47 protein-coding genes are annotated in these 52,695 nt (G+C 60.1%); 28 read left to right on the top strand and 19 right to left on the bottom strand.

The features are described 5' to 3' along the window. The coding region (locus tag ACM6IN_RS14935; RefSeq protein WP_414916269.1) for a calcium-binding protein at nucleotides 1–1,639 on the top strand (1,639 nt) is incomplete at its 5' end. Nucleotides 1,640–1,811: 172 nt separating this feature from the next. Here the strand turns inward: ACM6IN_RS14935 and ACM6IN_RS14930 are convergent. Beyond that, nucleotides 1,812–4,706, bottom strand: a complete 2,895-nt coding sequence (locus ACM6IN_RS14930) for a ribonucleoside-diphosphate reductase subunit alpha (RefSeq protein ID WP_095114529.1) — start codon at nucleotides 4,704–4,706, stop codon at nucleotides 1,812–1,814. 858 nt (nucleotides 4,707–5,564) lie between these two features. Between ACM6IN_RS14930 and ACM6IN_RS14925 the strand changes: the two genes are divergently transcribed. Beyond that, nucleotides 5,565–6,287 carry a response regulator gene (locus ACM6IN_RS14925; RefSeq protein ID WP_414916268.1) on the top strand — a complete coding sequence of 241 codons (723 nt, stop codon included), beginning with the start codon at nucleotides 5,565–5,567 and terminating at the stop codon, nucleotides 6,285–6,287. Further along, nucleotides 6,284–7,894 (top strand): ATP-binding protein, encoded by a 1,611-nt coding sequence (locus ACM6IN_RS14920; RefSeq protein ID WP_123376393.1) that lies wholly within the window; start codon nucleotides 6,284–6,286, stop codon nucleotides 7,892–7,894. The genes ACM6IN_RS14925 and ACM6IN_RS14920 overlap by 4 nt, the downstream gene beginning before the upstream one ends. A 140-nt stretch (nucleotides 7,895–8,034) precedes the next feature. On the opposite strand, the gene ACM6IN_RS14915 is transcribed toward ACM6IN_RS14920, so the two are convergent. Together ACM6IN_RS14915 and ACM6IN_RS14910 are read right to left on the bottom strand one after the other, a co-directional pair. Continuing rightward, complete coding sequence (locus tag ACM6IN_RS14915; RefSeq protein ID WP_007917528.1) at nucleotides 8,035–8,760, bottom strand: 4'-phosphopantetheinyl transferase family protein; 726 nt, start codon at nucleotides 8,758–8,760, stop codon at nucleotides 8,035–8,037. 150 nt (nucleotides 8,761–8,910) lie between these two features. Further along, nucleotides 8,911–9,702 carry a dienelactone hydrolase family protein gene (locus tag ACM6IN_RS14910; RefSeq protein ID WP_007917527.1) on the bottom strand — a complete coding sequence of 264 codons (792 nt, stop codon included), beginning with the start codon at nucleotides 9,700–9,702 and terminating at the stop codon, nucleotides 8,911–8,913. A 143-nt stretch (nucleotides 9,703–9,845) separates the two neighbouring features. Between ACM6IN_RS14910 and ACM6IN_RS14905 the strand changes: the two genes are divergently transcribed. The 3 genes from ACM6IN_RS14905 (at nucleotide 9,846) to ACM6IN_RS14895 (ending at nucleotide 12,618) form a co-directional block, all read left to right on the top strand. Beyond that, nucleotides 9,846–10,448, top strand: a complete 603-nt coding sequence (locus ACM6IN_RS14905) for a membrane protein (RefSeq protein WP_007917526.1) — start codon at nucleotides 9,846–9,848, stop codon at nucleotides 10,446–10,448. Nucleotides 10,449–10,597: 149 nt separating this feature from the next. Then, nucleotides 10,598–11,275: a response regulator transcription factor gene (locus ACM6IN_RS14900; protein ID WP_007917525.1), complete on the top strand. Its 678-nt coding sequence runs from the start codon at nucleotides 10,598–10,600 to the stop codon at nucleotides 11,273–11,275. Further along, on the top strand, nucleotides 11,272–12,618 hold the full coding sequence (locus tag ACM6IN_RS14895; protein ID WP_038367433.1) for an ATP-binding protein: 1,347 nt from the start codon (nucleotides 11,272–11,274) through the stop codon (nucleotides 12,616–12,618). The genes ACM6IN_RS14900 and ACM6IN_RS14895 overlap by 4 nt, the downstream gene beginning before the upstream one ends. 207 nt (nucleotides 12,619–12,825) lie before the next feature. Here ACM6IN_RS14895 and ACM6IN_RS14890 read toward each other — a convergent pair whose 3' ends face one another. Beyond that, complete coding sequence (locus ACM6IN_RS14890) at nucleotides 12,826–13,824, bottom strand: AraC family transcriptional regulator (protein WP_414916267.1); 999 nt, start codon at nucleotides 13,822–13,824, stop codon at nucleotides 12,826–12,828. 351 nt (nucleotides 13,825–14,175) lie between these two features. On the opposite strand from ACM6IN_RS14890, the gene ACM6IN_RS14885 reads away from it, so the two are divergent. Both ACM6IN_RS14885 and ACM6IN_RS14880 read left to right on the top strand, forming a co-directional pair. Then, complete coding sequence (locus tag ACM6IN_RS14885) at nucleotides 14,176–15,510, top strand: dicarboxylate/amino acid:cation symporter (RefSeq protein ID WP_007917521.1); 1,335 nt, start codon at nucleotides 14,176–14,178, stop codon at nucleotides 15,508–15,510. Nucleotides 15,511–15,656: 146 nt separating this feature from the next. Then, the gene (locus ACM6IN_RS14880; RefSeq protein WP_414916266.1) at nucleotides 15,657–16,838 is read left to right on the top strand and encodes a CaiB/BaiF CoA transferase family protein; all 1,182 of its coding nucleotides are present in this window, start codon (nucleotides 15,657–15,659) and stop codon (nucleotides 16,836–16,838) included. Nucleotides 16,839–16,971: 133 nt separating this feature from the next. On the opposite strand, the gene ACM6IN_RS14875 is transcribed toward ACM6IN_RS14880, so the two are convergent. Continuing rightward, nucleotides 16,972–17,466, bottom strand: coding sequence for a SprT family zinc-dependent metalloprotease (locus ACM6IN_RS14875; RefSeq protein WP_007917517.1), 495 nt, complete (start codon nucleotides 17,464–17,466; stop codon nucleotides 16,972–16,974). A gap of 127 nt (nucleotides 17,467–17,593) precedes the next feature. Continuing rightward, nucleotides 17,594–18,196: a Yip1 family protein gene (locus tag ACM6IN_RS14870; RefSeq protein ID WP_007917515.1), complete on the bottom strand. Its 603-nt coding sequence runs from the start codon at nucleotides 18,194–18,196 to the stop codon at nucleotides 17,594–17,596. A gap of 288 nt (nucleotides 18,197–18,484) precedes the next feature. Between ACM6IN_RS14870 and ttcA the strand changes: the two genes are divergently transcribed. Further along, a complete protein-coding gene (ttcA, locus tag ACM6IN_RS14865) occupies nucleotides 18,485–19,309 on the top strand; it encodes a tRNA 2-thiocytidine(32) synthetase TtcA (protein ID WP_007917513.1) in 825 nt (274 codons plus the stop codon). Nucleotides 19,310–19,444: 135 nt separating this feature from the next. Further along, complete coding sequence (locus tag ACM6IN_RS14860) at nucleotides 19,445–20,119, top strand: DNA-3-methyladenine glycosylase I (RefSeq protein WP_007917512.1); 675 nt, start codon at nucleotides 19,445–19,447, stop codon at nucleotides 20,117–20,119. Nucleotides 20,120–20,233: 114 nt separating this feature from the next. Here ACM6IN_RS14860 and ACM6IN_RS14855 read toward each other — a convergent pair whose 3' ends face one another. Genes ACM6IN_RS14855 through arsC form a run of 3 tightly spaced genes read right to left on the bottom strand, consistent with a single transcriptional unit; the run spans nucleotide 20,234 to nucleotide 21,607 of the window. Next, the gene (locus ACM6IN_RS14855) at nucleotides 20,234–20,659 is read right to left on the bottom strand and encodes a DUF2069 domain-containing protein (RefSeq protein WP_414916265.1); all 426 of its coding nucleotides are present in this window, start codon (nucleotides 20,657–20,659) and stop codon (nucleotides 20,234–20,236) included. Nucleotide 20,660: 1 nt separating this feature from the next. Beyond that, a complete protein-coding gene (wrbA, locus tag ACM6IN_RS14850; protein ID WP_414916264.1) occupies nucleotides 20,661–21,257 on the bottom strand; it encodes an NAD(P)H:quinone oxidoreductase in 597 nt (198 codons plus the stop codon). Continuing rightward, nucleotides 21,254–21,607, bottom strand: a complete 354-nt coding sequence (gene arsC, locus ACM6IN_RS14845) for an arsenate reductase (glutaredoxin) (protein ID WP_007968707.1) — start codon at nucleotides 21,605–21,607, stop codon at nucleotides 21,254–21,256. Before arsC ends, wrbA begins: the two co-directional genes overlap by 4 nt. 113 nt (nucleotides 21,608–21,720) lie before the next feature. Here arsC and ACM6IN_RS14840 point away from each other — a divergent pair, with 113 nt between their 5' ends. Further along, on the top strand, nucleotides 21,721–22,188 hold the full coding sequence (locus tag ACM6IN_RS14840; RefSeq protein ID WP_007917494.1) for a TlpA disulfide reductase family protein: 468 nt from the start codon (nucleotides 21,721–21,723) through the stop codon (nucleotides 22,186–22,188). A gap of 242 nt (nucleotides 22,189–22,430) precedes the next feature. On the opposite strand, the gene ACM6IN_RS14835 is transcribed toward ACM6IN_RS14840, so the two are convergent. Beyond that, complete coding sequence (locus tag ACM6IN_RS14835) at nucleotides 22,431–22,835, bottom strand: META domain-containing protein (RefSeq protein WP_042705045.1); 405 nt, start codon at nucleotides 22,833–22,835, stop codon at nucleotides 22,431–22,433. Then, nucleotides 22,835–23,269, bottom strand: coding sequence for a hypothetical protein (locus tag ACM6IN_RS14830; RefSeq protein ID WP_007917492.1), 435 nt, complete (start codon nucleotides 23,267–23,269; stop codon nucleotides 22,835–22,837). Before ACM6IN_RS14830 ends, ACM6IN_RS14835 begins: the two co-directional genes overlap by 1 nt. A gap of 133 nt (nucleotides 23,270–23,402) precedes the next feature. On the opposite strand from ACM6IN_RS14830, the gene ACM6IN_RS14825 reads away from it, so the two are divergent. After that, nucleotides 23,403–23,855 carry a hypothetical protein gene (locus tag ACM6IN_RS14825; RefSeq protein WP_007917490.1) on the top strand — a complete coding sequence of 151 codons (453 nt, stop codon included), beginning with the start codon at nucleotides 23,403–23,405 and terminating at the stop codon, nucleotides 23,853–23,855. Nucleotides 23,856–23,867: 12 nt separating this feature from the next. On the opposite strand, the gene ACM6IN_RS14820 is transcribed toward ACM6IN_RS14825, so the two are convergent. Then, nucleotides 23,868–24,857: a 2-hydroxyacid dehydrogenase gene (locus tag ACM6IN_RS14820; RefSeq protein ID WP_007917488.1), complete on the bottom strand. Its 990-nt coding sequence runs from the start codon at nucleotides 24,855–24,857 to the stop codon at nucleotides 23,868–23,870. 82 nt (nucleotides 24,858–24,939) lie between these two features. Beyond that, nucleotides 24,940–27,693: a response regulator gene (locus tag ACM6IN_RS14815; RefSeq protein ID WP_414916271.1), complete on the bottom strand. Its 2,754-nt coding sequence runs from the start codon at nucleotides 27,691–27,693 to the stop codon at nucleotides 24,940–24,942. A 219-nt stretch (nucleotides 27,694–27,912) separates the two neighbouring features. On the opposite strand from ACM6IN_RS14815, the gene ACM6IN_RS14810 reads away from it, so the two are divergent. The 7 genes from ACM6IN_RS14810 to ACM6IN_RS14780 all read left to right on the top strand — a co-directional run bounded on the left by ACM6IN_RS14810 (nucleotide 27,913) and on the right by ACM6IN_RS14780 (nucleotide 36,648). Next, a complete protein-coding gene (locus tag ACM6IN_RS14810; protein ID WP_414916263.1) occupies nucleotides 27,913–28,635 on the top strand; it encodes a response regulator transcription factor in 723 nt (240 codons plus the stop codon). Continuing rightward, the gene (locus ACM6IN_RS14805) at nucleotides 28,622–30,046 is read left to right on the top strand and encodes a sensor histidine kinase (protein ID WP_123376385.1); all 1,425 of its coding nucleotides are present in this window, start codon (nucleotides 28,622–28,624) and stop codon (nucleotides 30,044–30,046) included. Before ACM6IN_RS14810 ends, ACM6IN_RS14805 begins: the two co-directional genes overlap by 14 nt. 450 nt (nucleotides 30,047–30,496) lie before the next feature. After that, nucleotides 30,497–31,399, top strand: a complete 903-nt coding sequence (gene cysM, locus ACM6IN_RS14800; RefSeq protein ID WP_414916270.1) for a cysteine synthase CysM — start codon at nucleotides 30,497–30,499, stop codon at nucleotides 31,397–31,399. After that, nucleotides 31,399–32,775, top strand: a complete 1,377-nt coding sequence (rlmD, locus tag ACM6IN_RS14795; RefSeq protein ID WP_007917478.1) for a 23S rRNA (uracil(1939)-C(5))-methyltransferase RlmD — start codon at nucleotides 31,399–31,401, stop codon at nucleotides 32,773–32,775. Before cysM ends, rlmD begins: the two co-directional genes overlap by 1 nt. Before the next feature lie 101 nt (nucleotides 32,776–32,876). Further along, the gene (gene relA / locus ACM6IN_RS14790; protein ID WP_007917476.1) at nucleotides 32,877–35,120 is read left to right on the top strand and encodes a GTP diphosphokinase; all 2,244 of its coding nucleotides are present in this window, start codon (nucleotides 32,877–32,879) and stop codon (nucleotides 35,118–35,120) included. Between the two features lie 126 nt (nucleotides 35,121–35,246). After that, nucleotides 35,247–36,080: a nucleoside triphosphate pyrophosphohydrolase gene (mazG, locus tag ACM6IN_RS14785; RefSeq protein ID WP_007917475.1), complete on the top strand. Its 834-nt coding sequence runs from the start codon at nucleotides 35,247–35,249 to the stop codon at nucleotides 36,078–36,080. A 25-nt stretch (nucleotides 36,081–36,105) separates the two neighbouring features. Beyond that, nucleotides 36,106–36,648, top strand: a complete 543-nt coding sequence (locus tag ACM6IN_RS14780; protein ID WP_016987455.1) for a DUF2058 domain-containing protein — start codon at nucleotides 36,106–36,108, stop codon at nucleotides 36,646–36,648. A gap of 70 nt (nucleotides 36,649–36,718) precedes the next feature. Here the strand turns inward: ACM6IN_RS14780 and ACM6IN_RS14775 are convergent, their stop codons facing one another. From ACM6IN_RS14775 to ACM6IN_RS14750, 6 genes are all read right to left on the bottom strand, one after another. Continuing rightward, nucleotides 36,719–36,907: a hypothetical protein gene (locus ACM6IN_RS14775; protein ID WP_007917473.1), complete on the bottom strand. Its 189-nt coding sequence runs from the start codon at nucleotides 36,905–36,907 to the stop codon at nucleotides 36,719–36,721. Nucleotides 36,908–37,298: 391 nt separating this feature from the next. Continuing rightward, the gene (gene fabB, locus ACM6IN_RS14770) at nucleotides 37,299–38,519 is read right to left on the bottom strand and encodes a beta-ketoacyl-ACP synthase I (protein WP_003227152.1); all 1,221 of its coding nucleotides are present in this window, start codon (nucleotides 38,517–38,519) and stop codon (nucleotides 37,299–37,301) included. Nucleotides 38,520–38,530: 11 nt separating this feature from the next. Continuing rightward, on the bottom strand, nucleotides 38,531–39,046 hold the full coding sequence (fabA, locus tag ACM6IN_RS14765; protein ID WP_003227150.1) for a 3-hydroxyacyl-[acyl-carrier-protein] dehydratase FabA: 516 nt from the start codon (nucleotides 39,044–39,046) through the stop codon (nucleotides 38,531–38,533). Nucleotides 39,047–39,293: 247 nt separating this feature from the next. Next, on the bottom strand, nucleotides 39,294–41,198 hold the full coding sequence (locus ACM6IN_RS14760) for an ATP-binding protein (RefSeq protein ID WP_123376383.1): 1,905 nt from the start codon (nucleotides 41,196–41,198) through the stop codon (nucleotides 39,294–39,296). Continuing rightward, the gene (locus tag ACM6IN_RS14755; protein WP_123376382.1) at nucleotides 41,195–42,127 is read right to left on the bottom strand and encodes an ABC transporter substrate-binding protein; all 933 of its coding nucleotides are present in this window, start codon (nucleotides 42,125–42,127) and stop codon (nucleotides 41,195–41,197) included. Before ACM6IN_RS14755 ends, ACM6IN_RS14760 begins: the two co-directional genes overlap by 4 nt. A 1-nt stretch (nucleotide 42,128) precedes the next feature. Continuing rightward, nucleotides 42,129–44,252, bottom strand: coding sequence for a TonB-dependent receptor plug domain-containing protein (locus ACM6IN_RS14750; protein WP_007917469.1), 2,124 nt, complete (start codon nucleotides 44,250–44,252; stop codon nucleotides 42,129–42,131). Nucleotides 44,253–44,448: 196 nt separating this feature from the next. Here ACM6IN_RS14750 and ACM6IN_RS14745 point away from each other — a divergent pair, with 196 nt between their 5' ends. The 9 genes from ACM6IN_RS14745 (at nucleotide 44,449) to ACM6IN_RS14705 (ending at nucleotide 52,640) form a co-directional block, all read left to right on the top strand. Beyond that, a complete protein-coding gene (locus ACM6IN_RS14745) occupies nucleotides 44,449–45,474 on the top strand; it encodes an NAD(P)H-dependent glycerol-3-phosphate dehydrogenase (protein WP_095114424.1) in 1,026 nt (341 codons plus the stop codon). A gap of 21 nt (nucleotides 45,475–45,495) precedes the next feature. Beyond that, nucleotides 45,496–45,843: a DUF4389 domain-containing protein gene (locus ACM6IN_RS14740; protein WP_008087808.1), complete on the top strand. Its 348-nt coding sequence runs from the start codon at nucleotides 45,496–45,498 to the stop codon at nucleotides 45,841–45,843. Continuing rightward, nucleotides 45,840–46,292 carry a phosphohistidine phosphatase SixA gene (gene sixA / locus ACM6IN_RS14735; RefSeq protein ID WP_007917466.1) on the top strand — a complete coding sequence of 151 codons (453 nt, stop codon included), beginning with the start codon at nucleotides 45,840–45,842 and terminating at the stop codon, nucleotides 46,290–46,292. The genes ACM6IN_RS14740 and sixA overlap by 4 nt, the downstream gene beginning before the upstream one ends. Before the next feature lie 204 nt (nucleotides 46,293–46,496). After that, nucleotides 46,497–48,152, top strand: a complete 1,656-nt coding sequence (locus tag ACM6IN_RS14730; protein ID WP_414916262.1) for an AMP-binding protein — start codon at nucleotides 46,497–46,499, stop codon at nucleotides 48,150–48,152. A gap of 31 nt (nucleotides 48,153–48,183) precedes the next feature. Further along, nucleotides 48,184–48,627, top strand: coding sequence for a hotdog fold thioesterase (locus ACM6IN_RS14725; RefSeq protein ID WP_042560476.1), 444 nt, complete (start codon nucleotides 48,184–48,186; stop codon nucleotides 48,625–48,627). 311 nt (nucleotides 48,628–48,938) lie between these two features. Beyond that, a complete protein-coding gene (locus ACM6IN_RS14720; RefSeq protein ID WP_007917459.1) occupies nucleotides 48,939–49,745 on the top strand; it encodes an alpha/beta fold hydrolase in 807 nt (268 codons plus the stop codon). After that, nucleotides 49,742–50,596 carry an alpha/beta hydrolase gene (locus tag ACM6IN_RS14715; protein WP_007917457.1) on the top strand — a complete coding sequence of 285 codons (855 nt, stop codon included), beginning with the start codon at nucleotides 49,742–49,744 and terminating at the stop codon, nucleotides 50,594–50,596. The genes ACM6IN_RS14720 and ACM6IN_RS14715 overlap by 4 nt, the downstream gene beginning before the upstream one ends. Before the next feature lie 115 nt (nucleotides 50,597–50,711). Further along, the gene (locus ACM6IN_RS14710) at nucleotides 50,712–51,518 is read left to right on the top strand and encodes a DUF4892 domain-containing protein (protein WP_042704990.1); all 807 of its coding nucleotides are present in this window, start codon (nucleotides 50,712–50,714) and stop codon (nucleotides 51,516–51,518) included. 69 nt (nucleotides 51,519–51,587) lie between these two features. Beyond that, nucleotides 51,588–52,640: an AI-2E family transporter gene (locus tag ACM6IN_RS14705; protein WP_007917454.1), complete on the top strand. Its 1,053-nt coding sequence runs from the start codon at nucleotides 51,588–51,590 to the stop codon at nucleotides 52,638–52,640. Nucleotides 52,641–52,695 lie beyond the last annotated feature (55 nt).

The following is a 52,695-nucleotide window of genomic DNA, read 5'->3' as shown; positions in this document are numbered from 1 at the left end:
CGCGCAGTCGGAGCAAGGCGTCAACATCACCATGACCGCCGCGCGTGTGGGCACCGGTCTGGGTGGCGACGCGCAAGGTGACACGTTCTCGGATTTCGAAACCATTATTGGCTCGAACTACAACGACGTATTCACCGCCTCGCTGGGTACCACGACCTTCTACGGCGGTGCCGGCAACGACGTGTACATCATCAACGGCTCGGCCAGCCAGAATGTGGTGGAAATGGCTGGCGGCGGTGATGACGAAGTGCGCACCACACTGAACACCATCACCTTGGCCAGTGAAGTCGAGCGTCTGACTTTCACCGGTACCGGCAACTTCATTGCTCGTGGCAATGCCTCGGACAACATCATCACGGGTGGGGCTGGCAATGACACGTTGTTCGGTGGCGCAGGAGCAGACCAACTCATCGGTGGAGAGGGTTTTGATACGGTCAGTTATGGCGATGCCGACAAGGGCGTGACCCTCAATACCAAAACCGGGATACACACCGGAATTGCCGCCGGCGATGTTTACAGCAGTATCGAAGCGATCTTGGGTTCTGACTTCAGTGATGCGTTTGTCGGGGATGCGGGCATCAACCGATTCGACGGTGGTTTCGGTATGGATATGGTGAGCTTCGCCGACGAAGCTGGCGGTGTCACCCTGGATCTGGGCGCACCTGTTTTGACTGGCGCGGCCGCCGGCGATATCTATACGTCGATCGAAGTATTCCAGGGTACGACACAGGCCGACAGCTTTACGGGCAGTGCCGCTGCGGCGGAGAATTTTGTCGGTGGCGCTGGCGCCGATCTGCTGACGGGTGTTGGTCGAGGTGATGGCGCCTGGTACTTGACCAGCACTGGCAGCGTTCAGATCAATTTGCTGGAGGGCACTGCCGCAGGCGGCGACGCTCAAGGTGACGTGCTGATTAACATCGATAACCTGATGGGATCGGCATTCAATGACATGCTGACTGGCAACGCCTACTCGAACAAGCTTGAGGGCGGGGCGGGTAACGACCTCATCTATGGTGGTGAGGGGGATGACTTTATCTATGGCGGCACCGCCACTGATACCGGTGCATTCGGACCACTGACTATTAGCGGCGTCCAGGCCGATACGCTTTACGGTGGTAACGGCAATGACACCATGCGCAGTGCCGATGACGATGCCGGCAGCATTCTTTATGGTGAATCTGGCAACGACAACATCACCGTGTCGGCAGGAATTGCCTATGGTGGTGACGGTAACGATACCTTGACGGGTACCGGTTACGGCTATGAACTCCAGGGTGGTGCAGGTGTTGATACGTTGAACTTGCGCGGATCGGGTGATGCCTTGGGCGGAGAGAGCGGTGACGCCTATATTGTGTTCTCGAAAACCATGGTAGGCATCCAGGACACAGGCACATCCGGGATCGACACTGTCACCCTCAAGAACATTCAGAGTGTCAGTGATGTGCGGATTGTCCAGAACGACCTTGGCGCCTACATCTTCAATGCCGCCGATCTGCAAAGCGGCAACCTGGATTCCGGTGTGTTCCTGAAGGACTGGTACAAGGGCGGGAATACCATCGAAACGTTCTACACCAACAACGGTCAATCCTTCACCATTCCTGTCGTAGGGCAGGCAATGACCGAGTCATTCGCGGTCTGACAAAAGCCGTTGTACGAATAAAAACGGCGAAGCCTGCATTCAGGTTTCGCCGTTTTTTTTACTTCGATTTTTACTCCAGACAAAAGAAAACCCCCGACACACCAGAAGTCTGTCGGGGGTTTCTTTTGCCCGGAGAGTATCAGGCGTCTCGCAACGCCTGACTCAGCTCAGCTTATTGGCAAGCTTCGCAATCCGGCTCGTCGATCGCGCAAGCCTTTGGCACTGGAGCAGGACCGGCAGGTGCTGCCAGAACCGAATCGTCGCCATGGTTGCCGCCGCTGGAAACAGCGTTCAGCTTGCCGGTGTTGATGGTCGACTTCTCGGTGCTGGTCGCGGCCAGGGCACGGAGGTAGTAAGTGGTTTTCAGACCACGGTACCAGGCCATGCGGTAGGTCACGTCGAGCTTCTTGCCCGATGCGCCGGCGATGTACAGGTTCAGCGACTGGGCCTGGTCGATCCACTTCTGACGACGGCTGGCCGCGTCAACGATCCACTTGGTGTCCACTTCGAACGCGGTCGCGTAGAGCTCTTTGAGTTCTTGCGGGATGCGCTCGATCTGCTGAACCGAACCGTCGTAGTACTTCAGGTCGTTGATCATGACCGAGTCCCACAGACCGCGAGCCTTGAGGTCGCGAACCAGGTACGGGTTGATCACGGTGAATTCGCCCGACAGGTTCGATTTCACATACAGGTTCTGGTAGGTCGGTTCGATCGACTGCGATACGCCAGTGATGTTGGCGATGGTCGCGGTCGGTGCGATGGCCATGATGTTCGAGTTACGAATGCCTTTCTGTACACGGGCGCGAACCGGTGCCCAGTCGAGGGTTTCGTTCAGGTCGACATCGATGTACTTCTGGCCACGGGCTTCGATCAGGATCTGTTGCGAATCCAGCGGCAGGATGCCTTTGGACCACAGCGAACCCTGGAACGTCTCGTACGCACCGCGCTCGTCAGCCAGGTCGCAGGAAGCCTGGATCGCGTAGTAGCTGACCGCTTCCATCGACTTGTCGGCGAACTCGACGGCAGCGTCGGAACCGTAAGGAATGTGCTGCAGGTACAACGCGTCCTGGAAACCCATGATGCCCAGACCGACCGGACGGTGCTTGAAGTTGGAGTTCTTCGCTTGTGGCACCGAGTAGTAGTTGATGTCGATAACGTTATCGAGCATGCGTACAGCGGTGTTCACGGTGCGTTCCAGCTTGGCGGTGTCCAGCTTGCCGTTGACGATGTGGTTCGGCAGGTTGATCGAGCCCAGGTTGCAAACGGCGATCTCGTCCTTGTTGGTGTTCAAGGTGATCTCGGTGCACAGGTTCGAGCTGTGAACCACGCCGACGTGCTGCTGCGGGCTGCGCAGGTTGCACGGGTCTTTGAAAGTCAGCCATGGGTGGCCGGTTTCAAACAGCATGGAGAGCATTTTGCGCCACAGGTCTTTGGCCTGGATGGTCTTGAACAGTTTGACCTTGCCTGGGTATTCGGTCAGCGCTTCGTAGTACTCGTAGCGCTCTTCGAAGGCTTTACCGGTCAGGTCGTGCAGGTCCGGCACTTCGGATGGCGAGAACAGGGTCCACTTGCCGTCATCGAAGACACGCTTCATGAACAGGTCAGGGATCCAGTTGGCGGTGTTCATGTCGTGGGTACGACGACGATCATCACCGGTGTTCTTGCGCAGTTCGATGAACTCTTCGATGTCCATGTGCCAGGTTTCCAGGTAGGCACACACAGCGCCTTTGCGCTTGCCACCCTGGTTAACGGCAACGGCGGTGTCGTTCACCACTTTCAGGAACGGAACCACGCCTTGCGACTTGCCGTTGGTGCCCTTGATGTACGAACCCAGAGCACGCACCGGCGTCCAGTCGTTGCCCAGGCCGCCAGCGAATTTCGACAACATGGCGTTGTCGTGGATCGCGTGGTAGATGCCCGACAGGTCATCCGGCACGGTGGTCAGGTAGCAGCTCGACAGCTGTGGACGCAGGGTACCGGCGTTGAACAGGGTCGGGGTCGACGACATGTAGTCGAAGGACGACAGCAGGTTGTAGAACTCGATCGCACGGTCTTCTTTCTGCTTCTCTTCGATCGCCAGGCCCATGGCCACGCGCATGAAGAAGATCTGCGGCAGTTCGAAACGCACGCCATCCTTGTGGATGAAGTAACGGTCGTACAGGGTTTGCAGACCCAGGTAGGTGAATTGCTGATCACGCTCGTGGTTGATCGCCTTGCCCAGTTTTTCCAGGTCGAAGGAGGCCAGCACAGGGTTCAGCAGTTCGAACTCGATACCTTTGGCGATGTAGGCCGGCAGTGCCTTGGCGTACAGGTCGACCATTTCGTGGTGAGTGGCGCTTTCGGCCACACCGAGGAAGCCCAGGCCTTCGGCACGCAGGGTGTCCATCAGCAGGCGGGCGGTGACGAACGAGTAGTTCGGCTCACGCTCGACCAGGGTACGGGCGGTCATCACCAGCGCGGTGTTGACGTCGGTCAGGGCCACGCCGTCGTAGAGGTTTTTCAGGGTTTCGCGCTGGATCAGGTCGCCGTCGACTTCTTCCAGACCTTCGCAGGCTTCGGTGACGATGGTGTTCAGACGACCCATGTCCAGCGGCGCCAGGCTACCGTCGGCACGGGTGATGCGGATCGACGGGTGAGCGTTGACCGCTTCTTCGGCCGGTGCGTGGGCAGCGCGCTCTTTCGAACGACCGTCACGGTAGATCACGTAGTCGCGAGCGACTTTCTGCTCGCCGGCACGCATCAGGGCCAGTTCGACCTGGTCCTGGATTTCTTCGATGTGGATGGTGCCGCCCGATGGCATGCGACGCTTGAAGGTTGCAGTGACCTGTTCGGTCAGGCGCGCAACAGTGTCGTGGATTCGCGACGAAGCGGCAGCGGTGCCGCCTTCAACTGCGAGGAACGCTTTGGTGATAGCGACGGTGATCTTGTCATCGGTGTAAGGAACGACAGTGCCATTGCGCTTGATCACGCGCAGTTGACCAGGCGCGGTGGCTGCCAGATCCGAATTCGAATCGGCGGCCTGCGGCAAGGTGCCCTGCGGGTTCTCGCGAGTTGTGTCGGTTTGCATGGGTGTCTCCACGTTCTCTATGTTTGTTTGGGCACCATCACGGTGCCCACCGTTCCGTCCTGAAGCACTACAACCGGCACGCGCCGGGCATAACGACTTCGGGACAGTTCAGGAAGAGGGCCTTGTGAGCGCCGCTTCCATGCCGAAGTCTTCGGTTCACGCGATACGCGTATCACCGCATTCCTTTCGGGGAGCAGTTTCGCCACTGCAACACCCGTACCGTAAACACCGTGATCGGCGCAAAAACGGTAGCCATCCGCAGGCGCGGTTTGGGCTTTCGAAAATACGTTTGGTTCAACCAGACAATGGCAATAAAAAGCCTTGAATTCACTGCCGGGTTTGTGTTTGGTTTTTTAGCGTCAAACCCTACATGTAGGGTTTTTTTGCGCTCGGGCTACAAGATAATGCGTTTCAGGGGGGGATTGCAACGTACTACCTGTGGATAAGCCTGTGCGTAAATTGTGTAAGAAACTTCGAAAATGCGTGTAGGCCGCGAACCTGCTGAGCTAGACCGTCTGTCACTGTTTTTTCACCGGGAAAAACGCTTCAGCGGATTTTTAAGGGCGCGAACCCTATCACAAAAAACCGCCTTGTCCGAACGCATTTACCGACTTGTGTTCTGGCTGTACGCCGTTTATACAATCGGCTCATGCGCAGGCATTGTTATCCTCCAGAAACATGACAAAAGGACGGGAGGATCTGAAACTGTGGGAGCGAGCCTGCTCGCGAATGCGCTATGTCATCTGACTCAGATGTTGACTGATACGACGCCTTCGCGAGCAGGCTCGCTCCCACAGGGAATTGTGTTGAGTCAGACGTTCCTCTTTTATCAATAACAATAGAAAGTAGAGGTCACCGGTGGAGCAACAAGCCTTTCAGGTATTGATCGTCGAGGATGACCAGCGATTGGCCGAACTGACGCGCGACTACCTGCAAGCCAATGGACTGCGCGTGGACATCGAAGGTAACGGTGCGTTGGCGGCGGCGCGGATCATCAAGGAGCAGCCGGATCTGGTGATCCTCGACCTGATGCTGCCCGGCGAAGATGGCCTGAGCATTTGCCGCAAGGTGCGTAATCAGTATGACGGGCCGATTCTGATGCTCACTGCGCGCACCGACGATGCCGATCAGATCCAGGGGCTTGACCTCGGTGCCGACGATTACGTGTGCAAACCGGTGCGCCCACGGCTGTTGCTGGCGCGAATCCAGGCGTTGCTGCGCCGCAGCGACACACCCGAACCGGTCGCCGAGAAATGCCGTCGTCTGCAATTTGGTCCGTTGGTGGTCGACGACGCCTTGCGCGAGGCGTGGCTGAGCGACAATGGCATCGAACTGACCAGCGCCGAATTCGATCTGCTCTGGCTGCTGGTGTCCAACGCCGGGCGCATTCTGTCGCGCGAAGAAATTTTCACCGCACTGCGCGGCATCGGCTATGACGGTCAGGACCGTTCGATCGATGTGCGCATTTCGCGCATTCGCCCGAAAATCGGTGACGACCCCGACCATCCGCGTCTGATCAAGACCATCCGCAGCAAAGGTTATCTGTTCGTGCCTGAAGCCTGCGTAGATCTGCCGCTGTGAACTCGATCTTCCTGCGCATCTACGGCGGCATGTGCGCAGCGATCATTCTGGTGGCGGTGCTCGGCGTGCTGGCGCTCAACCTGCTTAATCAGGTGCGCAGCGAGCAATATCGCGAGCGGCTGGCCCACGGCACGTTCTCGCTGATGGCCGGCAATCTGCAACCGATGAACGAAACCGAGCGCCATCGCGCGTTGCTGGTGTGGGAGCGGTTGCTGGGGATTCCGCTGGCGCTGAAGAAGTTTGCCGAGACCGATCTCGATCTGTCCCAGCGCACCCGCGTACAGCGTGGTCAGGCGCTGGTCGAGCAGACCGGGCCGCACGCGGCGAAAGTCTATCGAATGGTCAGCGACAAAGAGCAACTGGTGCTGGTGGGGGAAGTGCAGCAGATCAGCGAACAACTGGCCCGCGCGACCATTTACCTGCTGGCCGATGAATTGGTGCGCGTGCCGGTCGCCGAACAGCCCAAGCGCCTCGCGCAGATAAAGGAAGAAAAGGGTTTCGGTTTCGATCTGCGCCTGGTCACGGTGAATGATGCCGACATGGACGAAGACCAGAGCCGCCGCGTGGCCGAAGGCGACACCGTCATGGCGCTGGGCAAGGGCGGCGATTCGATCCGCGTCTTTGCCGGCATGGTCGGCACGCCGTGGGTGCTGGAGATCGGCCCGCTGTATCAGATGAACCCGTATCCGCCGGAATGGCTGGTGCTGATTGCTGCACTCGGCCTGACCCTGATCGGCCTTATCGTTTATTTGTTGGTGCGTCAGCTCGAACGCCGTTTGCGTGGCCTCGAAGCCGCGGCCACGCGGATTGCCAAGGGCAGCCTGGAAACCCGTGTGCCAGCGCGCGGTGCTGACTCGGTCGGGCGCCTGGCGTCGGCGTTCAATGGCATGGCTGAGCACTTGCAACAGCTGCTGGCGATTCAGCGCGAACTGGTGCGCGCGGTGTCCCATGAATTGCGCACACCGGTGGCACGCCTGCGTTTCGGCCTGGAGATGATCGGTTCGGCAACCACGCCGCAAGCGCTGGAAAAGTACCGTGAAGGCATGGATCACGACATCGAAGACCTCGATAAGCTGGTCGATGAAATGCTCACCTATGCGCGGCTGGAACAGGGTTCGCCGGCGCTGACCTTCCAGCGCATCGATCTCGATGCACTGGTCAATCAGGTGATCGAGGAACTGGCGCCGTTACGCGCCGAGGTCACGGTGCAGCGTGGTTTGTGCCTGTCTGCTGCGGATAACGATGATGCCTGGGTCGAAGCCGAGCCACGCTATCTGCACCGGGCGCTGCAGAATCTGGTGAGCAACGCGATGCGCCACGCCCGTTCGAACGTGACGGTGAGTTATCAGGTCGGGCAATTGCGCTGTCGCGTCGACGTCGAGGACGACGGCCCGGGTGTGCCGGAGGTCGCGTGGGAGCGGATTTTTACCCCTTTTCTGCGTCTGGACGACAGCCGTACGCGGGCGTCGGGCGGGCATGGTCTGGGCTTGTCGATTGTGCGGCGGATCATTCACTGGCATGACGGCCGGGCGATCATTGGCAAGAGCAAGAGTCTGGGTGGGGCGTGTTTCAGCCTGAGTTGGCCGAGGAATCAGGAGCGCCGCTAGGTATTTGCGGTGATTGTGCTGGCCCCATCGCTGGCAAGCCAGCTCCCACAGTGACCGTGGTGAGCACGGATTTAAGGTCCACTCAGAAACCTGTGGGAGCTGGCTTGCCAGCGATGAGGCCCGGACAGGCGCTAAAGATTTCAGGCGTGGATACTGACCAGACTCAACAACTGCCCATCCTGCACCCCGAACTGCGCCTCCAGTTCGGTGCCGTTGCGCCACTCGGCAGACAAGTCCGTCAACAACCGCAACCGGACTTCACCGGCCTCAGTCCATTCCAGCACTTCAGCATGCTCGAAATAAAAGCGCTGCTGCACGATCGGATACAACGCCTTGAACAGACTTTCTTTCACGGAAAACGTCAGTGTCACCAGCAACGCCAACTGATCTCGCGAGGCGGCCGTCATGCGCTGCATTTCAGGTGGCGTCAGAATCTCCCCGGCCAGACGCTCGGCACGTTCGGTGCTCAGCAGATTTTCCAGATCCATTCCCAGCCCGCGCCAGTGTCGTTTGTTGGCAACAATTGCCGCCGCACGACCGGTGCTGTGGGTGATCGAGCCGCAGATATGTGCCGGCCATATCGGCGCGCGGTCTTCACCAATCGCTGGGACAACGCTGCTGCCTTCCAATTGCCGCAACGCCGCGCGGGCGCAAATACGCCCGGCGAGGAATTCCGCCTGCCGCTTGGCCACCGAACGCTGAATGCTCGGCGGTGCTACCACGGCACTGCGCTGAAAGTCATCGCCGAGCAGTCGGGCCGGATCGAAGTGGGTGCTGAGCAGCACGGTGTCGGCCAATACCGTCGGCAACGGCCAGTGGCTGTCGAGTGCGGTGCAGCAGGCGGGGAGGGCGGGGGTGAGATTCATGGCGGGCATTTTGCCGGTTAGTCGCGGCAAGGTCGAGATCGGTGGTGCGGCTTTCGCGAGCAGGCTCGCTCCCACACTGGATCTATGCCGCCCAGAAGATCCTCTGTGGCAGCGAGCCTGCTCGCGAAGGCCGCGCCTCGGTGTTCCTGTTCAGCTAAAGATTTTCTGCAAGAACGCTTTCATGTCCGCCCAGGATTTTTCATCCGCTGCCTTGTTGTACCCGATGTCCGGGCCACCGTGCTCGCCATGGCTGAGGCGATCGGCATCCGGATTGGTGAAGCCATGCTTGGCACCGTCAAGGCTGACAAATTTATAGTCAGCACCGGCCTTGTCCATTTCCGCTTTGAACGCCGTGACATTGTCGGCAGTGACCATGCTGTCCAGCGCACCGTGCTCGACCAGAATCTTCGCTTTCACACTGCCGGGCGTCGCCGGGGTTTTGGTCGCCAGCGCGCCGTGGAAACTCACCACGCCCGCCAACGGTTCACCTTGCCGCGCGGCGTTGAGCACCACGCCACCGCCGAAGCAGTAACCGATAGCGGCGATTTTGTTGGCGTCGGTCTGCGGCTGCTGCTTCAGCAAATTCAGCCCGGCCTCAAAGCGCTTGCTGGAAGCCGCCGCATCCTGAGTCGCTGCCTGCATGAACGCCATCGCGTCTTTTGGATGTTCGGTGTTCTTGCCTTCGCCGTACATATCGATCGCCAACGCGCTGTAGCCGAGTGCGGCGAGATCGCGTGCGCGGCGTTTGGCGTAATCGTTCAGGCCCCACCATTCGTGCACCACGACGACACCCGGACGTTTGCCTTTGATGGCGTCGTCATAGGCGTAGTAGCCGATCAGCTTTGTGCCATCGGCGCTTTGATAGGGGATTTCCTCGGTCTTGATCGCTGCCTGAGTGAGGCTGCTGACGGCCAGCAAAATGAGGGCAAGGAACAGGCGCATGGTCGGATCTCCTGACAATAAACGGTCAAATCAGCCTAGTTCATTTGGTTCAGGTCGGGTTCAGAGACGGTTCAGGGGCGGTACAGGGGAAGGTCAGTAACCTTGCGCCATACCCAAACAGCACTGTGAAAGAGGAAATACCCATGACTTTTAACAAACTGTTGCTGGCATTGACCGTAATGAGCGCCAGTATCGCGGCCCAGGCCGACACCACTTCGAACTTCGCCGGCCTGTCCTTCGGCCAGACCAGTGACAAGATCAACAAATCCAACTCGCTGAACAACAACCTCGACCACCCGAACGCCACTGGCGCCATCGACGGCAACAACACCTACGGCGTACGTCTCGGTCAGCAAAACAGCCAGGGTCGCTACTACGCCACCTACGACAACGTGTCCGGTTCGCACAATGGCATTAAACTGCGTCAGGAAAACCTGCTGGGCAGTTACGATCTGTTCTATCCGGTGGGTGGCAGCACCAAGCTGTTCGGTGGCGCGACGGCGGGTTTGACCAAGCTGACTCAGGACTCGCCGAGCTACAGCCGCGACAGTGACATCGGTTATGCGGTTGGCGGCCAGTTCGGTGTGTTGCAGCAAGTCTCGCAGAACACCTCGGTCGAACTTGGTTACCGTTACCTGCGCAGCAACGCCAGCACTGAAATGAAGGAGAGCGGCGGCAGCAAGCAAGGCTCGCTGGATTTGACCAGCAGCGCCCAGACTTACCTGTCGGCCAACTACAATTTCTAAGGAGTTGCCAGCAGGTTCAATGTGGGAGCGAGCCTGCTCGCGAAAGCGCCGGTTCAGTCGATCAGAGGTCGACTGAGCCATCGCCTTCGCGAGCAGGCTCGCTCCCACAGGTGTGTGACTGGAGATTCTGATTTGCCCGGGAGAGTGTTATGAAACTGTTGGTCGTCGAAGATGAAGCGCTCTTGCGCCATCACCTGCAAACCCGCCTGACGGAAAGTGGCCACGTGGTCGAGTCCGTGGCCAATGCCGAGGAGGCGCTGTACCAGACCGGACAGTTCAACTTTGACTTGGCGGTGATCGATCTCGGCTTGCCGGGCATGGGCGGTCTCGACCTGATTCGCCAGTTGCGCGCGGGCGGCAAGACCTTCCCGATCCTCATCCTCACCGCGCGCGGCAACTGGCAGGACAAGGTCGAAGGCCTCGCCGCCGGTGCCGACGATTACGTGGTCAAGCCCTTCCAGTTCGAAGAACTCGACGCGCGTCTGAATGCCTTGCTGCGCCGTTCCAGCGGGTTCACTCAGTCGACCATCGTTGCCGGCCCGCTGCTGCTCGACCTCAATCGCAAACAGGCGAGCCTCGACGAACAACCGCTGGCGCTGACCGCCTACGAGTACCGCATCCTCGAATACCTCATGCGTCATCACCAGCAAGTGGTGCCCAAGGATCGCTTGATGGAGCAGCTCTATCCGGATGACGACGAGCGCGATCCGAATGTCATCGAAGTGCTGGTCGGCCGTCTGCGGCGCAAACTCGAAGGGCCGGCCGGGTTCAAACCAATCGATACCGTGCGCGGCCTCGGCTACCTGTTCAATGAGCGCTGCACTTGATTCGTTCTCTTCGCGTTCGCTTGATGCTCGCCGCCACGACGTTGGCGGTGTTGTTCATGCTCGCTTTGCTGCCGGCGATGCAAGGCGCGTTCAGCCTGGCGCTGCAAGACTCGATCGAGCAGCGGCTGGCCTCGGACGTCACTACGCTGATTTCTGCCGCGCGCATTGAAAACGGTCGGTTGGTGATGCCGACGCAACTGCCGGATGAGCGTTTCAACCTCACCGATTTCCGTTTGCTCGGCTATATCTACGATCGCGAGGGGCATCTGGTCTGGCGCTCGAAGGCGACTCAGGAAGAGCAGATCAACTACAAACCGCGCTACGACGGACTCGGTAATGAGTTCGCGCGGATCCGCGAAAGCAATGGCCAGGAATTCTTCGTCTATGACGTCGAAGTCAAACTGCTCGGCGGCAAAAGCGCGGCGTTCAGCATCGTCGCCCTGCAACCGGTGCGCGAGTACGAAACCACCCTCGAAGGCCTGCGCGAAAATCTCTATCTAGGCTTCGGCGCGGCATTACTGGTATTGCTGGCGCTGTTGTGGATCGGCCTGACCTGGGGCCTCAAAGCGCTGCGCCGGCTCAGTCAGGAGCTCGACGAAATCGAAGGCGGCACCCGTGAAAGCCTCACCGAACAACATCCACGTGAACTGCTGCGCCTGACCGGCTCGCTCAACCGTTTGCTGCACAGCGAGCGCCAGCAGCGCAGTCGTTATCGCGATTCCCTCGATGATCTGGCGCACAGCCTGAAAACGCCGTTGGCGGTGTTGCAAGGGGTTAGCGAGGACATGGCCCAGCGTCCCGAAGAACGCGATCAAGCGTGGGTGCTGCAGAGTCAGATCGAACGCATGAGCCAGCAGATCAGCTATCAACTGCAACGGGCCAGTTTGCGCAAAAGCGGACTGGTGCGACATCAGGTGCGCTTGCAACCGGTGCTGAAAAGCCTGTGCGACACCCTCGACAAGGTGTACCGCGACAAGCATGTGCGCGTGGCCTTTGATCTGCCTGAGCACTGCTATGTGCCGATTGAGCAGGGTGCCTTGCTGGAGATGATGGGCAACTTGCTGGAAAACGCTTATCGCCTGTGTCTGGGCGAAGTGCGTATCAGCGTGCGTGAGACTCTGGCCGGGATTGAACTGTGCGTCGAAGATGACGGCCCCGGTGTGCCGCCGGATCAGCGTGCGCGGATCCTCGAGCGTGGTGAACGCCTGGATGCCCAGCATCCGGGGCAAGGGATCGGGTTGGCGGTGGTCAAGGATATTATCGAAAGCTACAACGCCAAACTCGCGCTGGGGGATTCGCCGATGGGTGGGGCGGCGTTCAGGATTCATTTTCCGGCGGTGTGATTGGGAGTTGCCCTCTCCCAGAAGGAGAGGGGACTGACCGAAGTGTCTTTGGAAAATTATCGACCTGAGCGATTTGCAGCGAATATGGATTCAATAGAGAGCTTGCAGGTCGGCGTATTTACCGAGCATCCCCCAATCAGTCCCCTCTCCCCCCGGGCGGTCCGACGTTTCGGGAGGGTTAGGGTGAGGGGCTTTTGATTTGGCGTCTCACTGCTCCTGCGCCCGATACGCCCCCGGCGTCAACCCCGTCCACTTCTTGAACGCCCGATGAAACGCCGACGGTTCGGAAAACCCCAACTGCTCGGCAATCTGTTGCAACGACAGATCCGCCCGCCCCAAATGATAAATGGCGATATCCCGCCGCAACTGATCCTTCAACTCCTGAAAACTCGTGCCTTCCTCACGCAAGTGCCGGCGCAAGGTCTGCGGGCTGATGTGCAAGTGCGCCGCCACCGCGTCCAGATCCGGCCAATTTGCAGTGTCACGGCTGAGCAAGCGGCGCAAACGGCTACTCAGACTGTCGCCGTCGTCCGGGCGCGAGAGCAGGTCGGCGGGGGAGCGTTCGAGGAAGTGTTTGAGCGTGCGTTCGTCCTGCAACAGCGGCATAGACAGATAGCGGCTGTGGAATAAAAGGCTGCTTTGCTCGGTGCCGAAGGTTAGCGGGCAGGGGAACAACAGGTCATATTCGGCCCCATGCTCGGGGCGCGGATAACTGAAGCTCGCCTGTTCGAGGCGAATCCGCTGGCCGATCAGCCAACTGCCGAGGCGATGCCAGATCACCAGCAGGCTCTCGGTGAGAAAGTGATCGGGATCCCACAATTGTGAATCGTCGAGGCTCAGGCGTACCCATTCGTCTTCGCGCGTCAGGCTCAGGCGCGGGGCTTCGGGGAATAGGCTATAAAACAATAAGCCGCGTTGCAGGGCTTTTTCCAGATTGCGGCAGTGAATCGAGGCGTGGCACATCATGGCGAAACTGCCGGGTTTGCTTGGTGCGTTGCCGAAACCCAGGTATTCGTCGTCCAGCGCCAGCCACAGGCCCTGAATCAAGCGGGTGAATTGTTCCGGAGCAATGCGCGCGCGAGGTTCGTCGAGCAATTCCGGGCTGATGCCCAGTTGCAGCAGCAGGCCCGAGTAATCGAAACCCACGCGGCGTGCGCCACCGAGGGCGGCACGGGCAAAATGACTGGCGATGGTGCGTTCGCGCATAAGCGGCAGATCCTTCTTCAGGCGCCGGATGGTAGCGGCGGGCTGGACGCATCGACAAGGCGGATTTCCGCCAAATTGTAGGACGAGAAGCGGTGAGTTGGCGGAAATCCGCCACGCCTGAGTCACAGGATGGTGACATCCGTAGACCCGTTACCCCTGATATCAAAAGGCTTGCTGGCAATCGCACCAAAGTGGCACGAGGTTTGCGATACAAGCCACAGAAGCGTGCGTTTGGCCCAGATGGAAAATGCTGCTCCAACAACAAATCCCTCCAGTGCAGGAGGGTTCGCAATTAAGGTTTCGCGGTCAACAGATGGATGTTGCCACGCGGGACGCTTGAGGAAACCTGCAATGACGACTCGTCAGCCACTGTACAAATCCCTGTATTTCCAGGTGATCGTTGCCATCGCCATCGGCATCCTGCTTGGTCACTTCTACCCTCAGACCGGTGTGGCCCTCAAGCCGCTGGGTGACGGGTTCATCAAACTGATCAAAATGGTCATCGCCCCGATCATCTTCTGTACCGTTGTCAGCGGCATCGCCGGCATGCAGAACATGAAATCCGTGGGCAAGACCGGCGGCTACGCGCTGCTGTACTTCGAAATCGTTTCCACCATTGCCCTGCTGATCGGTCTGATCGTGGTCAACGTTGTGCAACCGGGCGCCGGCATGCACATCGACGTCACCACCCTGGACGCCTCGAAAATCGCCACTTATGTGACGGCCAGTAAAGACCAGAGCATTGTCGGTTTCCTCCTCAATGTAATCCCGAACACCATCGTCGGCGCGTTCGCCACCGGTGACATCCTGCAAGTGCTGATGTTCTCGGTGATCTTCGGCTACGCCCTGCATCGCTTGGGTTCGTACGGTCGTCCGCTGCTGGACATGATCGATCGCTTCGCCCACGTGATGTTCAACATCATCAACATGATCATGAAACTGGCGCCGCTGGGTGCTTTCGGCGCGATGGCCTTCACCATCGGTGCTTACGGCGTCGGCTCGCTGGTGCAACTGGGCCAGTTGATGATCTGCTTCTACATCACCTGCATCCTGTTCGTGGTGGTGGTGCTGGGTGCGATCTGCCGTGCTCACGGTTTCAGCGTGTTTAAACTGGTGCGTTACATCCGTGAAGAGCTGTTGATCGTACTGGGCACGTCTTCGTCGGAATCGGCACTGCCACGCATGCTGATCAAGATGGAGCGTCTGGGCGCGAAGAAATCCGTAGTAGGTCTGGTGATCCCGACCGGTTACTCGTTCAACCTCGACGGTACTTCGATCTACCTGACCATGGCGGCCGTGTTCATCGCTCAGGCGACTGATACCCACATGGACATCACCCACCAGATCACTCTGCTGCTGGTATTGCTGCTGTCCTCCAAAGGCGCAGCCGGTGTGACCGGCTCGGGCTTCATCGTACTGGCCGCGACCCTGTCGGCGGTAGGTCACCTGCCGGTGGCCGGTCTGGCGCTGATCCTCGGTATCGACCGCTTCATGTCCGAAGCCCGCGCACTGACCAACCTGGTCGGTAACGCAGTAGCCACCATCGTGGTTGCCAAGTGGGTCAAGGAGCTGGATACCGATCAGCTGCAAACCGAACTGGCCTCGGGCGGTCGCGGTATCTCCGACGAGCGTGAAGAAGATGACCTGGGTGTGGCTGAAGGCCCAACCCCGAGCAATGTGAAGTAAGCACTGCTTGAATTGAAGAAACCCGCTTCGGCGGGTTTTTTCTTGCCTGCGATTTGAGCGTAACGGTCATACCCGCTGACATTTCCGGTGATTGCCGTACACGGCATCGCTGCCTAGGCTGAGTGCATCGCCCAAGGAGTTCGCCCATGTCCGCACCGCTGGCCTCACTGAAAATCCTCGATTTCTCGACGCTGCTGCCGGGGCCGTTCGCCTCGTTGTTGCTGGCGGACATGGGCGCTGAAGTGCTGCGCATCGAATCACCAACGCGCATGGACCTGCTGCGGGTATTGCCACCGCATGATGGCGGAGTATCAGCGAGCCACGCTTACCTGAACCGCAACAAGCGCAGCCTGGCGCTGGATCTGAAACAGCCTGAAGCCGTGGAAGTGATCAAGCAGTTGCTGGCCGATTACGACATCGTCCTCGAGCAGTTTCGCCCGGGTGTGATGGAGCGCCTGGGCCTGGGCTATGAAGCGCTGAAGGCGATCAACCCGAAGCTTATTTACGTGTCGATTACCGGTTACGGCCAGACCGGGCCATACAAGGACCGCGCCGGGCATGACATCAACTATCTCGCGCTGGCCGGACTTTCCAGTTACACCGGCCGCGCCGACAGCGGGCCGTTGCCGTTGGGCATGCAGGTGGCGGATGTCGCCGGTGGTTCGCTGCACGGGGTGATCGGGTTGTTGGCCGCTGTGATTGCGCGTCAGCAGAGCGGGCAGGGCACGCATCTGGATGTGAGCATGACCGATTGCGCGTTCAGCCTGAATGCCATGGCCGGTGCCGGCTATCTGGCTTGCGGCGAAGAACCTGCGTGGGAAGACCAGATGCTCAACGGCGGCAGCTTTTACGATTATTACCGTTCCCGCGATGGCCGCTGGATGTCGGTGGGCAGTCTGGAACCGGGGTTCATGCAGCAACTGTGTACGGCGTTGGGGCGGCCGGAGTTGGCGGCGCAGGGCTTGTCCTCAAAGCCCGAGCAGCAGCGGGCATTGAAGTACGCGCTGACGGTCGAGTTCGAAAAACACGACTTTGCTGAGTTGTGCGAGCTGTTTGCCGGGATCGATGCGTGTGTCGAGCCGGTATTGAGTCTGGGTGAGGCGGTGCGCCATCCGCAGTTGCAGGCGCGGGAACTGGTGACGCAGGTGCCGCGCGGGGATGGTTCGACGCAGGCGCAGATGGCCTGTCCGTTGAAGTTTTCCCAAGCGTTGCCGGCGCCGCGGCATGTTGGCGCGGTGTTGGGGCAGCATACGGATCAGGTGTTGGCGGAGTTGGGGTTGAGTCCTTCGAAAATTGAAGAGCTGCGCCGGGCCAAAGTCATTCTTTAGTGCCTGTTCTGGCCTCATCGCTGGCAAGCCAGCTCCCACAGTTTTCGAGGTGTCCACAGATTCTGTGTAAGACACCTGAACCTGTGGGAGCTGGCTTGCCAGCGATGGGGCCAGTCAGGGCGACACAAACTGACTATTCGACGCGCATCTCACCACTGAACACCAACGTGTTGCGGCATCGGCGACACAGGTAACGCCGCCCCTGCCGCACCAGGCTATGGCGCTGCGCCGAAAACGGGAAATCACTGTCGGCGCACGGGCATTTATAGATATAGCGGGTCACGCTGCGGCGCTTGATTGCATAGGTGTGGCAGCGATCCGGCGGCAGTTCGTAAACGCCGCGCATGATCAGTTGCCATTCCTCGCCGTGGGGCTGAATGCGCTCGCCAAACAACTGATGGGCGATCAGGTGCGCAACCTCGTGGGCCACGGTCTGCTTGAGGAAGTGCTCGGTGTTTTCCCGGTATAACTGCGGGTTGAAGCGCAGCAGATTCTCGTGCAGATGCGCGACACCGGCCTTTTGCCCGCGCAGCTTGAGGCTGACGACAGGGCGTGGGAAGGAACGTTTGAAAAAGGATTCTGCGAGTTGGTAACAGTCTTCGACGCGGGTATTGAGTTGCTCGGGCATGCTTGATGGATCTCCAGAGACGTCGAGTATGCCGTAACGCCCCGGACTTGCGAATCGCCGAACTGCCGAATGGTCATTCGGCAAACGACAAGGCCGCCTTGCGGCGGCCTCTGATTGGTTTGGCGAGTCAGTTCGTATAGACGGGACCAACGCCCAGCCCCCAGACGATCACGGTGAACGCCATGATGGCTACCAGCACCACCAGACCCACCGCCAGCACCGAGCTGGAAAACAGGAAGCCTTCATCCGACGGAATATTCATGAACGTCGGCAGCCCCACGTACAACAGATACACCGTGTAGCAGATGGCCGCCGTGCCGACGATCATCCCCAGCCACATGTGCGGATACAATGCCGCCAGCCCGCCGACAAACAACGGTGTCGCGGTGTAGGTGGCGAAGGCCACACAACGGGCCAGACTTGGATTGGCGTCGTAGGTGCGAGCCATCCAGTGCACAAAGGCGCCCATGACCGCGACCCCGCCGAGCATGGCCAGGTACGACATGACGGTCATCCAGATCGCGCTTTCGACGGTGAGCATGACCGGCGCGCGATTGCCGATTACCCAGCCGACCTGTGTGGTGCCGATAAAGGCCGAGACAGCGGGGATAGCCGCCAGAATCAGCGTGTGTGTCAGGTACATGTGGCTGATGCTTTCCTCTTGGTCGCCACGGATTTCCTTCCATTCCTGATCGGGGTGGGTAAAAAGTCCCACTACGTGATGGATCATGCCAGTCACTCCTCTTGTTATTGCCATCGCCCCCCAGCGGAGCGCCTACGGGCCAAGGTGGCCGAGCAAATACAGGTCTTCAGATTGTGTGCGACCTATGTCGCAGTATAGAAAGGTCTTACCCGCACAGGTATTAGGGGCTTAGAGCAAATCGCGCTGTAAACAGGGCGGGTAATCGCCTTGGGGTCTGTTAACGCGTCGTCGGCTGGCCGCGACAACCTGTGCCCACAACCCCGGGGTTTTTGCGTAAAATGCCGGCCTTTCGTCACACCTCACGGATTTCGCGTCATGGGCACTCTTACGGTCAACCAGAACAAACTGCAAAAGCGCCTGCGCCGCCTGGCCGGCGAAGCGGTCGCCGATTTCAACATGATTGAAGATGGCGACAAGGTCATGGTCTGCCTGTCCGGGGGCAAAGACAGCTACACCATGCTCGACGTGCTGCTGCACCTGCAGAAGGTTGCCCCGATCAAGTTCGAGATCGTCGCGGTGAACATGGACCAGAAACAGCCGGGCTTCCCCGAGCATGTGCTGCCGGCCTATTTGAAAGAGCTGGGCGTTGAGTACCACATCGTCGAGAAAGACACCTACTCGGTGGTCAAGGAGCTGATCCCGGAGGGCAAGACCACCTGCTCGCTGTGCTCGCGTCTTCGTCGCGGCACGCTGTACACCTTCGCCGACGAAATCGGCGCGACCAAGATGGCCCTCGGTCACCACCGTGACGACATCGTCGAGACGTTTTTCCTCAACATGTTCTTCAACGGCAGCCTCAAGGCGATGCCGCCGAAGCTGCGCGCCGATGACGGTCGCAACGTGGTGATCCGTCCACTGGCGTACTGCAACGAGAAAGACATTCAGGCGTATTCGGACCTCAAGGAATTCCCGATCATCCCGTGCAACCTCTGCGGTTCGCAGGAAAACCTGCAGCGTCAGGTGGTCAAGGAAATGCTGCAGGACTGGGAACGCAAGACCCCGGGCCGAACCGAAAGCATCTTCCGCAGTCTGCAGAACGTGATCCCGTCGCAACTGGCCGACCGCAACCTGTTCGACTTCACCAGCCTGAAGATCGACGAGACCGCCGCTTCGCGCTTCGTCAACGTCGTCAACTTGTAAACACATTTCAAATGTGGGAGCGAGCCTGCTCGCGAAAGCGGTGCGTCATTCAACTGATTTGTTGACTGATCCTCCCACTTCGCGAGCAGGCTCGCTCCCACATTGGTTTCTTCGCTTCATTCAATAGGAGAGGGCATGCGCGATTACAAGTGGCTGCACGAATACTGTCTGAACCGCTTCGGTTCGGCGGCTGAACTGGAAGCCCATCTGCCCGTTCCCAAGACCCCGGCGCAACTGCGCAAGATCAGCGACGACCGCTACCTCTCGACCATGGCCCTGCGTGTGTTCCGCGCCGGCCTCAAGCACAGTCTGGTCGACGCCAAGTGGCCAGCCTTCGAAGAAGTGTTCTTCAAGTTCGACCCGGAAAAAGTCGTGCTGATGAGCGCCGAACACCTTGAGCGTTTAATGCAGGATGCGCGGATCATCCGTCACCTGGGCAAGCTCAAGAGCGTGCCGCGCAATGCGCAGTTCATTCTTGATGTAGAGAAAGACAAGGGCAGTTTCGGTGCGTTGATCGCCGACTGGCCGGTGACCGATATCGTCGGTCTGTGGACCTACCTGAAAAAGCACGGCCATCAACTGGGTGGGCTGTCGGCGCCACGGTTTTTGCGCATGGTCGGCAAGGACACGTTTGTACCGAGCTACGACGTGGTCGCCGCGCTGAACGCACAGAAGATCGTCGACAAGGTGCCGACCAGTCTGCGCGATCTGGCGATTGTGCAGGATGCGTTCAATCAATGGCACGAGCAGAGCGGCGGGCGGGCGATGAGCCAGATTTCGATGATGCTCGCGTACACAGTGAATCATTGATACCGAGTTGCCCCAATCGCTGGCAAGCCAGCTCCCACAGTTTTTTGTATTGATCACAATATTGTGTTTCAACACAGACCCTGTGGGAGCTGGCTTGCCAGCGATGGCGATCTGTCAGGCGACGGAGATCTCGCCCTCGCCAGCCAGCTTGCGATTCAACTGATACCGCCACCGCACATACAGCAGTGCCGAGCAGAACAGCGCCAGACTCGCGACCATCTCCAGCACACCAAACAACTGCCGGTTCGGGTCATACGCCGCCAGTGCGCCCTTGATGAAATACAGATTCACCACAAAACACATCCATGAATGCCCGCGGGCGCTGCCCATGATCATTGCCGGGGCGAGCACGATCCATGGGATCAACTCGACCAGCAGAATCACCCACGGCCGCGCGCCGTGCAGATCGGCGAACAGCAGATAGTAGGCCGCCAGCAGGCCGGCGAGGGCGAAGAAGCTCAGCAGGCTAATCACCCGCATCGCCTTCACTCGTGGCTCCAGCCACTCGACACTCGGCAGAATCTTCGGCTTCTTCGCCATATCAGCCCACCAGTTTCTGAGCGGTTTTCGCCAGCCGCAGACCCAGCGCGCGACACAACGTCACTTCATGCTGATCGAGAGCACTTTTGCCGTCAGCCCCAGCGTGATGACTGGCACCGTAAGGCGTACCGCCGCCCTGGGTTTCGAGCAACGCCGATTCGCTGTACGGCAGGCCGGTGATGAGCATGCCGTGGTGCAGCAGTGGCAGCATCATCGACAGCAAGGTGGTTTCCTGACCGCCGTGCAAACTGGCGGTAGACGTGAACACGCCAGCCGGTTTGCCGACGAGGGCGCCGGTCAGCCAGAGGTTGCTGGTGCCATCGAGGAAGTATTTCAGCGGCGCGGCCATGTTGCCAAAGCGTGTCGGGCTGCCGAGGGCCAAACCCGCGCAGTTCTTCAGGTCATCGAGCGTGGCATACAACGCGCCTTCGTCCGGGATGTCCGGCGACACCGCTTCGCACTCGGTGGAAATGGCTGGCACCGTACGCAGGCGTGCTTCGAGGCCGGCCTGCTCGACACCGCGGGCAATCTGCCGGGCCATCTCATTGGTCGAGCCGTTGCGGCTGTAATACAGCACCAGAATGTACGGCGCGCTCACGGCAACAACTCCAGCACATTTTCCGGCGGACGACCGATCACGGCTTTGTCGCCGACTTCGAGAATCGGCCGCTCCATCAGTTTCGGGTGCTGAGCGATGGCGTCGATCAATTGCGCTTCGCTGAGGCTTTCGTCAGCCAGCTGAAGCATTTTGTATTCATCTTCCCCGGTGCGCAGCAACTGACGCGCGCTGATCCCGAGCTTGCCGAGCAGGGCCTTGATTTGCGCGGCATTCAGCGGGGTTTCGAGGTAACGCACGACGTTCGGGGTCAGGCCGCGGGCTTCAAGAAGCTCCAGCGCGCCGCGGGATTTCGAGCAGCGCGGATTGTGATAAAGCGTCAGATCGGTCATGGCGGGTCGCTTCTGGCGTAAAGTGGCGGCTATTCTAACTGTGCAGCGCGCAATCCAGAACCTTCGGAGGCAATGGGTCGCAGGCGCCTTCAAATTTTCACAAGGAACACGACATGACACGGCGATTGGCAGCGGCATTGACGATAATCGGGGCGTTGATGCTGGGGGGCTGCGGCAATGATTACGGTATCGACCAGAACGGCCAGAAGGTTGCGTCGGAGCGTCTGGACAAACAATGGGTAGTGCTGAACTACTGGGCCGAATGGTGTGGTCCGTGCCGGACCGAGATCCCGGAACTCAATCATTTGGCGGATGAGCTGAAGAGCAAGAACGTTGGCGTGTTCGGGGTAAACTTCGACAATGTGCAGGGCGTGGAGCTGAAAGACGCCAGCGAAAAGCTGGGCATCAAGTTCACCGTGCTGGCGCAGGATCCGGCGGAACTGTTCGAGTTGCCGCGCAGTGAAGCGCTGCCGGTGACGTACATCATCGACAACAAGGGTAAGGTGCGGGAACAGTTGATGGGCGAGCAGACGGCGGCGGGGGTGATGGCCAAGCTTGAGGCGTTGCAGGCGACCAAGTGAGTTGCCGCTAAAGAGTAACCCTCACCCCAGCCCTCTCCCAGAGGGAGAGGGGGCCGACCGAGGTGTCTGGCGAGGTACATCGACCTGAGAGATCGAGTCGATTGTAAATTCGCCAAAGCAAGACCCAGTCGATTATGGGTTCAGTTGCACTCGTTCAAGTCGGCGTACCTCTCCAATATCCCCCAATCAGTCCCCTCTCCCTCTGGGAGAGGGCTAGGTGAGGGCATCGGCGGTCTAGCCAATCAACCCTCTTCCAGCCACCAACGCAACGGCTTGCCTTCCGCCGGCCAGAAGCGCATCTGCTCGATCGGCGAGATGTCCCAGCGCTCGACATGCTCCAGCGCCTGCAGGAAGCGTTGTTCCTGCTCCATCAGCGCTGGTGCACAAAGCTTGCGGGTCTTGCCGATCTTGCCGAAAGTCAGCTTGTCACCGTCCAGCGTGTACGGCGCGAACCAATGGTTGCAGCCACCGTTGCCGTAGGCGCGGCCATCATCGCCAAGGGTCACGGTCAGATGGCTGTAATCCATCAACGGCCGCTCACCGATCCACTCCAGAATGTAGCTGCGGTTCTGTTGCAGTTGCACAGGTTCTGCGGCACAGCCCACCAGGCCGGCACCGACCAGCGCGGTCAGGGCAAGGCGTTTGATCATGCCGACACCTGGCATTTCGGGCACAAATGCTTGTCGCCAACGGCTTTCCAGCCCAGCTCGGCGATGCGCGCGGTGGCTGCCGGTTTTTCTGCGGTTTTACCGAGTTTGGCGTCCACGGCGAATTCGAAGCTCAGCTCTTTGGCGCAGCTGTCGCAGTTGACCTGCCAGGTGTGGATCGCCAGTTCACCGAACACCGGGCCCGTGGTCATCGCGGTCCATTGGCCCGGCGGATTGATCAGGTGGCGGACGGTTTCAACGGTCAGGCGCATGGACAAGTCCTTGCTGCCTTTGAGGGTGACCAACAGCGCGTCACCGATGCGAATCGAGCCACCATTGCCGGTGACCTGATAGCGGCCCGGAACGAGGGCGCGGCATTCGGTGAGAGTGTGTTGCGGGTTCATCAGGGTGTAGCGGAAATCGTGTTCGACCATGGGTCCTCCAAATATGCGCGACATGCTAGCACGGGCTTGATTGCAGAATGATGCGCGCGTGCGACCTTCGATCCGGTTCAAATGCCGCGACACTCATGGCAAACTGCCGGCCTCGAATCTGAAGGAACGGAACATGGCGCTGATCGAATGTTATGAATGCAAGAAGAGCATCAGCTCCGAAGCCAACGCGTGCATTCATTGCGGGGCTCCAATGGCGGAGCAAGCAGTACACGCGCAAACCGTAGCCGCGCCTGTTCAGGCTGCGACAATCTCGTTCGGTAGTCTGCCGCGTAACAAGGCTGTGCCCGAAGTCAGTGCTCCAGCGCCTGAGCCGCAACCTTTGCCGAAAGTGATGCCGGCCGCAGCGCGGCGTCGGCGCCAGCAGCCCACCGAGCAACCGGCCACTGAGCAGACCAATGCCGACGGCAGTCGCCCGGTGGAAGGCTGGCTGAAGATCATGATCTTCCTGCTGCCGATGTTTTTCGTCTGGTTCCTGCTGCGCTACGGCCACTCGATGAAACAGCGCTTTTTTGGCTTCGGCTGGCTGGCGATGCTGATTCTGGCGACTTCGCTTTCACCCAAGTAAGCGGGAAAAATTTCAACCCTCGACCTGGTTCTGTGGCGTTCCCGCCACCCAGGTCGCGATGTTGTGCAGGGTGGTTGCAGCAATCGCACCCAGTGCTTCGCGGGTCAAAAACGCCTGATGCGCGGTGATGATCACGTTGGGAAAGGTCAGCAGGCGCGCCAGCACATCGTCCTGCAGGGGCAGGTCGGAGCGATCCTCGAAAAACAGTTGTGCCTCTTCCTCATAAACATCCAGCCCCAGATAGCCGAGCTGGCCGTCCTTCAATGCATCGATCAGTGCCGGTGTGTCGACCAGGCCACCACGGCCGGTATTGATCAGCATGGCGCCGGCCTGCATGTGCGCCAGCGAGTCGCGGTTGATCAGGTGTTTGCTCTGCTCGTTGAGCGGGCAGTGCAGGCTGATGATCCGCGACTGCGCGAGCAGTTCCGGCAGGCTCAGATAACGCGCACCCAACGCCAGCACCTCCGGGTTGGGGAAAGGATCGTAAGCCAGCAGCTCACAGCCGAAGCCGTGCATGATTTTGGCGAACGTGGCGCCGATCTGGCCGGTGCCGACAATTCCCACGGTTTTGCCGACCAGGTCGAAACCGGTCAGGCCATGCAGGCTGAAATCGCCTTCACGGGTGCGGTTATAGGCACGGTGCAGACGACGGTTGAGGGCCAGGATCAGCGCCACGGCGTGTTCGGCCACCGCATGCGGCGAGTAGGCCGGCACGCGCACCACGGCCAGTCCGAGACGTTTCGCCGCGGCCAGATCAACATGGTTGTAACCCGCCGAGCGTAGGGCAATCAGGCGCGTGCCGCCCGCGGCCAGACGTTCCAGCACCGCAGCGCTGAGATCATCATTGATAAACGCACAGACCACTTGGTGTTTGTCGGCCAGTGCTGCCGTATCGAGGCTGAGCCGGGCCGGTTGAAAGTGCAGCTCGATACCCGCCGGGCAATCGGCGGCGAGGAAGCTGTCGCGGTCGTAGGTCTGGCTACTGAAAACGAGCGTGCGCATGAAATCCTCCTGGAACATCGACACGGATTGAATCACCCGATCCCACTTTAGCGCTGCCGGTGTTGGCCGGCATTGCTGTGGATCAGGCGCTGATCTTCGCTTGCGCCGCTAGCCGGTTGATCGCGCGCTCCAGTTCTTCCAGCGCTGCCACAGCCTTGGGGTCGTCCTGCTTGAGCAGGGTTTCGCTGCGCTGGCAGGCCGCGCGCAATTGCGGTACGCCGCAATAACGGGTGGCACCGTGCAGGCGATGGACGCGCTCGATCAATGCGTTCTGGTCGCGGTTTTCGCACGCCGCGCGGATGGCTTCGCGGTCGGCTTCCAGTGAGGCGAGCAACATGGCCAGCATGTCCGCCGCCAAGTCAGCCTTGCCGGCAGCCAGGCGCAAGCCTTCCTCGTGATCAAGCACCGGCAGTTCGTTATTGCCCGCCGCGCTGTCGCTGATCCGTTCCGGCCCTTGATTGCGCAAGGCCAGGCCGGTCCACTTCAGCACCACCTGCGCCAGTTGCCGCTCGCTGATCGGCTTGGTCAGGTAGTCATCCATGCCGCTTTGCAGCAGCGCGCGTTTTTCGTTGGCCATGGCGTGGGCGGTGAGGGCGACGATCGGCAGCGGCGTGCAGTGTCGCTCGCTTTCCCACTGGCGAATGGTTTCGGTGCTCTGGCGGCCGTCCATGCCTGGCATCTGCACGTCCATCAACACCAGATCGAACGATTCGCTCTGCACCGCTTTGACCGCCGCGTAGCCGCTTTCCACCGCAAGTACCTTGGCGCCCATGTCTTCGAGCAGGGTTTGCACCAGCAGCAGGTTGGCCGGGTTGTCGTCGACACAGAGCACTTTCGGCGCGCGGCTTGACAGCGGTTCGCCTGGCTCATTGCGCGGCTGGCGCGGGTTGACCAGATCGGCCAGTGCTCGGCGCAATTTACGTGTGCAGGCCGGTTTCGCTTGCAGTTGGCTGTGCGGGTTCGGCACCGACAGATGGAACAGCGTCTGTTCGGTGGTCGGGCACAGCACCAGCACTTTGCAGCCGAGGTGTTCGAGGTCCCAGATGTGCTGATTCAAACGCTCGGGCAGCATGTCGTTGCTGGTGATGCCGATGACCGCCAGATCGATCGCCTGATCGGTCTGGTGCGCGCCGGTGACGCCGTTGGTCAAACTTTCGAGGGTGTTGAACGGCGTGACATCGAGGCCACAGTCTTCCAGTTGGTGCTGCAAGGCCTGACGTGCCAGTTCGTGATTTTCCAGCACCGCCACGCGGCGCCCGAGCAACGGCGCGGCCGGCAAATCTTCGGCGTCGTCACGGGTTTTCGGCAGGCTCAGGCTGATCCAGAATTCCGAGCCTTCGCCCGGCGTGCTGTCGACGCCGATTTCGCCGCCCATCTGTTCGATCAGGCGTTTGGAAATCACCAGCCCCAGACCGGTACCACCCGGTTGCCGCGACAGCGAGTTGTCGGCCTGGCTGAACGCCTGGAACAACGCGCGCACATCCTGATTCGACAGGCCGATGCCAGTGTCCTGAATGCTGATGCGCAGTTGCACGCTGTCTTCGTGTTCCTCTTCAAGCATCGCCCTGGCGACGATGGTGCCTTCGCGGGTGAACTTGATGGCGTTGCTGACCAGGTTGGTGAGGATCTGCTTCAGACGCAGCGGGTCACCGACCAGCGACAGCGGCGTGTCGCGATAGACCAGACTGACCAGCTCCAACTGCTTGGCGTGTGCGGCCGGGGCGAGGATGGTCAGGGTGTCCTGTAGCAGGTCGCGCAGGTTGAACGGAATGTGGTCGAGTACCAGTTTGCCGGCCTCGATTTTCGAGAAGTCGAGGATCTCGTTGATGATCCCCAGCAGGCTGTCGGCAGACTTTTCGATGGTGCCCAGATAATCGAGCTGGCGCGGGGTCAGTTCACTTTTCTGCAACAGGTGGGTGAAGCCGAGAATGCCATTGAGCGGCGTGCGGATCTCGTGGCTCATGTTGGCGAGGAATTCGGATTTGATCCGGCTGGCTTCCAGCGCTTCTTTGCGCGCCAGGTCCAGTTCGATGTTCTGGATCTCGATGGTTTCCAGATTCTGCCGGACGTCTTCGGTGGCCTGATCGACACTGTGCTGCAGTTCTTCGCGGGCGTTTTGCAGGGTGCCGGCCATGCGGTTGATGCCCGACGCCAGTTCGTCCAGCTCCTGACTGCCGAGCGGCGGCAAACGCGTTTCCAGATGGCCGTCCTTGAGTTGCGCGACGGCTTGCTTGATCTGGCTCAGCGGACGGTTGATGGTGCGGCCCATGCGTAACGCCAGCAATGCCGCGCCCGCCAGACCGGCGGCAATCAGCAACAGGCTGGCGAACAGGCTGCGATAACCGCGCAGCAGCATGCCGTTGTGCGACAGCTCCAATTCGACCCAGCCGAGCAGTCGGTCGGATTCGTCCGGGATCAGTTCACCGGCGAGGTTGCGGTGTTTGCCGAACACCGGCATCAGGTAACGCGTCGCGTCATTGCCGCTGCGCCGTTGCAAATGCGCGCTGTCGCCGCTCGGCGCCTGATTGAGCATGGTCGGCCCGGCATGGGCCAGCGGCGAGCGGTCCGGGGCGAGGAAGGTCACCGCGCGCACGTCCGGTTGTTCAAGGGACTGCGTGGCGATGCGCTCCAGCAACTCGCCGTTGCCGTGGCCCATGGCAGGGGCTACCAGCGGCGCCAGTTGCTCGGCGATCATCTCGCCGCGTTGCATCAATTGGCTCTGCAAGTCGGACTGCTGCGTCCAGGTGAAATAACCACCCAGCACCAGCGCCATCAGGCTGGTCGGCAACAAGGTCAGCAACAACACGCGACCTTTGATTCCCAGTTTCTTGAGCACGCCTATCTCCTGCATCCCGCTGATCTGTTGACTCATGCGTGCATCCGGCACGCGGCATGGGCGCAGTGTAGCGATTTGCTCGCAGGCAATCTCCGGAAAAATGCTGTCAGGGTGGGGCAGGGCGTCGGTGCTCGTTTGTCAGAAAGGGCAGCCTTGTGTTGCCCGCTGTCCGACAATCTTGAATAATCGCGCTCAACTGAGAATTACTTGCAGATACTCATGACTCCTGTTTCCGTCGGCCAGCCACGCATTCTTTCTATCGAAGACGATCCGGTTCTCGGCGCCTATGTTCACGAACATCTGGGCCGCAGCGGCTTTCAGGTGACCTGGTGCCAGAACGGCCAGGAAGGCCTGAGCATCGCCAGGCGCCAGCCCTTCGATGTGGTGCTGATGGACATCCTGTTGCCGGGCCTGGACGGTTTGAATGTGTTGACGCAATTGCGCCAGAGCCATTCGACACCGGTGCTGCTGATGTCGGCTCTTGGCGCCGAGGCGGATCGTATCAGTGGTTTCCGTCTGGGTGCCGACGACTATTTGCCCAAACCGTTCAGCATGGCCGAGTTGCATGTGCGCATCGAAGCGATCCTGCGCCGGGTTGCCCTGGATCGGCGCCCGGCCGCCCCCGCGGTGCCCGTGGCGGCCGGTACGCTGCGGTTCGACGACGAACAGTGCGATGTGTTTTTCCGCGAGCAAGCCGCCGGGCTGACCCGCAGCGAATACCGTTTGCTGGAAACCCTCAACCGCAATGACGAGGAAGTGCTGAGCAAAGCCTTCCTTTATCAGCACGTTTTGCAACGCGGCTACGCGGCCCACGACCGCAGTCTCGACATGCACATCAGCCAGATCCGCCGCAAGCTCAAAGCCATCGGTTACACCGAGCGTGAAGTGCGCACCGTCTGGGGCAAGGGTTATGTCTTGAGCGCCGCCGATGAAACGCTCTGAACTGCCGGGGCGGCATTCGCTGTTCTGGAAACTGGCGTTTCTGCTGGTCGCATTCTGTCTGCTGATGATCTGGCTGAGCTGGTCGTGGGGCCGTTATATGGAGGAGCGTAATCAGTTCCTCTCCGACGAAGCGCGCGGCACGCTCACTCGTTATGCCGCGCAAGCGGAACAGGCGTGGCAGCATGGTGGACGCAGCGGTGTTGATGACTGGTTGCAGAGCATGGAATTGCGCGAAGCCAGTTGGGTCGGCGTGATCGGCGGCAATTTGCAGTCGCTGAGCAATGATCCGCTCAATGATCAGGAATTGCAGCGCCTGACCTTCCTGCGCGGTCTCGACTGGCCGATTCACAAACAGGGGCGGCCGTGGTTGCGCATTCCTTTCCCCAAAGAGCCGTCTGCCGGCAGCCTGGTGATCGAATTGCCCGAACGATTTGTTCCGGGCAAGTACCGGGTGTTCTGGCGCGTCATCACCAACGGCGTGATTCCCGGGTTGTTCACGTTATTGCTGTGTGTCGGTCTGTACCGCTTGCTGGTCGTGCCGCTGAACAACCTGCGCGAACAGGCCAACGCCTGGCGCGCCGACCAGTTGAATGTACGGCTGTCGAGCGGCATCACCCAACGGCCGGATGAACTCGGTGAGCTTGCGCGGGCATTCGACTCGATGTCCGAACGCTTGCAATCGACCGTCGCCTTGCAACAGCAATTGCTGCGCGACCTGTCCCACGAATTGCGCACACCGCTGAGCCGCTTGCGGGTCGCCAGTGAAAGCGAACAAAGTTTGCTGCAGTTGCGCGAGCGCATCGGTCGCGAAGTCGACGGTATGCAAAGACTGGTCGAAGACACCCTGCAACTGGCCTGGCTCGATACCGAGCGCTCGCCATTGCCCGACGAGGCGATTCAGATCCAGGCGCTGTGGGAAATGCTCACCGACAATGCCTGTTATGAAAGCGGCTGGCCGAGTCTGCAATTGCAGTGCGCGGTCGAGGCCTCATGCTGGGTGCGTGGCAACCTGAATACGCTGGCGCAGGCGTTGGAGAACATTTTGCGTAACGCGATTCGGCATTCGCCGCCGAGCGGGATCGTGCGTCTTGATGGACGGCGCGATGGTGATTACTGGCATCTGTGGCTGGAAGATCAGGGCGGCGGCGTAGCGGAAGGGGATCTGCAACGGATCTTTTCACCGTTCACCCGGCTCGACGGCTCGCGGCCCGGGGACGGTGGATTTGGCTTGGGGCTGAGCATCGCGCGCAATGCCGTGCAGCGTCAGGGTGGAAGTATTTGGGCGGAGAACAGCGGAGCGGGGTTGCGGTTGAATTTGCGGTTGGTCGCTGAGGGTGATTTCGCGCCGCCTGACGCCTTCGCGAGCAGGCTCGCTCCCACATTGGAACTCGGTTCGCCGCAGATCGTGTGATCAACAGTTAATAGTGTCATCACTGCTGACACTATTCTGCGAATGACACTACTCCCTGTGGGAGCGAGCCTGCTCGCGAAGAGTCTCTGCGCATCACCACCAATGAAAATGGCTCAACACAAAAGTCGCACCACTGGTGCGACTTTTATCGCTTACTCCCATCCCATAGGGAGTGTGTTTTACCCGCAGATTGTTTGAGCAATACAAGACAGTGTCAGCACTGCTGACATTATTAATAGAGCAACACGGGTCACTGTGGGAGCTGGCTTGCCAGCGATGAGGCCATTTGCATCACCGCAAACAAAGATGACCCTGCGTAAAAGTCTCACCAGTGGTGAGACTATTGCTGCTTATTCCCATAAACCATAAGCACCGCACTTTGCGTGATATGGCCTGCGCGGGTTTGCCGGTATGATAGGCGCCCCCGCACGTCTGGATTGCGAATACGCCATGACCTTGCAGTACCCAACCATCGCCGATTGCGTCGGCAACACGCCGCTGGTGCGTTTGCAGCGCCTGCCCGGTGCTACCAGCAACACCCTATTGCTCAAGCTCGAAGGGAATAACCCGGCGGGTTCGGTCAAGGACCGTCCGGCGTTGTCGATGATCACTCGCGCCGAGTTGCGCGGGCAGATTCATGCCGGTGATACGCTGATCGAAGCGACCTCGGGTAACACCGGGATCGCGCTGGCCATGGCGGCCGCGATCAAGGGTTACAAAATGATCCTGATCATGCCGGACAACTCCAGCGCCGAACGTAAAGCGGCAATGACCGCGTACGGTGCCGAGCTGATTCTGGTCAGCCAGGAAGAAGGCATGGAAGGCGCCCGCGACCTCGCCCAGCGTATGGAAGCCGAAGGCCTTGGCAAGGTGCTCGATCAGTTCGCCAATGGCGACAATCCTGAAGCGCATTACACCACCACAGGTCCGGAAATTTGGCGTCAGACCCAGGGCACCATCACTCATTTCGTCAGCTCGATGGGCACCACCGGCACCATCATGGGCGTGTCGCGCTACTTGAAAGAGCAGAGCGACAAAGTGCAGATCGTCGGACTGCAACCGATGGAAGGCTCGGCCATTCCGGGCATCCGTCGCTGGCCGCAGGAATACCTGCCGAAGATCTATCAGGCCGATCGCGTTGACCGTATCGTCGACATGGCGCAAAGCGAAGCCGAGGACGTCACCCGACGTCTGGCCCGCGAAGAAGGCATCTTCTGCGGCGTGTCCTCGGGCGGTGCGGTGGCAGCGATGCTGCGCCTGTCCAAAGAAGTTGAAAACGCGGTGATCGTCGCGATCATCTGCGACCGTGGCGACCGTTACCTGTCGACCGGCATTTTCGACGCGCCCAACTGATGGCCAAGCACGAGAGAGGCCTGCGCTTCCAGCCCACGGGCGGAAGCAAGGCCGCGCAAATCCCGACCGGCAAAAAGCAGCGCTTGAGCATCGAGCGCCTGGCCAATGACGGTCGCGGCATCGCGTTTTTCGAAGGCAAGACCTGGTTCGTCCTCGGCGCCCTTGCCGGTGAAGAGGTCGAAGCGCGGGTGCTCGGCGCCCACGGCAAAGTGGTCGAAGCGCGCACCGAACGCGTGTTCAAGGCCAGCGAGCTGCGCCGCCCGGCACCCTGCCAGCACGCCGGCCGTTGCGGCGGTTGCAGCGTCCAGCATTTGCCTCACAACGAACAGCTTGCCCTGAAACAGCGCATGCTCGCCGAGCAATTGTCGCGTGTCGCCGGTGTCGAACCTGAAGAATGGGCAGCACCGCTGACCGGACCTGAATTCGGCTATCGCCGTCGCGCCCGCATCGCCGTGCGCTGGGACATGAAGGCGAAGAAACTCGAAGTCGGTTTCCGCGCCGCCGGCAGTCAGGACATCGTCGCGATCAGCGAATGTCCGGTGCTGGTACAGCCCTTGCAACCGATCATGACCCGTTTGCCGGAGATGCTTCGTCGTTTGAGCAAACCGCAGGCGCTGGGGCATGTCGAGTTGTTCAGTGGCTCGTCACTGGCGGTGTTGCTGCGGCACATGGCGCCGTTGTCCGAAGCGGATCTGACGATCCTCAAGGATTTCTGCCAATTCCATGAAGCGCAGTTGTGGCTGCATGGCGAAGGCGAGCCGCAACCGGTCGATGCGACCCAGTCGCTGGGCTATCGCCTGGAACAGTGGGATCTGGATCTGGCTTACCGGCCGGGCGACTTCGTCCAGGTCAACGCTGGCGTCAACGAAGCGATGGTGGCGCAGGCGCTGGACTGGCTGAAACCGGGTAGCGATGAACGTGTGCTGGATCTGTTCTGCGGCTTGGGCAACTTCGCTTTGCCGCTGGCCAAAGCCGTGCGCGAAGTGGTGGCAGTCGAAGGTGTGCAGACCATGGTCGATCGCGCCGAAGCCAACGCCGCTAGTAACAATTTGCATAACACAAAGTTTTTTCAAGCCGATTTATCCCAGCCTTTGACCGATGCCCAGTGGATCGGAAACGGCTTTTCTGCGGTACTCTTGGACCCACCGCGTGACGGTGCTTTCGAGGTGGTTCGCAAGCTGGCGACCCTGGGTGCCAAACGGTTGGTGTATGTGTCGTGCAACCCTGCAACTCTGGCGCGCGACACGGTCGAATTGATCAAGCAGGGCTACCGGTTAAAACGTGCCGGGATTCTCGATATGTTTCCTCAGACGGCACATGTCGAGGCCATGGCGTTATTTGAAGCGAGCCAGGATGGCTCGTCTGAATCCGTCTGACCTGTCCGCGCAGCGCTCGCTTTAGCCCCGCGAGCGCGAATGGGCACTGAAGGTCAGCGATTTGACGCATTGAATCTGCGTCGTAGGGAAGGTAAAGCAACATGGTACAGGTGAGAGCACACCAGCCGATCAACACTGACGGCAGTATCAATCTCGAGGCTTGGCTCGATCACGCGGTCAGTGTCGATCTGGCACTGGATCGCGAAGCCTTGAAAGAAGCCTGCGAGTTCGCTCGCGAGGCCGAACAACAGTCCAATGCCAAGAAGAATCTGTGGGCCGAAGGCTCCGGTAGTTTCAGTACCGGCCTGGAAATCGCCGAGATTCTCGCCGACCTCAAGCTCGATCAGGATTCTCTGGTCGCGGCGGTCCTGTATCGCGGTGTACGCGAAGGCCAGATCGAACTGGCGGCCGTCGGTCAGCGCTTCGGCCCGGTGGTGGCCAAACTGATCGACGGCGTGCAGCGCATGGCCGCTATCAGCGCCAGCCTCAGTCCGCGTCAGTCGATGGTCATGGGCACGCAGGGGCAGGTGGAAAACCTGCGCAAGATGCTCGTGGCGATGGTCGACGATGTCCGTGTTGCGCTGATCAAACTGGCCGAACGAACCTGCGCCATTCGCGCGGTGAAAACCGCCGACGATGAAAAACGTAACCGTGTCGCCCGCGAAGTGTTCGATATCTATGCGCCGCTCGCGCACCGCCTCGGCATCGGTCATATCAAATGGGAACTGGAGGACTTGTCCTTCCGCTATCTCGAACCTGATCAATACAAACAGATTGCCAAGTTGCTCCACGAGCGACGGCTTGATCGCGAGCGTTTCATCGCCGACGTGATGACCCAGCTCAAGGATGAATTGCAGGCCACCGGCGTCGATGCCGACATCAGCGGCCGGGCCAAACACATCTATTCGATCTGGCGCAAAATGCAGCGCAAGGGTCTGGAATTCAGCCAGATCTACGACGTGCGTGCGGTGCGCGTGCTGGTCCCGGAAATGCGCGACTGCTACACCGCGCTGGGTATCGTCCACACCTTGTGGCGGCACATCCCGAAAGAGTTCGACGACTATATTGCCAACCCGAAAGAGAACGGCTACCGCTCGTTGCACACGGCGGTGATTGGCCCTGAGGGTAAAGTGCTTGAGGTGCAGATCCGTACGCATTCGATGCACGAAGAAGCCGAACTCGGCGTCTGCGCGCATTGGCGTTACAAAGGCACCGACGTCAAATCCGGCTCGAACCATTACGAAGAGAAAATCTCCTGGCTGCGTCAGGTCCTCGAGTGGCATGAAGAACTGGGTGACATCGGTGGCCTGGCCGAACAGCTGCGCGTCGACATCGAGCCGGACCGGGTCTACATCTTCACCCCCGACGGTCACGCCATCGACTTGCCAAAAGGCGCGACGCCGCTGGACTTCGCTTACCGCGTGCACACCGAAATCGGCCACAACTGCCGTGGCGCGAAGATCAACGGGCGCATCGTGCCGCTCAACTACAGCCTGCAGACCGGTGAGCAGGTCGAGATCATCACCAGCAAGCACGGTACGCCGAGCCGCGACTGGCTGAACTCCAACCTCGGGTACGTCACCACCTCGCGGGCGCGGGCGAAGATCGTTCACTGGTTCAAGCTACAGGCGCGCGACCAGAACGTTGCCGCCGGTAAAACCCTGATCGAACGCGAACTGACGCGCCTCGGTCTGCCTGCGGTGGACTTCGACAAGCTGGCCGACAAGGCCAACATGAAAACCGCCGAAGACATGTTCGCCGCCCTCGGTGCCGGCGATTTGCGTCTGGCGCAACTGGTCAACCTGGCACAGCAACTGGTCGAGCCGGAACGCGGCAACGAACAACTGGAACTGATTCCACGCAAAGCCACCGGTTACAAACCGGGCAAGCGCGGCGACATTCAGATCCAGGGCGTCGGCAACTTGATGACGCAGATGGCCGGTTGCTGCCAGCCGCTGCCGGGCGATGCGATCGTCGGTTACATCACCCAGGGCCGTGGCGTGAGCATTCACCGTCAGGACTGCGCCTCGGTGCTGCAACTGGGCGGGCGCGAGCCGGAGCGGATCATCCAGGTCAGTTGGGGCCCAGTGCCGGTGCTCACCTACCCGGTGGACATCGTCATCCGCGCCTACGACCGCTCCGGTCTGCTGCGTGACGTCTCGCAGGTGCTGCTCAACGAGCGCATCAACGTGCTGGCGGTCAATACCCGCTCGAACAAGGAAGACAACACCGCGCTGATGTCCCTGACCATCGAGATCCCGGGGCTGGATGCGCTGGGGCGCTTGCTCGGGCGCATATCGCAGTTGCCGAACATCATCGAAACGCGGCGTAACCGTACGCCCTGAAGATGACCAATGTAGGAGTGAGCCTGCTCGCGATGAGGGAGTGTCAGTCAACATTAATGGTGGCTGATACACCGCGATCGCGAGCAGGCTCACTCCTACAGGATTTTGTGGTGAGACAGCTAAATGATTTACAGCCTTGAAGACCTGCTCCACCTCATGAACCGTCTGCGCGATCCTCAGTACGGTTGCCCGTGGGACATCAAGCAAACCTACGCGACCATCGTTCCGCACACCCTCGAAGAAGCCTACGAAGTGGCCGATGCCATCGAACGTGGCGACTTCGATCATTTGCAGGGCGAGTTGGGCGATCTGCTGTTCCAGGTGGTGTATTACAGCCAGTTGGCCAAGGAAGAAGGGCGCTTCGAATTTGCCGGGGTGATCGACAGCATCACCCGCAAGCTGATTCGTCGTCATCCTCATGTCTTTCCAACGGGCGATCTGTATGCACCGCTCGACGTGCCGCGCTTGAGCGAGGAACAGGTCAAACAGCGCTGGGAAGAGATCAAGGCAGAGGAGCGTGCGGAGAAATCTGCCGCGCCCGAGCAACTGTCATTGCTTGATGATGTGCCGGCCACGTTGCCGGCGCTGTCGCGTTCGGCCAAATTGCAGAAGCGCGCCGGCCAGGTCGGTTTCGACTGGCCGGACGCCTTGCCGGTGCTCGATAAGGTGCGCGAAGAACTCGACGAAGTCCTCGAAGCCATGTCCGAAAACGATCCCGTCGCCGTGGCTGACGAGATCGGCGACTTGCTGTTTTCCGTGGTCAACCTGGCCCGGCACTTGAAGGTTGACCCGGAAACCGCGCTGCGTGGCGCCAACGGCAAGTTCGAAAGACGTTTCCGATTTATCGAACAGGCATTGCGCGACACCCACCGTCCCATAGAAGATTGCACCCTCGAAGAGTTGGACGCCCTGTGGGGTGAAGCCAAACGTCAGGAAAAGAATTTGCCCGGCTGCGGCTGAGCCACTGCCCAAGTGAGTAAGCACCATGAGTATTTCCCTTCGCGACCAGTTGCTCAAAGCAGGATTGGTCAATCAAAAGCAGGCCAAACAGGTCAGCAAAGACAAGCAGAAGCAGCAGCGCCTGGCGCACAAAGGCCAGATCGAACTGGATGACTCGCAGCAGCGCGCGGCTCAGGAAGCCATGGCCGAGAAGGTCAAGCGTGACCAGGAGTTGAACCGCCAGCAGAAAGAGAAAGCCGAGGCCAAGGCGCGTGCAGCGCAGGTCAAGCAACTGATCGAAGTCTCGCGTCTGCCGAAGCTGACCACCGAGGATTACTACAACTTCGTCGACGACAAGAAGGTCAAGCGCATCTCGGTCAACACGCTGATGCGCAACAAGCTCAGCAGCGGTTCGCTGGCGATCGTGCACCATGCCGGCGGCTACGAAGTGATCCCGCGTGAAGCGGCCCTGAAGATCCAGGAGCGCGATCCGCAGCGTATCGTCCAGCTCAACGTGCAGACTGAAGAGGTCAGCACCGAGGACGATCCTTACGCGGCGTATCAGATCCCTGATGATCTGATGTGGTAAATCGATAAAGCTGTAACAACGACAAAACCCGCTCATGGCGGGGTTTGTCGTTTTCAATGCTGTGGTTGAATCAGGCGGATTTCAGATCCCGCTGCTGTTCTTGCACTTCCAGTTCGGCCTTGTAGTTGTGGGCATCGATCTCGTTGTGGAACATGCCGACCAGCAAGTCTTGTTGATGCACATCCCAGATGCGGATACCGGCGGCTACGCCTTCGTGGGACATGTGTGAATCGTCGCGTTCAGTTACTTTTACAGTCATCTGCTAGCTCCAAATCTCAAGTTATCTGCAGCAAGGCGTGTGCAGGACTCTGTTATAGAATTTGTTAGCCTGCTAAGTAAACGGCTGATTTGTGCAAGGTGTTGTTGCGTTTTTTGCAACAGTGCTGCAGCCCGCGTAATCCGCGACATTCGGTCGCAGGGCGGTAAGTTTCATGACAGAAGTTTCATCTCCAGAACGCTCTGGATCCCTGTGGGAGCTGGCTTGCCAGCGATGACGTCGGCACAGCAAGCATCTTCGTTGCCTGACACTCCGCTATCGCTGGCAAGCCAGCTCCCACAGGGATCAGCGGTGTTCCGGCTATTTTCTGCAGGCGAAAAAAAACGCCCCGAACCAGTCGGGGCGTTTTTGTGTGTGGCTCAAGCGGGGGGAATTACTTGCCTTCCCAGCGCTTCAGTACCAGCGTGGCGTTGGTGCCGCCGAAGCCGAAGCTGTTGCTCATCACGGTGTTGATGGTGGCGTTCTCGCGGGTCTTGGTCAGCACCGGCAGATCGGCCACTTCAGGGTCCAGCTCGTCGATGTTGGCGGAACCGGCAATGAAGTTGCCTTCCATCATCAGCATGCAGTAGATCGCTTCGTGAACGCCGGCGGCGCCCAGGGAGTGACCGGACAGGCTCTTGGTCGAGCTGATCGCAGGTGCCTTGTCGCCGAACACTTCACGCACACCTTTCATTTCCGCGACGTCGCCGACCGGAGTCGAAGTGCCGTGGGTGTTCAGGTAGTCGATCGGGGTATCAACGGTGGACATCGCCATCTGCATGCAGCGGATCGCGCCTTCGCCGCTTGGGGCAACCATGTCGTAGCCGTCGGACGTCGCGCCGTAGCCAACGATTTCCGCGTAGATCTTGGCGCCACGGGCCAGAGCGTGTTCCAGCTCTTCAACCACGACCATGCCGCCACCGCCAGCGATGACGAAACCGTCACGGTCAGCGTCGTAGGCACGTGAAGCCTGTTCCGGGGTGTCGTTACGCTTGCTGGACAGCGCGCCCATGGCGTCGAACAGGAACGATTGGCTCCAGTGCTCTTCTTCACCGCCACCGGCGAAGACGATGTCCTGCTTGCCCATCTGGATCTGTTCCATGGCCGTACCGATGCAGTGAGCACTGGTGGCGCAGGCAGAAGCGATGGAGTAGTTCAGGCCCTTGATCTTGAATGGCGTGGCCAGGCAAGCGGAAACGGTGCTGCTCATGGTCCGCGTTACACGGTATGGGCCAACGCGTTTCACGCCTTTCTCGCGCAGGATGTCCAGCGCTTCCATCTGGTTCAGCGTGGAAGCACCACCGGAACCAGCGATCAGGCCGGTACGCGGGTTGGACACTTGCTCTTCGGTCAGGCCGGAGTCAGCGATAGCGTCTTTCATGGCCAGGTAAGCGTAAGCCGCTGCGTGGCCGACGAAGCGATAGATCTTGCGATCGATCAGCTCTTCAAGGTTGAGGTCGATGGAGCCGGAAACCTGGCTACGCAGACCCATTTCGGCATATTCCGGGTTGAACCGGATGCCAGGGCGGCTTGCACGCAGGTTAGCGGAGACGGTCTCTTTGTCATTGCCCAGGCACGAAACAATGCCCAGACCAGTGATAACGACGCGGCGCATGCGAATAACCCTTAGAAGTTGTCAGTGGAGGTGAACACGCCGACGCGAAGGCCTTCGGCGGTGTAGATTTCGCGACCGTCGACAGTCACCGAACCATCGGCGATGGCCAGGTTCAGCTTGCCCTTGAGGACGCGTTTGATATGAATGTTGTAGGTGACTTTCTTGGCGGTCGGCAGCACTTGACCGAAGAATTTCACTTCGCCCGAACCCAGCGCACGGCCACGGCCCGGCAGACCTTGCCAGCCCAGGAAGAAACCGACCAGTTGCCACATGGCGTCCAGACCCAGGCAGCCCGGCATCACCGGATCACCTTCGAAATGGCATGCGAAGAACCACAGGTCAGGGTTGATATCCAGCTCGGCGACCAATTCACCTTTGCCGTACTTGCCACCTTCTTCGCTGATCAGGGTGATGCGATCGACCATCAGCATGTTCGGGGCGGGCAGTTGCGCGTTACCTGGGCCGAACAGCTCACCGCGACTGCAGCGCAGCAGATCTTCCCGAGTAAAGGCGTTTTGTTTGGTCATGCGAGCTCCTCAATAATCCCATGCGGCAGGTGGGGCAAATCTTCCCGACCGTTCGAAGCGTTCATGCCTCGAACCGGCAGCCTACTCATAGACTATTGCGTTGTGGTGAAAGTCACAGCACCAAGGACATGAATGTACACTTGTGCACTGAAATTTTTATTCAAGCCCCTTTTGAGGCTCGTTCGGGTGCCTAAGACTGCCGCACTTTCGCTTTTCATGCCAGTCGCAGATGGTCGAAAGGCCCACACTACGACACCCAGCGCTGCAGAATCTGCTGCAGATCATTACGTTTGAACGGCTTCGCCAAATAATCGTTCATGCCCGCCGACAGACAGGTTTCGCGGTCACCCTGCAAGGCGTTGGCCGTCAGGGCGATGATCGGCACTTCGCTGCGACCCGGCAGAAGACGGATCTGCCGTGTCGCTTCGTAGCCATCGATAATCGGCAAGCGGCAATCCATCAGAATCACTTCGAAGTCGCTGCCCTCGGCGCTGCGCACCGCTTGTGCGCCATCGCTGGCAACACTGACAGTAAAGCCCAGACTGCGCAGCATCGCTTCAATCACGGTCTGATTCACCGGGTTGTCTTCGACCAGCAAGACATTGCGCCCTTCGCCATGGCCCTTGCCGTTCAGTGCTCGCGGCGCGGTCAGTGCCGGCAGCGCCTGCTTATACAGGGCCAGCGGAATTTCCAGGGTGAACACCGAGCCACGACCTTCTTCGCTCTGCGCGCGCAAGGTGCCACCCATGCGTTCGGCCAGTGTACGGGCGATCGGCAAACCGAGACCGGTGCCGCCGTAACGCCGCGAAATCGAGCTGTCGGCCTGCTGGAAGGCGTTGAACATCAGCTCCAGGCTTTCTGACGAAATACCGATGCCGCTGTCGCGCACCGAGCAGGTGAACCACAACAATTCGTGATCCAGCGACTGCCACTGCGCCTCGATGCTGACGCGACCCTGCTCGGTAAACTTCAGCGCATTGCCGACGAGGTTGACCAGAATCTGCCGGATCCGCGTCGGATCGCCCTGCACCTGCAAACCGCGCATGTCGTCCGGGATGCGCAGATTCAAAGCCAGGCCGCGTTGCACTGCGCTGTGCTGGAACGACTGCGCGCAGGCGCCGATCAGTTCAGCGAGGTTGAACGGGATGTGCTCCAGTTCCAGCTCGGAACGTTCGATGCGCGAGAAGTCGAGAATATCGTTGATGACTTTCAGCAGGTGTTCGGTGGACTCCGAGGCGAGGGCGGCGTACTCGACCTGCTCCTCGGTCATCTCGGTGGTTTCCAGCAATTGCAGCATGCCCAGCACACCGTTCATGGGCGTGCGCAGTTCATGGCTCATCATCGCCAGGAAATCGGACTTGGCGTTGTTGGCCTTTTCCGCTTCCTCGCGGGTCTGGATCAGTTGCGCCATGGCTTGATGTTGCTCACGGCTGGCTTGTTCCAGCGCCTGGGCGAGGTTGTTGATGTGCTGCGACAGCGCGCCGAGTTCGGTGTCATCGACGATCGGCAGCGGCGTTTTGTAGTCGCCGTCCTGAATGGCCTTCACCGCGTCACCGATATCGCGGATCGGCTGCGACAAGCTGCCGGCCAGACGCCGCGCCAACACAAACGTGAAGAGCAGGGCGAACAGCGCGAGAATTGCGGCCTTGAACAGGATTTCCTGCTGGCGCTGACTGAAGGCATCGTTGGACAGACCGACGATCACCCGGCCCAGATAATCTTCGCTGGCCCCGCTATTGCTGACCTTGCCGTCCTGGAAGAAATCATTGTGCAGGGCGATGCGTTGCAGGCGCACTGGTGCCTGGAATACTTCGACCTGATGCGGTCGACCGTGCGCCGCTGCGGGTTGTTCGACGTAGACCAGAATCCGGTTGGCGCTGTCCTGCACTTCAAGAAAACGCACATTGGGCGTGGCCAGTGTGGCTTTGAGCAGGCTTTCCAGCACTTCGTTGTTGCCGGAAATCACCCCGTATTCGGTGGCGGGTGCCAGTTGGTTGGCGATCAGTTGGCCGGTGTGGTTCAACTCCTGACGCAAATCCTGAATGCGCACGAAGGTGAAAAAACTGATCAACAGCAGGGTCAGCAACAACGCCGGGCCCAGGCTGATCAGCTGGGTGCGGGTATTGATGTCCCAACGGCGACGGAAACTCATGGGCGGTGTTCTCCTTCAGCCAGCGCGCTGGCGACAGACGCTTCATTCAACGGTTCGATACCCAGTGAACGAGCGACCTGCGCATTACTTGAGACTTTGAAACGTGCGGGGTAGAGGGTTCGCGGCCAAGTGGCCGGCGGTTGGTCGAGCAATTGGTCGAGCATCGCCAGCCAGTCGTTCTGATCGCTGTACGTACTGGCCAGGCTGCCGGCGCGAACGAACGCGACGTTGGGGCCGACCAGCGCGACTTGCCGTGAGTAACTGCTGAGCAGCAGGTTTTTCGCGGTTTTCGGGTTGTACAGATCGGGGTCGTCGAGCCCGAGCAGCACGTCGCTGTTTTTCAGCACGGTTTGCAGCGGGCGGCTGTCGTGGGTGTTGTCCCAGCGCTGGCTGACGACTTGCAGGTTCAGCGGCGCGGCGGCGAGATTCAGTTCCTTGAGGAGGAATTCACTGTGCTGATCGAACAGCACGCCGATCCGCCGGGCCTGGGGCAAAATGCGTCGGATCAACTGCAACTGTCGGCTCAGCGGTGGATCACTCCAGAGCAAACTCAGATGCGCCGGTTGCGCGTTGCCCAGGCGCTGGCGAGCTTGCAGGCGACTGATGCGCAGCACCAGTGTCGCCGGGCCTTGTGGTTCTTGCAGACGCCAGTCGAGACTCGGCAGATCGAGTAGAATCAGGCGCAGGCTGGTGGGCAGTTTGCCCGGTGCCGGCAGACTGGCCAGTGGCTGGAAACGCACGTTGTCGGTCGGGCGCAATTCGCTGAGTGCCTGCACGAACGCTTGCACGCCAGGACTTTCCTCGGCGCCGGTCAACAGAATATCGGCCGCCTGCACCGCCACGCCATGCAGCCATGCGGTCAGAAACAGACACACCCCGGCCAGCCAGTGGCCAAAGGTTGGCAGCTTCCGTGACGGCCCGTAGTGCATCCTAGAACTCCAGCTCGGCGCTGAAATACATCACCCGGCGTTCGTCGTAATTGTTGTCGACGAAAGTGGTCGGCTCATGATCGAGGCGCTGTTGCAGCACGCCGGCCAGTTGCAGTTGGGCTTTGCCCAGCGCAATGCGTTTGGCGATGCGCGTGTCGACGCGTTCGAAACGGTAGCCGTTGAGCGCGTTGTCGCCGTAATAGAAGAGGGCGCTGTTCCAGCCGTGGCCCCAATCGCGCAGCCAGCCGGCCGAACCGCTGTTGCGCGAGGTGAATTGCTGATCCAGTGGGTTACTCGCCTCGGCATCGACAAAGGCGTAGGTGAAGCGCAGGCGATCGGCGAGGCTCACGCGCCAGTCGAGCTGGGTTTCCGTGCCGCGAAACCGTGAGCTGTTGGCGTTGCTCGCGATGTATTGGTTGTTGCGCAGCGGCTCACTGATCATTCCGGTGATCTCGTCGTAGAACAGCTTCACATCCAGGGCCAGGCCCAACTCGGCGAAATAGCCGTTGTAACCCAGTTCGCGCGAGCGCATGTGTTCCTGATCGAGATCGCCCGGGCCACGCGTTTTGACAAAGTAGCGCGCCGACGACTGGCCGTAGGCCGAGGGCCGCAGGTTGCTGACCTGATAGCTCCAGTTGACGTTGTTCTCGAACATGTCCGGCGAGCGGATAGCCTCCGAGTACACCGCACGCAGGCCGTGGCGCGGGTTGATCAGGTAATTGACGGCAAATCGCGGGGTCAGCGAACTGCCAGTCAGTTGCGTGTTTTCAAACATCGCGCCGCCCTGCAACAGCCAGTGTTCCGTGGCGCGCCATTCCAGTTGGCCGAACGCGCGCCAGGTGGTGTCATCCAGCGTGCCATTGAAGTAAGTCTCGGAGTCGGCGCGGTCGTAACGGTAGTTCATGCCGCTGACCAGTCGCAGGCTGTCGGACAGGCTGAGGGTGTCCTGCAATTCGAGGTCGTAACGCGATTCGCGGGCGCTCTGGTCGATGTCGCCGCACAGGGTCCGGCTGGCACCGTTGCGCCATTGATCAAGCACCTGATTGGCCAGGGCCATTTCCTGCGGGGTGCCGGGCGCTGCGCCGGGGCCGGTGAATCGGGTGATGTTGCGCGCCAGACGTTCGGTGTAATTCGGGTTGAGTTGCCACAACTGCGTCAGTTCGGGGCTGAACGATACCTCGGCATCGCAGGCGCGCCAGGTTTGCTGACGATCCCAGTGTTGCGCCGAGCCTTGTATATAAAGGCTGTGTTCGGGATTGATGTCGAGGTTCCAGCGCACCGAGCCGGCGTAATCCTTGGCGACCACGTCGGAATTGTTCCCGGCGGCGGTAATCCCGGAGAAAACCGGGCGGTAGGTGTAAGGCCGCTGGTTGCTGCCGTCCTTGGCGTTGACCTGCCAATCGAGGCTCTGGTTGTCGCTGAGGGTGTGACTGACCGCGAGACTGAAACGGTTCAAGCGGCGGCTGTCACGGTAATCGGCTCCGCTGCGATCGCTGTCGAAGCCGTCGTCTTCCTGCCCGGACAACGACAGGCGCAAGTCACCGCCATTCCAGCCGGTGCCCTGGCTGGCATAAAAGTCATTGATGCCGCGCTGGCCACGGGTGTACTTCAACCGTGTGCCGTGGCTGTCGGCCGGGTGGCGGGTGATGATGTTGACCACCGCCATCAGCGCATTGGCGCCGTAGCTGACGGTGTTCGGGCCGCGAAAGACTTCGATGCGCTCGATGTCTTCCATGGCCACCGGAATATCGCTCCAGTCCACCGTGGACAAGCCTGCGCGATAGACCGAGCGGCCGTCGATCAGCACTTGCATGCGCCGTGCTTCGCTGGCGTTGGTGCCGTGGTAATTGACCGCCGCCTGATTGCCGCTGATGTTGCCGACCATCATCCCCGGCACCAGCCGCAGCAGTTCACTGATATCGCGCGCGCCGCTGGCGTTGATCAATTCGCTGTCGATGACGGTCATGCTCCCCGGCACTTCTGCCGGCGTCTGTTTCAGGCGCGTGGCCGTCAGCACCTGCGGCAGTGCTTCGTTGTCCAGGAACAGGTCGTCCGCCAGCACTACCGGGCTGAACAACAGCGCCAGTAAAACGGACGAACGCGGGGACGCAGAGCCAAAAGACACGACACAACCTTGATAGCGAAGAATTGGCGCGCATGTTAACCGAGGACAGCGACTTTTCCAGTCACGTTGCAGGCATTTTCCTAGGTTTTGTTGGTCTTCTTCCTACAAGTGTCGGTAATTGATGCAGGGGCTGGCCGCGCGTGGGCTGCCCCGTATAATGCCGGCATCGCCACTGGTATGGATTAACGGATTGCATATGACTGAACAGCGCCCGATTGCGGTCCTGGGAGGCGGAAGTTTTGGTACCGCCGTGGCCAACCTTTTGGCCGAGAACGGCCATCAAGTCCGGCAGTGGATGCGTGACCCCGAGCAGGCCGAGGCCATCCGGGTCAATCGCGAAAACCCGCGTTACCTCAAAGGCATCAAGATTCTGCCGGGGGTGACCGCCGTCACCGACCTGCAGGCAACCCTCGACGCCTGCGATTTGTGTTTTGTCGCGCTGCCATCCAGCGCACTGCGCACGGTGCTCGCCGCCCACGCCGAGCGGTTGAGCGGCAAGATGCTGGTCAGCCTGACCAAAGGCATCGAAGCGCAGACTTTCAAACTGATGAGCCAGATTCTCGAAGAGATCGCCCCGCAGGCGCGCATCGGCGTGTTGTCCGGGCCGAACCTGGCGCGCGAGATTGCCGAGCACGCGCTGACCGCCACCGTCGTCGCCAGCGAAGACGAAGAACTCTGTAAAGCCGTGCAAGCCGCGCTGCACGGTCGCACCTTCCGCGTGTATGCCAGCGCCGACCGTTTCGGCGTCGAGTTGGGCGGGGCGTTGAAAAACGTTTACGCGATCATCGCCGGCATGGCGGTGGCGCTGGAGATGGGCGAGAACACCAAGAGCATGCTGATCACCCGCGCGCTGGCCGAGATGACCCGCTTTGCCGTGAATCAGGGCGCCAACCCGATGACCTTTCTCGGTCTGGCCGGTGTTGGTGATCTGATCGTGACCTGCTCATCGCCAAAAAGTCGCAACTATCAAGTCGGTTTCGCGCTGGGTCAGGGCTTGAGCCTCGACGAAGCCGTGTCGCGCCTCGGTGAAGTTGCTGAAGGCGTCAACACGCTGAAAGTGCTCAAGGCCAAATCCCAGGAAGTCGGCGTGTACATGCCGCTGGTCGCCGGGCTGCACGCGATCCTGTTCGAAGGACGCACGCTGGAGCAGGTGATCGGTCTACTGATGCGAGCCGAACCGAAAACCGACGTCGATTTTATTTCCACCAGCGGTTTCAACTGATTGAGCCGGGAGTAGCAAGCCATGAACGATCCGAAAACCGAAGCCAAGTACGAATCCATCCTCCTGCGCGTGTTGTGGATGATCGTCTACGTGCTGGTCTGGCAAGTGGCGCAGTTCATCCTCGGCGCGGTGGTGCTGGTGCAACTGATCTATCGTTTGATCTATGGCGCGCCGAGCGCCAGCCTGATGAATTTCGGCGACAGCCTGAGCCAGTTTCTGGCGCAGATCGGGCGTTTCGGCAGTTTCCACAGCGACCAGAAACCCTGGCCGTTCGCCGACTGGCCAACGCCGCGTACCCCGGAAGGTGAAGCGCCACACGCCGTTGCCCCGGCGCCACATCCGGTCCGAGATGAGGAACCCAAGCTATGAAACTCTGGGTATTGCGTCACGGCGAAGCCGTGCCTTACGGCTCGTGCCCCGACTCCGAGCGTGAACTGACCGAGCACGGTCGCAAAGAGGCCTTGAGCAGCGCCGCCCGTTTGATCGGCCAGCCGCTGACCGCGATTTACGCCAGCCCTTATTTACGCGCGCAACAGACTGCGCAGATTGTTCGTGAAGCGCTGGGTTTCGAGCCGGAAATTCGCACGGTCGAGTGGCTGACGCCGGAGGTTGATCCGGACAAGGTCACCGATCAACTGGTGTCGGTGAGCAACGTGCTGCTGGTCAGCCACAACCCGTTGGTGGGCAACTTGCTGAGCTATTTGCAGCATGGCGCCGGGTATCCGCCGGAGAAGGTCAGCACCGCCGGCCTGGCCGAGCTGGAAAGCCCTGAGTTGCTGATCGGCTCGATGACCCTCAACAGCCTCAAGCACCCGTAACGCTGATCCCTTGTGGGAGCGAGCCTGCTCGCGAAAGCGGCGTGTCATTCACCCTTTATGTGTCTGACAGACTGCATTCGCGAGCAGGCTCGCTCCCACATTGGTTTCGGCGTACACCATGAAATTATTTGTTTGAATTTTCCAACCAAGCACTTGCTTGGTTGACTACGCTTGCTCCAGACCCAAAAAACAGGAGCGAGTCGCATGTCTGCCGCCTTCCGTTTGCCGCTGGACGTGTTCTACGAGCGTGAAGCCCGCCATCCGCGCCAGCGCTTCCTCGTGCAGCCCATCGGCGGCGGCCAGGTCGAGACGCTGAGTTGGGCCGACGTCGGCCATCAGGCCCGCTGCGCCGCACATTGGTTGCGCGCCCGCGAGTTGCCACAAGGCAGCCACATCGCCCTGATCTCGAAAAACTGTGCACACTGGATCATCGCCGACCTGGCGATCTGGATGGCCGGGCACGTCTCCGTCCCGTTGTACCCCAACCTGACCGCCGACTCCGTCGCGCAAGTACTCAATCACTCGGAAAGTGTCCTCGCCTTCATCGGCAAACTCGACGATTGGCCGGGCATGTCCAAAGGCGTGCCGGCCGATCTGCCGACCATCAGCCTGCCGCTGCATCCGCCCGGGGAGTTCGATTTCAGTTGGGCAGACTTGCAGCGCAGCTCACCGATTCAGGACGATCCGCGCCCGGCTGCCGAGCAACTGGCGACGATCATCTATACCTCCGGCACCACTGGCCTGCCCAAAGGGGTGATGCACAGTTTCGCCAATCTCGGCTTCGCCACGACGCGTGGCACGCAACTGTTTGGTCTCAACGAGAACGACCGGCTGCTGTCGTACCTGCCGCTGTGCCACGTTGCCGAGCGGATGTTCGTTGAGCTGGCCTCGATCTATACCGGGCAAACGGTGTTCTTTGCCGAAAGCCTTGAGACCTTTATCACCGATCTGCAGCGAGCTCGGCCAACCGCGATGTTCGGCGTGCCGCGCATCTGGACCAAATTCCAGATGGGCGTGTACAGCAAGATCCCGGCGAAGCGTCTGGATTTTCTCCTCGGCCTGCCGTTCATTGGCAAACGTGTCGGGCACAAAGTGCTGGCGGGACTGGGGCTGGATGCCTTGCGTGTGGCGCTGTCCGGCGCCGCGCCAGTGCCGCAGACGTTGCTCGCCTGGTATCGCAAACTTGGCCTTGATGTGCTGGAGGTCTATGGCATGACCGAGGGCTGCGGTTACTCGCACATCTGCCTGCCGGGGCAATACAAACAGGGCTGGATCGGCAAACCGTGCCCGGAAGTCGAGGTGCGCATTGATGAGTCGGGCGAGGTGCAGGTGCGCAGTCAGGCGAACATGCTCGGCTACTTCAAGGAACCGCAGAAGACCGCCGAGACCCTGACCGAGGACGGCTTTCTGCGCACCGGCGACAAGGGCGAGCAGGATGCCGAAGAGCGCCTGCGCCTGACTGGCCGCCTCAAGGAAATTTTCAAGACCAGCAAAGGCAAATACGTCGCCCCGGCGCCGATCGAAAACCGCTTGGCCGTGCATTCACGGATTGAACAGGTGTGCGTGGTGGGAGACGGCTTGAGCGCGCCGTTGGGTTTGTGTGTGCTGTCGAGCGTCAATCAGGAGGAGGGCCGGGCGAGCCTGCATTCGAGTCTGGAAAAACTCTTGGAAGAGGTCAACGCCGTGCTCGACAAGCACGAACGCCTGCGCCGCCTGGTGGTGGTCAAGGACAGTTGGGCGGTGGAAAACGGCTTCCTCACGCCGACTCTGAAGATCAAACGCAACGTCATCGAAGACACCTATGGCGCGCGTTTCGAAGAATGGAGCGAGCGCAGCGAGGCGGTGCTGTGGCAGGATTGAGCGACCACTAAAACAACAAAGGAAGTCTGCGATGAGCTTGTGGCGTACCACCCCCAACATCGAGCAGTTGAACGCGATCCAGAAAAACACCATCGGCGAAGTGCTGGACATCCGCTTCGAAGCGTTCGACGAGGAATCGCTGACGGCGAGCATGGTCATCGACCATCGCACCCATCAGCCCTACGGCTTACTGCACGGTGGCGCGTCGGTGGTGCTGGCGGAAACCGTCGGTTCGATGGCCAGCTATCTGTGCATCGACGCCAGCAAGTTTTATTGCGTCGGCCTCGAGATCAACGCCAACCATTTGCGCGGCTTGCGCAGTGGCCGGGTGACGGCGGTGGCCAAACCGATTCACATTGGTCGCACCACCCATGTATGGGATATCCGTTTGACCAGCGATGAAGGCAAGGCCAGTTGTGTGTCGCGGCTGACCATGGCCGTGGTACCGCTGGGTGAGCAGCCGCCGGCACGTTGAGTGAGTTTCTTCAGTGATCAGCCCCTCACCCCAGCCCTCTCCCAGAGGGAGAGGGGGTCGACCTCGTTGTTTTCACGTGCTTCATCGACCTGAGATACCGAGTCGAATACAGATTCGGAAAAGCATGGAGATCGGCTCCCTTTCCCCCTCGCCCCCCTGGGGGAGAGGGCTGGGGTGAGGGGGTAGCGATCCGACTGACTCACCATAGCCCTGACCGGACTGTCATCATTCCTGGCAGTTACGGTCATTGCTGCCGGACTCGGTCTTACGGACAATCAACGCCACGTTTCCCGCTCATGGATTTACCCAGCATGTCGCAACCGATCTTTTTCGCCCACGCCAACGGATTTCCCTCGGGCACCTATGGCAAGTTGTTCGCGGCGCTGGCGCCTGAGTACCGGGTTGCGCATCTGGAGCAGCATGCCCATGACCCGCGTTTCCCGGCGGACGACAACTGGTACAACCTTGTCGATGAGTTGATCCACCATTTGCAGCAACAGGATCAACCAGTGTGGGGCGTTGGCCACTCCTTTGGCGGGGTGTTGCACCTGCACGCGGCGCTACGTTGCCCTGAGCTGTATCGCGGTGTGGTGATGCTTGATTCACCCGTGTTGACTCGCACTGATCAGTGGGTGATCCGTGCCGCCAAGCGTTTTGGCTTCATCGACAGACTGACCCCGGCGGGCCGCACCCTGGGCCGGCGGGAAGAGTTCGCCGACCTCGACAGTGCGCGCAGCTATTTTGCTGGCAAGACACTGTTCCGTGGTTTCGATCCGGAATGCTTCGATGCCTACCTGCAACACGGTTTGCATCAGGTCGGCGACAAACTGCGCCTGCGTTTCGACCCGGCCACCGAGATCAGCATCTATCGCGGCGTGCCGCACACCAGTCCTGGCCGCACCCGGCAATTGCAGGTGCCGCTGGCGGTGGTGCGCGGGCACAAGAGTCGTGTGGTCATGCGTCATCACACCCGTTTCGTTTCGCGTCTGGCCCAAGGCGAGGCGTTGAGCATGCCCGGCGGGCACATGTTCCCGCTTGAGCGCCCGCAGGACACCGCACGGTTGTTGAAGAACCTGTTTACCCGTTGGGAAAAACGCCAGGACAAGGATTGCGCATGAGCCCGCCCTTCGAAGAAGTCCGCCTGAGCCTGCCGCATATCGAACTGGCCGCGCATTTGTTCGGGCCCGAGGACGGTGTGCCGGTGATCGCGCTGCATGGCTGGCTCGACAACGCCAACAGCTTTGCCCGTCTGGCGCCGAAGCTCAAAGGCTTGCGCATCATCGCGCTGGACATGGCCGGGCACGGGCATTCCGGGCATCGACCCAACGGCGCCGGCTATGCCCTGTGGGATTACGCCCATGACGTGCTGCAGGTCGCCGAGCAACTGGGCTGGAAACGTTTCGGCCTGCTCGGGCATTCGATGGGCGCCATTGTCTCGATGGTGTTGGCGGGTTCGTTACCGGAACGCATCAGTCATCTGGCACTGATTGACGGCGTGATTCCTCCTACAGACAAAGGCGAAAACGCCGCCGAACGCATGGGCATGGCCCTGCAAGCGCAACTGGATCTGCGCGACAAACGCAAACCGGTCTACAACACCCTCGACCGTGCCATCGAAGCGCGGATGAAGGGGCTAGTCGCGGTCAGTCGAGAAGCCGCCGAGTTGTTGGCTCAGCGCGGATTGATGCCGGTTCCGGGCGGCTACACCTGGCGCACCGACAATCGACTGACCTTGCCATCACCGCTGCGCCTGACCGAGGAACAGGCAATGGCTTTCGCGCTGCGGGTCAGTTGCCCGGCGCATTTGGTGGTCGCGGCTGACGGCATGCTGGCTAAACATCCCGAGTTGCTGGAGCGTCTACCCTTCAGTCGGGAACAGTTGGCGGGCGGGCACCATTTGCACCTGAACGATGAGGCCGGGGCCGACCTTGTCGCAGACTGTTTCAATCGGTTCTTCGCCATTCCTTGACTTGCTGCGGGCAACTGTCGAGGCTGGGCGGGTTGAAATGGGAGACAACCACGATGGATTTCTACACCGCTGCGACCTCGAATCATCCAGCATTACCGATCCGATGAGCCTGACTATACGGTCACTCAGTCTGTTGGCACTGTGCTGTTTCAGTACCGTTTCGTTCGCCGCCGATGTGCCGGGCAGCCAGGATCTGCAGATCGTGCCGCGTCTGGCCGATGCGCAGATCGTCGACTATCGCCCTCCGGTTGAACTGGAGCGTATCTACCCGCTGGGCTCGATCCGCAAGATCAGCGGGCAACTGCGCTTCGACGGCCAGGTCACTGCTCGTGGCCAGATCACGTCGGTGACTTACGAGTTGCCCCCCGAACACTCCGCCACCGAAGCCTTCACCGCCGCCCGCGAGGCCCTGCAAAAGCAGGACGCAGAATTGCTGTTCTGGTGTCAGGCGCGTGATTGCGGCGAAAGCAGCCTCTGGGCCAACGAGGTGTTCGGTAACTCCAAGTTGTACGGCGCTGACGAACAACAGGCGTATCTGTTGTTGAGGCTGGCCGCACCGCGCGACAACACGCTGGTGGCGCTTTACAGCATCACCCGTGGCAATCGCAAAGCCTATCTGCATGTCGAACAGTTCGAGGCGGTTGCACCGCTGGGTGAGTTGCTGCCGACTTCGGCAACCTTGTTGCGTCAGCTCAAAAGCACCGGTGAGCTGGACTTTCCTGATCGCGTGAATGAGCCGGATGACACTTGGCTGCGGCTGATTTCCCGAGGTCTTAACCTCGACACGACGTTGCGTGTAACGGTGTCAGGGCCAAAGGCCGAGGCCTGGCGCCAGGCGCTGATCAATCAGGGGGTGCGGGCGGCACGCATGGAAACCGGCAGTGTCGAAGGCTCTGGCCTGCGCATCGATCTGTTGCGGTAAGCTGTTTTTGGCGAGCACGAGCCGTGTGTTCGCCTACTCTTTGCCTGACTGACTTTTTCGAGACCTTACATGCTCAATAACGATCGCCTGCTGGTGCAGATCCTGCTGCTGGTGTTGTTTGGTGCCAGCCTCTGGGTGATGGCGCCATTCTGGTCGGCGCTGTTCTGGGGCGCGGTGCTGGCGTTTGCCAGTTGGCCGCTGATGCGCCTGCTGACCCGTTGGCTCAATGGCCGTGAATCCTTGGCTGCGGCGATTCTGACGTTGGGCTGGATGTTGCTCGTGGCCGCGCCGCTGGTGTGGCTGGGGTTCAACCTGGCGGATCATGTGCGCGATGCCACGGCGTTTATCAAGGATGTGCAGGTCGACGGTCTGCCGGAAGCGCCGGTGTGGCTGGGGACTCTGCCGTTTGTGGGCGAGCGTCTGGTCGGGCTGTGGAACAGCATCGATCAGCAGGGCGCCGCTCTGATGGTGTCGATCAAACCTTATCTGGGGCAGGTCGGTAACTGGCTGCTGGCGCGCAGTGCGCAGATCGGCGGCGGGATTCTCGAGCTGACCCTGAGCATTGTCTTTGTGTTCTTTTTCTATCGTGACGGGCCGCGACTGGCGGCGTTTGTACACAGTCTGCTGCAGCGGCTGATCGGTGATCGGGCGGGGTATTACATCGACTTGGTGGCCGGCACGGTGCAGCGGGTGGTCAACGGGGTGATCGGCACGGCGGCGGCGCAGGCAGTTCTGGCGTTGATCGGCTTTTTGATTGCCGGGGTGCCGGGGGCGCTGGTGCTGGGGATTGTCACCTTCCTGCTGAGTCTGATTCCGATGGGGCCGCCGTTGGTGTGGGTGCCGGCGACGGCCTGGCTGGCGTGGAAAGGTGAGTATGGGATGGCGGTGTTTCTCGGGATCTGGGGGACGTTCATCATCAGTGGCGTGGACAACGTGCTCAAGCCGTATCTGATCAGTCGCGGGGGGAATTTGCCGTTGGTGATTGTGTTGCTTGGGGTGTTTGGCGGGTTGATTGCGTTTGGGTTTATCGGGTTGTTTATCGGGCCTACGTTGTTGGCGGTGGCTTATAGTTTGTTGACGGATTGGAGTAAGAGTCAGTCTCGGGTTGAGGAGCGGCGCTAGCGGTTTTGGGTTTTGGGTTTTGGGTGAATATCCGTTGCTGCGGTAACGGCGGCTT

The organism is Pseudomonas sp. IT-P395, assembly GCF_949767675.1.
GTDB lineage: Bacteria > Pseudomonadota > Gammaproteobacteria > Pseudomonadales > Pseudomonadaceae > Aquipseudomonas.
This window is presented reverse-complemented; position numbering and strand designations above follow the sequence as displayed.

Excerpts from the sequence above, each read along its gene's own strand:
- ACM6IN_RS14930 (WP_095114529.1), bottom strand. The coding sequence starts at position 4,706 with ATGCAAACCGACACAACTCGCGAGAACCCGCAGGGCACCTTGCCGCAG.
- ACM6IN_RS14915 (WP_007917528.1), bottom strand. The coding sequence starts at position 8,760 with ATGAATCTCACCCCCGCCCTCCCCGCCTGCTGCACCGCACTCGACAGC.
- ACM6IN_RS14910 (WP_007917527.1), bottom strand. The coding sequence starts at position 9,702 with ATGCGCCTGTTCCTTGCCCTCATTTTGCTGGCCGTCAGCAGCCTCACT.
- ACM6IN_RS14905 (WP_007917526.1), top strand. The coding sequence starts at position 9,846 with ATGACTTTTAACAAACTGTTGCTGGCATTGACCGTAATGAGCGCCAGT.
- ACM6IN_RS14900 (WP_007917525.1), top strand. The coding sequence starts at position 10,598 with ATGAAACTGTTGGTCGTCGAAGATGAAGCGCTCTTGCGCCATCACCTG.
- ACM6IN_RS14890 (WP_414916267.1), bottom strand. The coding sequence starts at position 13,824 with ATGCGCGAACGCACCATCGCCAGTCATTTTGCCCGTGCCGCCCTCGGT.
- ACM6IN_RS14885 (WP_007917521.1), top strand. The coding sequence starts at position 14,176 with ATGACGACTCGTCAGCCACTGTACAAATCCCTGTATTTCCAGGTGATC.
- ACM6IN_RS14880 (WP_414916266.1), top strand. The coding sequence starts at position 15,657 with ATGTCCGCACCGCTGGCCTCACTGAAAATCCTCGATTTCTCGACGCTG.
- ACM6IN_RS14875 (WP_007917517.1), bottom strand. The coding sequence starts at position 17,466 with ATGCCCGAGCAACTCAATACCCGCGTCGAAGACTGTTACCAACTCGCA.
- ACM6IN_RS14870 (WP_007917515.1), bottom strand. The coding sequence starts at position 18,196 with ATGATCCATCACGTAGTGGGACTTTTTACCCACCCCGATCAGGAATGG.
- ttcA (WP_007917513.1), top strand. The coding sequence starts at position 18,485 with ATGGGCACTCTTACGGTCAACCAGAACAAACTGCAAAAGCGCCTGCGC.
- ACM6IN_RS14860 (WP_007917512.1), top strand. The coding sequence starts at position 19,445 with ATGCGCGATTACAAGTGGCTGCACGAATACTGTCTGAACCGCTTCGGT.
- ACM6IN_RS14855 (WP_414916265.1), bottom strand. The coding sequence starts at position 20,659 with ATGGCGAAGAAGCCGAAGATTCTGCCGAGTGTCGAGTGGCTGGAGCCA.
- arsC (WP_007968707.1), bottom strand. The coding sequence starts at position 21,607 with ATGACCGATCTGACGCTTTATCACAATCCGCGCTGCTCGAAATCCCGC.
- ACM6IN_RS14840 (WP_007917494.1), top strand. The coding sequence starts at position 21,721 with ATGACACGGCGATTGGCAGCGGCATTGACGATAATCGGGGCGTTGATG.
- ACM6IN_RS14830 (WP_007917492.1), bottom strand. The coding sequence starts at position 23,269 with ATGGTCGAACACGATTTCCGCTACACCCTGATGAACCCGCAACACACT.
- ACM6IN_RS14825 (WP_007917490.1), top strand. The coding sequence starts at position 23,403 with ATGGCGCTGATCGAATGTTATGAATGCAAGAAGAGCATCAGCTCCGAA.
- ACM6IN_RS14820 (WP_007917488.1), bottom strand. The coding sequence starts at position 24,857 with ATGCGCACGCTCGTTTTCAGTAGCCAGACCTACGACCGCGACAGCTTC.
- ACM6IN_RS14810 (WP_414916263.1), top strand. The coding sequence starts at position 27,913 with ATGACTCCTGTTTCCGTCGGCCAGCCACGCATTCTTTCTATCGAAGAC.
- ACM6IN_RS14805 (WP_123376385.1), top strand. The coding sequence starts at position 28,622 with ATGAAACGCTCTGAACTGCCGGGGCGGCATTCGCTGTTCTGGAAACTG.
- cysM (WP_414916270.1), top strand. The coding sequence starts at position 30,497 with ATGACCTTGCAGTACCCAACCATCGCCGATTGCGTCGGCAACACGCCG.
- rlmD (WP_007917478.1), top strand. The coding sequence starts at position 31,399 with ATGGCCAAGCACGAGAGAGGCCTGCGCTTCCAGCCCACGGGCGGAAGC.
- relA (WP_007917476.1), top strand. The coding sequence starts at position 32,877 with ATGGTACAGGTGAGAGCACACCAGCCGATCAACACTGACGGCAGTATC.
- ACM6IN_RS14780 (WP_016987455.1), top strand. The coding sequence starts at position 36,106 with ATGAGTATTTCCCTTCGCGACCAGTTGCTCAAAGCAGGATTGGTCAAT.
- ACM6IN_RS14775 (WP_007917473.1), bottom strand. The coding sequence starts at position 36,907 with ATGACTGTAAAAGTAACTGAACGCGACGATTCACACATGTCCCACGAA.
- fabB (WP_003227152.1), bottom strand. The coding sequence starts at position 38,519 with ATGCGCCGCGTCGTTATCACTGGTCTGGGCATTGTTTCGTGCCTGGGC.
- fabA (WP_003227150.1), bottom strand. The coding sequence starts at position 39,046 with ATGACCAAACAAAACGCCTTTACTCGGGAAGATCTGCTGCGCTGCAGT.
- ACM6IN_RS14760 (WP_123376383.1), bottom strand. The coding sequence starts at position 41,198 with ATGAGTTTCCGTCGCCGTTGGGACATCAATACCCGCACCCAGCTGATC.
- ACM6IN_RS14755 (WP_123376382.1), bottom strand. The coding sequence starts at position 42,127 with ATGCACTACGGGCCGTCACGGAAGCTGCCAACCTTTGGCCACTGGCTG.
- ACM6IN_RS14745 (WP_095114424.1), top strand. The coding sequence starts at position 44,449 with ATGACTGAACAGCGCCCGATTGCGGTCCTGGGAGGCGGAAGTTTTGGT.
- ACM6IN_RS14740 (WP_008087808.1), top strand. The coding sequence starts at position 45,496 with ATGAACGATCCGAAAACCGAAGCCAAGTACGAATCCATCCTCCTGCGC.
- sixA (WP_007917466.1), top strand. The coding sequence starts at position 45,840 with ATGAAACTCTGGGTATTGCGTCACGGCGAAGCCGTGCCTTACGGCTCG.
- ACM6IN_RS14730 (WP_414916262.1), top strand. The coding sequence starts at position 46,497 with ATGTCTGCCGCCTTCCGTTTGCCGCTGGACGTGTTCTACGAGCGTGAA.
- ACM6IN_RS14725 (WP_042560476.1), top strand. The coding sequence starts at position 48,184 with ATGAGCTTGTGGCGTACCACCCCCAACATCGAGCAGTTGAACGCGATC.
- ACM6IN_RS14720 (WP_007917459.1), top strand. The coding sequence starts at position 48,939 with ATGTCGCAACCGATCTTTTTCGCCCACGCCAACGGATTTCCCTCGGGC.
- ACM6IN_RS14715 (WP_007917457.1), top strand. The coding sequence starts at position 49,742 with ATGAGCCCGCCCTTCGAAGAAGTCCGCCTGAGCCTGCCGCATATCGAA.
- ACM6IN_RS14705 (WP_007917454.1), top strand. The coding sequence starts at position 51,588 with ATGCTCAATAACGATCGCCTGCTGGTGCAGATCCTGCTGCTGGTGTTG.